We start from the raw sequence: 57,671 nt of genomic DNA, 5'->3' as shown, positions 1-57,671 counted from the left end.
ATATTACTGGTAAACCGGAATATGCGATAGATGGTTCTGCTTTGGGGGCTCTACAGGCGGATCAGATTAAACTTGTGGCAACAGAACAAGGAGTTGGGGTTCGCATGCGCCATGATATGGCAGCGAATGCGGGGCAGTTGCATCTTTCTGCTGACGGAAAAATCTCGTTGAAGAATGTTTTTGGTCATGGGGGTGTTGTTCTTCAATCAAAAAGCGATACCCTTCATGCAGAGAACATTACATCCAAAAAGCATATTGCGATTGCAGCAAAAAAAGGTGTCATGTTAGAAACGGTTGGCGCGGAAGGTCATTTGAGCGTAGATGCCCAGGATGGGCTTTTATCAATTGCCGGAAAAGCTACCTCGGGGGGCAATTTGGAGCTTTCTTCGCACCATGCTCTTCAAGTTTCAGGGCTAGGCGCAGGCGCTGATGTAACACTTGAAACAGATGGAGCGCTTAATATTGGTGGCACTGTTTTAGCTGGGGGCAATCTCAGGGCGCATGCCGGTGGTGATATACAAGCCCATTTTTTAGCTGGTGGGGTTGATATGGCAGCCACGCAAGCAGCTGGCAGCCTTGTTCTTGGCACAAAAGGGGATGTTGATCTCCAGAGCAGTCAAGGTGCGATTTTTGCTGAAAGTATTTATGGGGCAGGAGATATCACCCTGGTTTCTCATAATGGGCTCTCTGTTTCCCAAACAATTCTGTCGCATCACAATGTTGCCATTCATGTTGACCCCCATGCCGGCATTCATTTTGGGCAAGTTTTAGCCTATGGCAGAGCAGACATTCATGGTGGGGCGGTTGATTTTTCTTCTTTGATGACGGGTGATGATGCCGTTTTAAAGGTGGGAAGTCTTGATGCAGGCACACTGATGACAGGTTTAGATTTTGTTCACTCTCAGGTGAGCCCTTCAAACCCTACAGGTGCTCTTGTTTTTCATGATAAAGGTTCCCTTTTTGCTACAGCGCAAGAGGGTATAAAGGTTGGGCATATTATCAGTGGTGGCAATATTGAACTTTTTGCTGGCAACGACATTTATTATGATCAGGTCATTGGCTATGGCAGTGCAACCCTGACCTCGGTATCAGGAGGGATCAGCGTTGAGAATGTGCTGTCTGCTACGGGGGATGTGAGATTGACAGCAAACACACTGGATTTGAGCAATGATCGTTCTCATATTTACACGCCGCAAACGCTATATTTAACTGCGGATCATATTTATGTCTCGGGCAGCACGCTGATTTATGGTGGTTTAGATTTTCAAAGCACCAATGTTCTTGATATTCACCATGCACGGCTACAAGCCATTACCGATGAAGGAGGGACTGGAGATATTCTTTTTGTTGCTCCAGGCGTTATGGTGGATCAGTTCACATCGGTTTTAGCAGCACGAGATTTTATCATCAAAACCGGGGAGCTTGAAAATAGCGGTCAATTGGCAGCGGGTCATGATTTAGCTTTTAGCGTGACGGGCGATGTGACCAACAGCAAAACGGGTTTAATTTATGTAAAGGGCAATGGTGCTTTACAAGTTGATGGGGCTTTGCTCAATGATTTTGGCGCTATTATGGCAGAAGGCAATTTATTTTTCACCAATGCAGCTGGTACTGGAAAAAGCCTTTCGCTTGTGAATAAAGCGGGCGTTATTCAAGCAGGTGGAAACTTAAATATCCAAACCAACAGTCTCAAAAACGAAGCCGATAGCATGCCTGTCATCACGGAAAAAACGGAAGAAGTCGCCATAGCATTCGAAAAACCAAAGGGTTTTAATTTGCTCAATGAACAGAATTTATATCACGATATGAAGAGAGAGCGTTGGGGAAAGGGGTATGTTACGTATATATTAATAGGTGGAGAGGATTATATGCATACTCAAGGAGGGTATCTTAAGGAAGAATTTGTATTTGATAAAAAGCTTTGGGCTAACAAAGAGGGAACCTATGGCACGGCAACTTTGCAAGGTGGAACAGTCTATAAGGCATTCACTTGGAAATATGATAAAAGAAAAGGAGATATAGAACGCTATCAATGGAATAATCAGTCATACATGACAGAGAAGACTGTCACGCAGAGTTTTTCGCATAAACCGGCTGCTCAGGGGATGATACAATCTAGTGGCAATCTCATCATTAATGCCGATACCATTGACAACCACTATAGCATTATACAAGCAGGAGGAAATGCCGATATCCACGCCAATGTGCTCACCAATTTGGGGCCAACGGTTTATAAAAACACTTATATGGGTTGTAATGCTAATACGGATGCTTATTGTTATGGTTATAAAGCTGATGGAAGCCGCGATGTTTCCTTAGATATAGCTAATGGCACTTATCGCCAGACCGGTTCAGAAGCTCTTGATGCAGTTCCTGGTCTTGTCCAAGCGGGTGGCACTTTAAATCTGGTGGTTGATCAACTCAACAACAAGGCAGGGGAAGGTTCTATTACAGGGGATGCGCATTTTAAAGCACAAGCAGTTGAAGGCAATCCGCTGGAGTCCTTAAGCGGTTTAACCGGGGCTGGTGCTTTGTTTACACCAAAAGTGGATATCAATGGTGCAGGAGAACTTTCTGAGGGTCTCCCTTTGCCAAAGCCTCAATCGGGTGGGGTTGGTGGCACGCTGCCCAACCAGAATTTTATTTATGAAACGCGGGCAGAATTCCTTGATGTTGGCAAGTTTTATGGCTCAGCCTATTATTTGAACAGAATTGGCTACAAGCCTGACAGAGAGATTTTTTTCTTAGGCGATGCCTATTTTGAAAAGGAATTGATTGAAAAACAAATGCGTGATCTGGTCGGTCAAGGTTTGGGCAAAGGTTCCTTTATTCCAGGAAGTGATGCCATTGAACAAGTCAAAACCTTGCTGGATGTCGGGGCAGAATATGCAAAAGCCCACAATTTGATTTTTGGAGAGCCTTTGAGTGAAGAACAATTGGCGTCCCTAGAAGCTCCAATGGTGATTTATGTGCGCCAAAGTGTAAGGGGCATGGATGTTTATGCTCCGGTGCTTTACATCCCCGAAAAAGACAGAGCCTCCTTTGTTTCTGCTGGGGCTTTGATCATGGGCGATGATGTCAATATCACCAGCCAGAATACCAGCAATTCCACGATAACCAATTCAGGGCGTATTGCGGCAAACCACCAATTGCATGTGCATGGCGGGGATATCTTAAGTCAAGGAGGGCATTTTGCGGCGGGTGGTGATGCTGTTATCCTTGCGGAGAAGAATATTCGTTTGGATGCAGGGCGCACAACGGTTGACGGCGTGGAGACAGTATTAAACACCGAGGCGCTTTCTGCTGGTGGCAATGCGAGCGTGATTGCCAAGCAAGATATCACCGCCTCAGGGGTGGGGATCACCACCGGAGGTGATCTTGCCATGGCTACAGAACAAGGCAACTTGACGATCGGTTCAGCAGAAACCCATTACCATGATGAACAGGGTGATGCCACCATGCATCATAAATCGGAAGTCAGTTCTGGGGGTTCAACAGTCTTTTCATCAGGAAAAAATCTCAATATTTTAGGCTCAGATGTTCAAGCAACGGATAAACTTCTCTTGCAAGCTGAGAGGAATATTTCGATTGATGCCACACGCAACAGTATGGACAATCAGAATGGGAGTGAAACCTCCCATGTTGCCTTGCACAATGGCTCTCATCTAAGTTCTGGAAAGAATATGGATATCATATCGGGGCACGATATCCATGTCTCTGCTTCCGATATAGATGCCAAGGGCAAGGTGGGGCTGAAAGCCAGTAACGATATTTTAATCAACAATGCAGAAGATAGCTTAAATTATGAGATGTCTGATCACAAAGAGGATGGAATATTTAGTGAGAGAGTCCATAATAATGTTGAGGCTACCCAAGTCGTGAGCTCAAGTATAACAGGCGGTGAAGGGATAGCCTTTGAATCTGGCAACGATACAAAAATCATTGGGTCGATGCTTCTTGCTGGAAAAAAAGAGGAAACACCAGATCAAGCAAAAGCGGATATTTCTATTCATTCTGGTGGGAATATTCTTATAAAAGGCGCTCAAGAACACTACGACCAGCAATACCAATCGTCTTCAAGTAGCTTTTTGCATGAGGAATCGTCCGATAGTTCTCAATCGCATACCACAACGGTCTCCTCTATCCTTGGGGCGACGGGCAACATCGTGTTAGACGCACAAGGAGAAGCCAAGATTTCTGCTTCTCATCTGCTTTCCGGTCAAAATATCAATGTGAGTGGAGAAAGTGTGACGATTGATGGTATGACAGATCACCATAGCAGCTACTCAGAAGAACATGCATCTGGTTTGGGCGCGGGTTCAGGCAAGGACTTTTTATCGATATATGGGAGTGAGACAAAGACAGAAAATGAAGAAAGTTTTGAACATCAAGGCTCTTCTCTCAATGCGAATGGCACTATCAACATCACTGCTAAGAAAAAAGATGTGACAATTGTTGGCTCTGATCTTGCAGGTGAGAATATTAACCTTTCGGCAGCTCGTGATGTCAATGTGCTTGTGGGTCATAATAGCCATAAGTCAAATTCTGAAGAAAAGCGTTCAGGTTTTGGCATTCAGTTTGGAAAGAGCAGCAGTAGTGTTTCTTTGGGTGTTGGGGTTGCAAGCGTCAAAGATACGGGCGATCAATGGGAAACCACTTCCGCACAATCACACATCATGGCACGCCGAGATGTGCAGATTACTGCTGACAATGATGTAAATATGCAAGCAGCTATTGTTTCGGCAAATCGTGATGTGAACATTGATGCCGGTAATAATATCACGCTTTCGGAAAGCCAAGATATCTCTAAGACACAAAAAAAACATGAAAATTTCTTTGCTGGTGTTACAGGTTCTGTCAATGTTGGCATTCTTAGTACCATACAAGATATAAAGGATGCAGGAAAACATTTTGGTCATGGGGATACAAAACACAAAATCGGCAATGGCATCATTCTTGGTCTAAAAGGCAAAGATCTCTATAACAAAGGCAAAGATCTCTATAATGGGATAAAGAGCGGATCAACAAAAGATTCCCTTCTCAAGATGGTGGATATTTCTACCAGTGTTACCGTAGGCTTTAAGACTGAAAAGGAAGAGAAGTCTTCTCAGACATCTACTGCTGTAACCAATAGCATAGAAGCTGGGCGTTCTGTCAATATGAAAGCCCACAAAGGCAGCATCCATGGTGTTGGAGCTGATATTATCGCTGGCACCAATCCTGTTTATGCAAATGATCCGCAGAGCGGGAATATCAACTTGGAAGCAGGACAGCATATTACCTTTGAAAGTGCGCAAAACAAGAAAAGCACACAAAACCATAACCAAAGCGCTTCAATGAATATTGGAGCCAGTTATGGTACTGGTGGCGCAGGGGTAACAGGCAGTGCTGCTTTTAGTCAAGGGGAAGGTTCCAGTGAACAGGTTCAACAAAAGAACAGCCATATTGTTGGCACAGGTACTGTTCATACCACGAGTGGGGCAAACACCACATTGGCAGGCGCCGTGGTTTCTGGAGAGCGTGTAAAAATGGAAGTAGGAGGTGATTTTACCGTTGTCAGCCGCAGTGATACGGGACAAAGTTCCAGCAAAAAAAACTCTGTTTCTGTCGGGGTTAAAGGCAATGGAAAGCCTGATGGTGCATCAATAAACGTCTCTTTCCAAAATGATCAATCCTCCAGCGATTATCACAGTGTTGTGGAACAATCAGGCATTAAAGCCCGTGATGACGGCTTTGAGATCACCGTTAAAGATAAAACAACGCTGACTGGAGGTATTATTGAAAGCACAGCCTTGGCAGAAAAAAACAGCCTGACCACAGGAAGCATCAGCACCAGTGATATTACCAACAGTGCGAGTGCCAAAGCCAGCAGTGATGGGATTAGCATTGCAGCGGGTGGTGCAATGGGCGAATACGACATCGCTAAAAACATTGCCAAAAATGTTTTAGATCATGCAGAACAACAGGATTCAAGGGAAGGATATACCAAATCCGCTATCAGCAATGGCACTATCGTCATTACTGATGAAGCAGGGCAGAAGGCATTAACAGGGCAAGGCGTTGATCAAACCATAGCTTCCCTTAACCGTAATACCGCTGAAGCTCATAAGGGTGTATCACAAATAGATGTCACTAAGCTGGAACAAACAGCTGGTGAAGACCGTAAAATGGCAACAGAATTGCTGGAAGAAGGATTTAAATACAGTGATAAAGCCTATAAAAAATATAGTGAAGAAGCCTCTAAAAAGCGCAATGATGTAGCCCCTAAAAAGCGCAATGCTGAAGCCTCTAAAAAGCGTAATGCTGAAGCCCCTAAAAAGCGCAATGATGTAGCCCCTAAAAAGCGCAATGCTGAAGCCCCTAAAAAGCGCAATGATGTAGCCCCTAAAAAGCGTAATGCTGAAGCTCCTAAAAAGCACAATGATGTAGCCCCTAAAAAGCGTAATGCTGAAGCCTCTAAAAAGCGCATGATGGAGTAGAAGGGGAAACCAAATCTGCTATCAACGATGGGACTATCATCCTTACTGATACAACTGGACAGAGGGCGATGGGGCAAGATGCTGGACAAATCATTGGCTCTCTCAACCGCAACACCGCAGCAGCCCACCAAGCTGTAGGACAGCTAGATGTCGCACCGCTTGAGGGAGCAGTGCATAATCGCGTAGATATGATCAATGATTTATCGGATGAAGGAATTAATATCTTTGAACAGGGCTTTGTAAACATGTTTATCAAAGAGCATTATCTGGCTACCGTGGATCACGATGAAAATGGCAATGTGATCTATGCAAAAGATGAAAATGGGAAATATATAAAAGACAGCCACGGAAATCGACAGCCACAATATCATTATTTAACGCCTGAAGAACAACAGAATTTACAAAAAGGTTCTGATGGCAAGGTTCATGTTTTTCTCAATGGTATTTTTACAACACCAGATGACGCAGCCCATAATGCGGTTCAGTTGGCTGATAACAAGAATGATCCACACTATTTTCTGATGTTCCCTCATAGCGATTCGTTCTTGGTAGATTTGTTCATTGCAGGGTATCAGTATGCTCTAGAAGGTAAGTTGGGTATTTTGACCAATTCGACGAAGAAGTACCAGAATCTGTTGTATAGCCTTGGCAATATATAGGATTGCATACTGATGCGCATAGCCGCGGCAGTATGACAGCGGGCAATGGATCGCATGATTTAGAAAAGCATGGTGTTCATGGTATAGCAAAGAAAACAACGATTAATTTCTTTGGACCAGCTTATAATACTCAAAACATGGCAGATACGTTATATATCTTAAGTGATGGAAAGCAGGATTACGTAAACTTGGAAAATCATAAAAATGACTTTTTTGGTACAAAGATTGGCAAAAATCCTTACACTTTTGAGCAAATACCTCCTGGAAGTGGTCCTTGGAAAGAAGCATGGCAAATATTTAAGGGCTACCCCAGTGTCCATGCTTGTTATGGACATCCAAGTGATGCTTGTACAAAGTTCTATGGATTACCTAATCGTACGCCAATTTATTCAAAATATTCAGGGAGGAAAAAATGAAGAAAATCTTAAAACTGTTGAGTTGCATGGCTTTGTTAAGTATCGCTGGATGTGACTCAAAGCCTCCTTCAAAATACTTTGTTATATGGCAAAAGCCAGATGCAGATTCTACTGAAGTAGCAAAAGCATTGTTAGAGTGTGGTAAGCCAACTCCTTATAATGCCGATACAGAAAATAGTGGATTAGGTTTCGGTGAATGGGCAATAATTCATACTTGTATGCTTCAATCTGGCTTCCACTATAGAAGTGAAAATGGAAAGTGGTGTGAAAATTGTCAAGATGATAGGATTCCGGTGTATCCTCTTAGTGGTTCTATCACGCCTCAGCGAAGTGTTGAGAGACGCTTAAATAGCCCTTATTGTAAAAAACATTCAGAACAACTTGAATGCTATCCTTAAGTCTTGCTTGTGATGATCAACAATCCGCCATCCTTGCCTTCACTTGGAATGGCGCGATTGTTTCCTCACGCACATTATTTAACGGATGAAGAACAACAGAATTTACAAAAAGGTTCTGATGGCAAGGTTCATTTTTTCCTCAATGGTATTCTTACAACACCCTATGAGGCGGCTGTTTATGCAGAGCAACATGCGGACAATAAAAATGTACCGCTTTATTTTGTTGTGTTCCCAGAAGCCGATTCTGCTATTTCAGAACTTCTGGTCGCGGGTTATCAGAAGTTTATGGAAAATAACTTTTTGGGTTTGACCAATTCAACACAAGAAGCAAAAGATCTAATGTCTCGCTATGGTAACACGGGATTGCATTTTGATGCCCATAGTCGTGGCAGTTTGACAGGCTTTAATATGATGAATTCTTTCAAACAAGAAGGTGTAAATGATGTAGCAGGCAATACAACGATCAGTTTCCATGGACCAGCGGCTAATGTTTTGGCGGCATCCGGTTTGTTAGGTTATGTGAGTGGTGGCAAACAAACCACTATTGGTTTTGATGGGCATAGATTTGACGTTGTAAGCAGATTGATTGGTGGCAATGGCTATGCTTATGAGACAATATCTGCTGGTAGTAACTGGTGGACAGAATGGTGGAGAGTGATCATGAATCCCATAAGCTCCCATACCTGTCTTGGAGATGTGGGTCCAAAATGCCAAAAGTTTTATGGCTCATCTCATCGTGAACAATTTCCTTTAAGTAAATCATGGAGTAAAAAATGAAAAAACCTTTAAAATTATTGAGTACATTAACTCTATTAATCATCACTGGTTGTCAATTTAATAAAACTCCTACCTCCTCTATAGGAGCCTGGGAGAAACCGGGAGCAGATTTTACTGAGGTAGGAAAAGCCTTGTTAGAATGTGGCATGCCAACGCCTTATGATGTCGATCCAGAAAACAGAAAGCAGAGCATTAATGCAAAAGCAACAATTTATGCTTGCATGGTTCAATCAGGTTTCCGTGATAAAGTGGGGGGAGGGACTTGGTGCGAGAATCATAAAGCCGAAAACCTTCCCATTTGTCGTCCAGGCGCTGTCATCCCGAGGCGCAGTGTCAAGAAGCGCTTAAACAGCCCTTTTTGTAAAAAATATAAAAATGCACCTGAATGCAAACCTTAAGTCTTGCTGTTTGTGATGGTCAACAATCCCTCATCCTTGCTTTTGCTTGAAATGACGGGATTGTTTCCTCAATCCATCATCTCAATATTGGTCACCGTTGTTTTAAGCAGCGATGACAGAAAATATCAACAAGCTTCCGAGCTGTTTTATAGTAAATAAATCCATTGAAAGAGGGAAAAAATGAAGAAAATCTTAAAACTATTGAGTTGCATAGCTCTCTTAAATACAGCTGGATGTGTTAACCAACCTCCTCCATCAACTTTAGCATTATGGGAAAAGCCAGGTGTCGATAAAGCGATGATCCAACAATCCTTATCAAAATGTGGCTGGAAACCGGTTTATGCTTCTTCTAGTGATATGAATTCGTATGCGAGTGAATTTGCCTCAGTTTATGAGTGTATGAAAAAAGCAGGTTTCCGGTATAAATTGCAAGATTCAAAAGGGCTCTATTTTGTACAACCTCTGAAAAGTGACTCGTTTTTAGCTAATTTGGTGCTAGCTGGATATCAGCAATTGATGGACAATGACACCTTTGGTGTGACCAACAAAACGAAACAGGAACGCGCTTTACTAACGCATTTTGAGGATGAAAGAAAACGTCAGCAAAAGCAAAAAGCTTTACAAAAGCGATCACCAAAGCGTCCTCCCCATCGTTAAAAGGTCGTTGGATAAAATCACGAATGAAGTAGGGGATCAAAGCCGTCTCCTTCTTTATTCAAGCGGGTGGCACTTTAAATAAGGCAGCATTCATGGTGTTGGAGCCGATATTATCGCTGGTACCAATCCTGTTTATGCAAATGGTGAGCAGAGCGGGAATATCACCTTGGGAGCAGGTAAAGATATCATTTTTGAAAGTGTACAAAACCAGCTCGTGGGTGTTGCTACAGCCCTTGGCTCTTAAGACGATTCATAAGAATCATTTTTACTCCTTTCTTCTATAGTTTTTACCCACACATCAGCCCCGCTTATGATGTGCAAGCAAGTGATTTTGATTGATTCAAGAAAAACATTTGAATGCACACTTACCAGAAGAGGAGCATTTAAAAGCAAGTGGTGATCTTGAACAAAAAACAGATTATATCAAGTCACTTGATAACTTTGTTCAGACAGGAGCAAATCCAAGTAGCTTATGGGAGCGTTTTAGAAAATCAGAATTTTCCGAGCATTTAATGGATTTTTTTGCAGGGCTTGCGTTAGGAAAGACACCACAAGAAAGTTTTTCAAATGCATCTATCCTTATGCGGCAGGGCAACAAGGAACGCGCACAATATAAACAAACTTTGCAATTTTTACGCTCTAAAGGGTATAGCGATGAAGATGCGCAAGCACTCACGCAATATCCAGATCTTGCCATGAAAATCATAGGCAACACGTTAAGCCCTCAAGAAGGCTATAGAACACTACTTAAAAGGCTTAATCGGGGGATTATGAATCTGTACCAACCGAATTGCAGAAATGGACCAAAGCGGGAGGCAAACGTTTACAAGGTCTTGTACACCGGCGTGTAGCAGAGGCAGGACTATGGGCGAAAGGGGCTTATGTTTCTTCCAATTATCAAACAGTAGAAACGCAAGCACCAACGGGGGTTTTCAAAGCAGAAGCATTGGCACCGATTATTGGTTCTTTCTCAGGTCTTGGTGGATTTTTAGTGGGCAATGGACCCATTCAATGGGCTTTAGCCGCCATTATGGTTTTAGCCGCATGTACTGGTATTTTCTTTGTTGCTAAACGCTTTCAGGAGCACCGCCTATGATCTTATGGATGAAAAGAAACTTGATGGTAACAGGTGCGGCTTTAGCCGCTTTTTTTATTGCCTTAGCAAGAGCTTTTACTCTTGGGAAAAAAGCAGAGCAACAAAAGCAAACAGAAAAAGCTTTAAAAGCAGCCACAACACGGCTGGAGGTGGAAAGTGAAGTTAATCAAAAAAGTGATGCTGATGTGCATGCTGCTCTCTCTGACTGGTTGCACGACAAATAAATATGCTTCTTCTTGTGTTGGTTGGTTACCTATTTATTTAAGCCGGCAAGATCTGAACGCCATCAGTTCCAATTTAGCAAGAGAGATCTTAAAGCACAATAATCTAGGTGAATGCTTGTGTGGGTGGAAACATGGCTAGAAAAAAAACACAAGACGATATAGAGCTTACAGAATCAGAAAAAGAAATGATCATCACCTATCAAAGCGTGAAAATGATATCTCGCTTGATGAAGTGGATAGCATTTTTTCTTTTTTTGCTTATTCTTGATTTTGCACGCCTCATGGATGCGATAGACAACATCTTCGCTCATTTGAAGCAGTGGTTCTCAAAGAATTAGAAAAACTGTCATACAAGCAAAAACTTCGAAAAATTCTTTTTACTATGAATTGGAGATCCAATCATAAGCGTAGTTCAGAATGCAAACCAAGTCGTAAGAGCTCTAGTGTTTTGGTATTCGACTTTCGATAGATCACAACTAAATCTGGTTTGATATGACAATCACGACAATTGCGCCATTGACCTGTTAGCGCATGATCTCTCCAATGCGCTTTTAGCGGTTCATTCTCCGCTAACGCTTTGACCACAAGCAGCAAATCCTTCTCTAGTGTATTAGCATACCTACCTTTGCTTTCACGTTTAAGGTCAGACCGGAATGAACGCGTATAGACAATATAGCAAGCTTAGGTTTTCTTTTCAGATTTACGCATTTCGGTTCTATCTTCCCGTATCATGGTCCTTAAGCTGTCTAATGATGTATGTTCGACGCATCCCATTTCGGCATCCTCGATAGCTCGTAATGTTTCCGGATTTGGTTGAAAGATCCAAGCGGTAATGTTCGATCTCTAGCAATGCGGGTCATAAACATGCGTACTGCATCCGATACAGTTAAACCCGTAGACTTAATAACTGCACTTGCAATTTCTTGAACTTGATCAGGTATGCGGGCTTGAATTTTTCCCATTTCTAAATCCCCTATTCAATTGTAGTACAATGTACTGCACGTTAAGTCTATGTCAAGAGTTTCAACAATAGCTTTTCACAAGAGAACTTAGCAAAATTCAAAAAATTATTAGAGAAAGTTAGAAGAATAAGATATGTTTTGTAGAAGAATATTGGAAAATCCTATTCCCTAACCTTTATTTATGAACCCCATACTTAAAAAAACATATAAATCAATGTGATATATGAATAAAAAAGAGCATAATATCACTAAAAGAGTGTTATAGAAATGATGTGTCATGACGATTCTACCACTCGATAGTGCTTCGATAAGAGAGGCAATAGCGCTTCTTGAACAAGGGAAGTTAGTAGCGTTACCAACGGAAACTGTTTATGGATTAGCGGGCGATGCAACCAATGGGAGGGCAATTTCTTCTATTTACTCTACGAAGGGTCGTCCACAAATTAATCCTCTTATTGCGCATGTTAGCGGCATCGAAATGGCGGAACGTTATGTTAAAATTGACTTTCTTTCACGCCAATTAATAGAGGAATTTTGGCCAGGGCCTTTGACATTGGTTTTGCCTTTAAAGGAACAGCATAATATCCATCCTTTAACAACCTCTGGTTTGAATACCTTGGCCGTTCGTTTTCCAGACAGTCGTTTTGCGGAAGTGGTACAACATTTTGGCCGTCCACTTGCTGCTCCTAGTGCGAATCAATCGGGGCGTCTTAGCCCTACTTCAGCTGAGGCTGTTTTTGCATCTTTGGGGGAATCTGTTCCTTTGATATTGGACGGAGGACCTGCTAAAATAGGGCTGGAATCAACGATTATTAAAATTTGTGGTGAAAATATTTATCTTTTGCGTCCAGGGGGGCTTGCGGCTGATGAAATTGAAGAGGTTGTGGGGAAGCCTTTAAAACGGATAGATCAAAGGGCGGCGATTGAAGCTCCTGGGATGTTAAAGTCGCATTATGCTCCCAATGCTACGGTTCGTTTGAATGTAGAAAAGGTGGAAAATGGTGAAGCGCTTTTAGCATTTGGTTCAAAGCGTGTTATGGGGGCTGAAAATGCCGTTTCTATTTTAAACCTTAGCGAAGATGGAAAGTTGGAAGAGGCAGCCTCTCATTTATTTCAATATATGAAGGAATTAGATTCATTTAAAGTGAGATGTATCGCAGTAGAACCTATTCCATCATACGGATTAGGAGAGGCTATCAATGATCGTCTTATACGGGCTGCAGCTCCAAAGGAGAAATGAACATGGAGCAGGAATTAATTGAAGGGTTTAGGGAAATTGTTGGTGCTAAGCATGCTATAACGGATCAAGCTTTGATTGCACCGTATTTGCTTGAAGAGCGTGGGCTTTTTCATGGAAAAACACCTTTACTTTTACGTCCATCTTCTTGCGCAGAGGTCTCATCGATTATGCAGTTAGCGAGCAAAACGCGCACACCGATTGTGCCACAGGGTGGAAATACAGGGCTTGTGGGGGGACAACAACCAGATGAAGGAGGAGGGAGCGTTCTTTTATCCATGGAGCGATTAAATAAGATTAGAGCTATAAATCTTGAGGGAAATTTTGTTGTTGTAGAGGCTGGTGTTATTTTACAGGATTTACAGAAAAAAGTGGATGAATCAGGTCGTTTTTTCCCTCTTTCTTTGGCATCTGAAGGTTCTTGCCAAGTAGGAGGCAATCTTTCGTCGAATGCTGGAGGGACAGCTGTTTTAGCTTATGGCAATATGCGTGATCTTTGTCTTGGTTTAGAAGTTGTTTTACCGGATGGGCGTATTTTAGATGATTTGCGTTTTGTTAAAAAAGACAATAGCGGTTACGATTTAAAAGATCTTTTTATTGGTGCAGAAGGCACATTGGGAGTTATAACTGCAGCCGTTTTGAAGATGTTTCCAAAAATAAAAGGAAAAGCTGTTGCTTTGGTGGGATTATATAGTCCGGCGAAGGCTTTAGAGTTTTTATCTCTGGCTCAAGAATATGGAGGAGGGATGTTGACAGGTTTTGAGCTCATGGGAAATCTCAGTTTGCAAATGGCTTTAGATTATAAGATGTGTGAGAAGCCTCCTCTTCAGCGGAAACATGAATGGTATGTATTAATGAACATTTCATCGTTGCAAGGCAATGATGAGGCGTTATCGGTATTGAGTACTATTTTAGAAGAAGCTTTAAAGAATGCGGTGATAGAAGATGCAGTTGTTGCGCAATCTTTAAAACAGCAAGATTTTTTTTGGCAATTACGAGAAAGTATATCATCAGCACAAAAGTTAGCAGGAGGGTCCATTAAGCATGATATTGCAATCCCACTTGCTTCCATTCCTGATTTTATTGCTGAGGCAGCGCTTATTGTTGAAGATATTGCTCCAGGAGCAAGGGTGATTTGTTTTGGACACATGGGCGATGGAAATTTACATTATAATATTACACAACCTGTAGGAGCTGATACGACAGTGTTTTTGCAGTTATGGTCAACAATGAATCATCGCATTCATAGTTTAGTGGTGGACTATAGAGGTGCATTTTCTGCTGAGCATGGAATTGGTCAGCTTAAGCGCGAAGAACTTCGTTCTTTTAAATCGCCTGTCGCATTGGATATTATGCAAGGGATTAAAAAAACACTCGATCCTTTAGGGATAATGAATCCTGGAAAAGTATTATAATTCAAGAATGGTGATCATGCATTTTTGTTTAGATTTTAATAACCAAAAAAGAAACCAGTTGTTTTTTATTCAAACTTTTAATAATCCAATGAGAAAAAGCTGCTAAAGGGTGTATGTTATTTAAGATAAATTGGGATAATGTATATGGCTAATCAATGCTTTAATCAGGCAAAAGCGGTGCTTGAATTTCGGTTAGATCCGTGCCATTTGCCACAAACGACGACATATTTTTCATCCAAAACGGGTAATCAGGTTATTTGTTCGTTAAATGAGCGTGGTGTTTCTTTTAAAACGGATATGCCTTCAAGCTTATCGCATTTAATACCCCCTTATCATTTTCAAGGAATTGCAGCACGTACCGTAAAAACGCGTTCAGGAGAAAGAGCTGTTGCATTAGAATTACTTCATGCCGATGAGGAAGCTTGTATACCGCTTTTGGTTTCCAGAGATTTGAATAATGTTCTTCTGGATTGGCGGTTATGGGCGGATACTTATGGCCTTCCCATGCTTATGATCAATGAAGATAATCGCATTCTGGTTGTAAAAGATCGTTCTGATTTACATCGATTTTTTGGTACAACAGCACATTCTAAACAAAAGCATTTTTTACTTCGTTATAGCAATCCGTTAGGCTTGCGTTTGGTGATTGCGAATCGAATTGCACTCCAGTAAATTAACATGCATTCATTTTTGTACGACCGTCAGCATTTATCTTGTTGTGCTGTAAAACATCGTTGTTTGGGGAGGTAACATAAGGCATGTAAACTTCACACATGAAGTGTTTTTAGAAGATATGGCGAATATTCTAAGTTTGCTTGTAGGTCTTTGTGTAAGTGCAGCATATGAGTGGGAAGCAAGAGGAACCCGCTTAATGAGAATTCAGACCTTTACAGACGGGATTTGGTGTGACTTTTGGTTCTTGAAAACAAAGAGAAAGTCAATGATTGTAAATGAGAGTTTTTTGACACCATACATTGGCAGCAGGAATCGATGATGTAGAACGCTTTTTTCAGAGAGGTAAAAACGGTTTTCATAACAATAGAAACTGTTTTTTTGCGGTATAATTTTGGGTTTTTGCCACATTATTAAAAACACCAGAAGATTACTGGGAGTGTTTTTGAATTTTTTTTATAAATCATTTCTCCATGTTGAATGAAAGCTTTGAATATTGCAGAATATTCTTATTTCATCTCTCTTTTATAATCAAAATCATTTAGATAGAAAGGGTTATCGTAATATTGAGAATTGGAAAATACAATGATGGTATAGGTTTTTATTTTTATTCCAGAAAGCTGGCAGAATGGATTTATACTATTTGCAGGTAGTGTCGTAAAATGGGAATGATAAGCATGAGAGATATTGTTTAAGAATTTGTATGTGAATAACATAACTATCTTTTTTTGGCATTTTATTTTTCGTAAAAGCGGAGTTTCACTAAAAACGCGATAAATAAAAGAAATGATAGTATATACGTTTTTCCTCAGGATTTTATAAGAAAGAAAGTGTTTATAAAAATGATGAGAAAATGCGTTTAAAGTAAAGACAACAGTAAAATGATTATTTTATATTACATCTTCAGATTCAGAAAATTTTCCTATTTTATCATGAGTAGATATCCTATTTACAATATTTGATTGTTCAAAGGAAAGCACACTTATTTTTTCAAAATTATGGTCAACGTAAAACAGTGAGAAAATTTGTGTGTCATGCTCTTATATAAGATAAGAAAATCGTAAAAAAAGAATATTCAAAGGATTTAATTTTCTCGCGCAACGGCTCTCCATCCGATATCTCGACGAACAAAACCTTCTGGCCAATCAATAAAATCAACAGCTTCATAAGCACGTTTTTGTGCATGCGTAATCGTTTTTCCTGTTGCAGTTATATTGAGTACACGTCCACCATTTGCAATGAGTTCTCCATCACGCAACACTGTACCAGCTTGAAAAACTTTCACATCGGGAAGAGTGTTTACTTGATCAACGTTACGGATAACAGTACCTTTTTGGGGAGAGTCTGGATAACCATTAGCAGCCATAACAACGGTGAGAGCTGTTTTTTCAGACCACCGAAGAGGCTTATTTTCGAGTTTTCCTTGAGCTGCAGCAAGAAAAATTGGCAAAATATCATCTTTGAGGCGCATCATTAAAACTTGACATTCAGGATCACCGAATCGTACGTTAAATTCAATTAATTCGGGTCCTTTTTGCGTTATCATTAATCCGACGAAGAGAATACCTTTAAAGGGGGCGCCCATTTCTTTCATGCTTATTAAAGCTGGTTCAACAATTTCTTTGAGAGTACGATTCACTATTTCTTGGGTCATGATGGGCGCTGGTGAATAAGCACCCATACCACCGGTGTTTGCTCCAGTATCCCCATCACCTACACGTTTATGATCTTGAGCAGATCCAAAAGGAAGAGCAAGTTTACCATCACAAAGGCAGAAGAAGCTTGCTTCTTCACCTTCAAGAAAAGATTCTACAACAATTTTGTTTCCTGCATCTCCAAATGTACTTTTGAAGCAGGCATCAACTGCGTTAAACGCTTCTTCCATAGTTGTTGCAACCACGACACCTTTGCCAGCTGCTAAGCCATCAGCTTTAATAACAATGGGAACACCTTGTTGCTGAATGTAAGCTTTAGCTTTAGAGGCATCATTAAAGCATTGGTAACTTCCTGTAGGAATGTTATTCTTCCGACATAAATCTTTTGTAAAGGCTTTTGAACCTTCTAGTTGAGCAGCTTTTTGAGTAGGACCAAATACACATATGTTAGCGCTATTAAGAGAGTCTGTTATACCCGCCACCAAGGGTGCTTCTGGTCCTACAATTACAAGATCAATAGAATGTGCTTTACAAAAATCAATAACAAGGGGATGGTCATCAATGTTCAAATTAATATTTTCACCAAATTCTGTTGTTGCAGGATTTCCAGGAGCACAATATAACTTTGTTAGCAGTGGTGATGCTGCTATTTTCCATGCTAAAGCATGTTCTCGTCCACCTGAGCCAATAAGAAGAATATTCATTGCTTGCTCCTCTCATAAAAGATAATTAATCTCATCCCCTTCTCATAAGAATGAAATGTCTCTATCGCAAGACCAAAGGTAAATCATTTGATGAAAAAAAATAAAAATATCGCGCATGTTCAGTCCTATGATAGCCAAGGACGGGTTATGGATGCATCTTCCAAACAATGGGTCTACAGCTTCCTTCCCCGTTCTTTATGGTTTTATGCGCAATTGGCGCGTTGGGATCGGCCTATCGGTTGGCAATTGTTGATGTGGCCTTGTTTTTGGTCAACAACAATGGCTTTTTTCTCTTATAACATGCATTACGATACTCTTTTATCAATGTTTCTTCATTGGGTTTGGTATCTTTTTCTTTTTTTTCTGGGGTCTATTGCTATGCGAGGGGCAGGATGTACTTGGAATGATCTTATTGACCATAAAATTGATGCTCAGGTAGAAAGGACACGTTCTCGCCCATTGCCGACAGGTCATGTGAGTCGGTTGCAAGCAAGAGTTTTTATACTTGTGCAATGTTTAGTTGGTTTAGTTGTTTTATCACAATTTAATAGGTTTAGTTTTTTTCTAGGTATTTCGTCATTGATAGCTGTTGCATTTTATCCTTTTATGAAACGCGTAACATATTGGCCGCAGTTTTTTTTAGGCGTTGCATTTAATTGGGGGGCATTAATGGGGTGGGCTGTTATCTTTGGAAGTTTAAGCTGGGCACCAATCTTGCTTTATGTGGGATCAATTTTGTGGACCATAGGATACGACACAATCTACGCACATCAAGATAAAGAAGATGACATTACTGTTGGTGTCCGTTCTACGGCTCTTCTTTTTGGTAAAGCAACCAAGCGTGCTTTAGTATTTTTGTATGGTGGTTTTGTGATGTTCGTTAGTCTAGCATTTTATTTAGCTGGAGTTCCTGTTCTTAGTTTTTTGGGGATTTTTGTGGCAAGCATCCATATGTTTATTCAAATTAAAGTCATTGATATAGATGATAGTTCACAATGCCTTAGGCTTTTCAAATCTAATTCGCTTATTGGTTTTGTGATTTTTGCTGGTTTAGTATGTGGGGGTATATGGATGATATTTTATCCTGCGGTCTAAAAATAAGTTAGCTAAAATCATAGTTTCTACTGAATACAGTATGTTTTTTTTAATAAGCTTGTTGCTAATCTACTTTTAAGCAATACAGTAGAAAATATCACCAATTAACCTTTACAGTGAAAATAAAATTCTTCTATTTAAATAAAATAAATCATCTTCTTTTAGAATTTTTCGAATAAAAAATATTTGTTTAATTGTTGCGAAGAAAAAATCTTCATAACGATGAAGTTTGAAGGATTAGGGATAAAGTTTTTGTCTTTTCCAATCGCTGTGTTCAACACAATCCCGTGTAAAAAGCAGACGATCATGTAAACGAAATGGGCGATCGCACCAGAACTCTATAGAAAGGGGTTTAACACGAAACCCAGACCAATAAGGTGGTCGTGGAATATTGCCTAGAGCATAACGCGCAGTATATTGAGCAATTGCTTTTTCGAGCACAAAACGATTGTCTAAAGGTTGAGATTGTTTAGAGGCCCATGCACCAATTCGACTACCACGTGGTCGCGATTGGAAATAGGCATCGGCTTCCTGTTGACTTACTTTTTCAACGATTCCTCTAATTCTGACTTGACGACGGAGTGATTTCCAATGAAAACCTAAGGATGCTTTCATTGATTTTAAAATTTCTTGTCCTTTACAGCTTTCATAATTGGTATAGAAGACGAATCCTTGGGGACTGTAGTCTTTGAGGAGAACCATACGAACATTAGGGAGTCCTGTTTCGTCAACTGTTGCTAATGCCATAGCATTCGGATCATTTATTTCACTTATCGTTGCCTCTTCAAGCCACTTTGCGAAAAGTTCAAAAGGTTTTTGCATTTTCATAAAATGATCATCTGTTGGTATTTTTGTGCTCATAGTTTCTCCAAATATCAGTGAGCATGGGTGAGGCATTTTCTCATTTACTTTATCATCAAGACGTTACAGTACTATTTTTTCTTATTTTCAAAAAGCCAATGCTATCGTGTATTTCTATGGTAGTATAATTATTTTTACTTTAGCATAGACTACAAGGAGCTATATTAAATAAATGTCTCATTTTATCTGGTATTTTAGTTTATTGATAGACATATAAAGAGAAAAGAAGAAATTATTCTTTAGAATAGACTGATGAAGCTATAAGGGATATTGAACAACGTATCAGTTGATATTTTGAAAACGAAGAAATTGAAAAGAGGGCAATATGCGTGATCCCTACACGATTCTGGGTGTGGCACGTACCGCAAAATCGCAAGAGATTAAATCGGCATTTAGAAGATTAGCGAAGAAATATCATCCAGACCATAATAAAGATGATACAAAGGCTAAAGAGAAATTTGCTGAAATTAATCAAGCCTATGAAATTATAGGTGATAAAGATAAAAAGGCACAATTTGACCGCGGTGAAATTGATATGGAAGGAAAACCGCTTTATCAAGCCTATGGTGCTGGTGAAAATTTTAGCAATAAACAAAATCCCTTTTCAGGAAGAGCAAAGGGATTTGATTTTTCCTCTTCAGGTGGTGCAAGTTTTGATGCGAGTGATATTTTTCGGGATCTGTTTGGAGGAGGTGGTAGCTTTTCGAATTCCACACACTATAACCGTCCCCAACAAGGAGCACATGTTCGTGCTAATCTTGCCATAACATTAGAGCAGATGGTTGGCGCAGAAAAGGTGGAAGCTGTTTTTCCAAATGGAAAAAAGTTAAAAATTAAACTGCCAGATTATATTGAAGACGGACAGACTATTCGTTTAAAAGGTCAGGGAGAAGAGGTACCTCACGGGCAAGCAGGAGATGCGTTAATAACCATTCAGATTCAAAAACATCCTCGTTTTCGGGTTGAAGGAAGAGCACTCCATCTTGATTTACCAGTTTCTCTTAAACATGCTGTTTTGGGAGCAAAAGAAGAAGTTGAGACGTTGGAGGGGCGTGTGGTTTTAACGATTCCTGCGTGGTCAAGTTCTGATCGCGTTTTACGGTTGAAAGGGAAAGGGCTTCGTTTAAAAAATGGTACAAGAGATGATCTTTATGTGCATGTTCGCATTATGTTGCCGGGAGATGAAAATACCGCCGCACTAGAACAGTTTTTGCAAATGCAACAAGATTAATTTTAAAAATTTTATATATAAAAGCGTAGTTTTTGTTTGATTTTAAACCAATTGCTTGAAGAAAAAGTTGACCTGTGTCATAGGCAGGTGAATAATACTAATTTTAAGTAACAATGGGGCAGTGCTGATGGCTAAGGGTAATGGTTTATTGTACGGTAAGCGTGGTTTAATTTTGGGGTTGGCCAATAATCGCTCCATCGCTTGGGGAATCGCTAAAGCGGCAAGTAGCGCAGGGGCAGAGCTTGCTTTTACCTATCAGGGTGAAGCAATGAAAAAGCGTGTCGAGCCTTTGGCTGAAGAATTAAAGGGATTTGTTTGTGGACATTGTGATGTTTCTGACAGTGTCTCTATTGATACGGTCTTTAGAGAAATAGAGAAGAAATGGGGAAAACTTGATTTTTTAGTTCATGCTATTGGTTTTTCTGATAAAGATGAATTAAGTGGTCGTTATATTGATATCAGCGAATCAAATTTTATGATGACCATGAATATTTCCGTTTATTCCCTAACAGCTCTAACGAAGCGTGCAGAAAAATTGATGCCAGATGGTGGTTCAATCTTGACACTAACCTATTATGGTGCAGAAAAGGTTGTTCCCAATTATAATGTAATGGGGGTTGCCAAAGCCGCTCTTGAAGCGAGCGTGAAATATTTAGCGGTAGATTTAGGTCCCCAAAATATTCGTGTTAATGCTATATCTGCTGGACCAATTAAAACGTTAGCGGCTTCTGGTATTGGTGATTTTCGTTATATTTTAAAATGGAATGAATATAATGCTCCATTACGTCGTACGGTAACAATTGAAGAGGTTGGTGATTCTGCGCTTTATTTTCTTTCAGATTTGTCTCGTTCTGTTACCGGTGAAGTCCATCATGTTGATTCGGGTTATAATATCATAGGTATGAAAGCAGTTGATGCACCAGACATTTCTGTCGTTAAAGAATAAAGTTTGGTTTATAAGATTTTATTAGACAGCAGTAATTTGACCAAATTTAAGGTGTCCAAGAGTATTTGGGAGAAAAGAGCTGTTTTGTGTATAGCACACAACATACGTTATCGTTGTATATATTTGACAGAGAAATGGATCTTTTTTCATGTCGCATAATACATTTGGTCATTTGTTTCGTGTAACAACATGGGGTGAAAGTCATGGTGCTGCTCTTGGTTGTGTCATTGATGGTTGTCCACCTGGAATTATTTTTACTCTTGCAGAAGTTCAAGCTTATCTTGATAAACGCAAGCCAGGACAATCAAAATACACAACGCAGCGCCGAGAACCAGATGAAGTAGAGGTCCTTTCAGGAGTTGTTGTTCAAGACGATGGAACGACATTGGTGACAACAGGTACACCAATTTCTCTGTTGATTCGAAACACAGATCAACGCTCTCAAGATTATGGAGCAATTGCTCATCAGTATCGTCCAGGACATGCGGATTATACTTATGATATTAAATATGGCATTCGTGATTTTCGAGGCGGGGGACGTGCTTCGGCACGGGAGACGGCAGCACGTGTTGCAGCAGGTGCATTTGCTCGTAAAATCGTTCCTGGTTTGATTGTACGAGGAGCAGTGATAGCAATTGGTCCTCATAATATTAATCGTGATCGTTGGGATTGGTCAGAGGTCGATAATAATCCTTTTTTTACAGCTGATGCAGAGATGGTTCAAATTTTTAGTGACTATATCAGTAAACTCCGTAAAGAGGGGACATCTGTTGGTGCGGTTGTTGAGATCGTTGCAGAAAATGTTCCGGCAGGTTTAGGAGCCCCTATTTACGCAAAGCTTGATCAAGATATTGCCTCGTTACTTATGTCGATTAATGCGGTAAAAGGTGTGGAAATTGGTGATGGTTTTGCGGCAGCCCGCTTGAGGGGAGAAGAAAATGCGGATGAAATGCGAATGGGAAATGATGGAAAACCGCTTTTTTTATCAAATCATGCGGGAGGTATTTTAGGGGGAATATCGAGTGGACAGCCAATTGTTGCGCGTTTTGCTGTAAAGCCTACTTCATCAATTTTAACACCTCGTCGTTCCATTGATGTTGATGGTCATGATATAGACGTTATAACAAAGGGACGTCATGATCCATGTGTTGGGATTCGTGCCGTTCCTGTTGGTGAAGCGATGGTTGCTTGTGCTATTGCTGACCATTATCTAAGACATCGCGGTCAAGTTGGGTGATTGAAAAGGTGAACAATGGCGTATGATGAAAAAAAAATTGTTTCTGCACTTAAAGCTTTTGAACGCGGTGAAATTGTTGTGGTGACAGATGATGATGACCGTGAAAATGAGGGTGATTTAACTGTTGCTGCAGCGCATTGTACAGAAGAAAAGATGGCGTTTATTCTTCGTCACACAACAGGTATTGTGTGCACACCTATGCCAAAAAAAGAAGCAAAACGGTTTAATCTTTCTCCTATGGTACCAGATAATAACTCTGTACATGGGACGCAATTTACGGTTACTGTTGATTTTAAACACGGCATAACAACAGGGATCTCAGCACATGACCGTACATTAGCTGTACGTAATCTTGCGAATTCAAATGCAAGTGCGGATGATTTTGTTCGTCCAGGGCATGTTTTTCCTTTAATTGCGCATGAAGGGGGAGTGCTCATGCGTTCAGGTCACACGGAGGCCGCTGTTGATTTATGTAAATTAGCTAATTTGCCGCTGGTTGGTGTTATCGGTGAGTTAGTTAATGATGATGGAAGCGTTAAACATGGCGATCAGATTATGAAATTTGCGCAAGAACATCGGTTGCATATTATAACGGTTGCAGATTTAATTGCTTACCGCCAACGTAAGGAAATATTGATCAAGCATGTTGGAGAAATGCCTATTGAAACATTCGTAGGTCCCGCTATTGTTCAAAGTTATCAACTCCCTTGGGAAGTCGTTCAGCATATTGCAATTGTTTTTGGTGATGTCCGTGAGGGTGAGAATATTCCTGTGCATTTACATCATGAAAACATTATAAGTGACGTTTTTTGTCAAACTTCAGATATTATGGTGATGATGCGGCGTATGATGGAAAAAGAAAAACGTGGCGTATTTATTTATTTGCGTGAAGGATCTGTTATACAATCAACTGTTGGTATTCAAAACATGACAAGAAACAGTTCAGAAAACCATGTGCAGGCGATTGCACGCGAAGAAGAATGGCGCAAAATTGGTTTAGGATCACAAATTTTAAAATATTTAGGAATAGGCTCTGTTATTGTTTATGCTGCTAAAGAGCATCATTATGTAGGTTTGGAAGGTTTTGGAGTTCGTATATCCAGAACAGATATTTTTTGAGGTTCATATGAAAAAAGAGATACAAGAGGGGGATATTACGACCTTAAGCTTTGAGCAAGCGCTTAAGCAACTTGAAGTTATTGTCGAAAATTTGGAACGTGGCGATGTGCCTTTGGAACAATCCATTGATATTTATGAACGCGGTGAAGCGCTTAAAAAGCATTGTGAAAAACTCTTAAGAGTTGCTGAAGCTAAAGTTGAAAAAATCCAGCTTTCAGAAGAAGGTTTTCCAGAAGGAGTGGAACCACTTGATGCTAAATAATTTAAATCTTTTTGGATATTTATTGTGGGACTTAAGAGAAGCAATAACCTTAGTTTATAAACAGAAAGTTTTATTGATTTCTTTTTTATAAAATAAGTTAAAAATGAGGAAATTATAGCTCATCTCAAATAGAAAAGAGCATTTTCAGTAAAAAAGATGCAAAACTGTAAATAAAAGAGTAGAGAAGATATATTTTTATCATTGTGTTTTCTTGAGTTAAGATAATAGGAAGGATTTTTTTTGTCTCAGGTCTTAACACCATTGCTTGACCGTGTTTGTTTTCCGCAAGATTTGCGGGCATTACCTGAGTCTGATTTGGTACAGTTGGCTGATGAGTTGCGGACCGCAACAATTGATGCGGTTTCTGTAACAGGTGGTCATCTTGGGGCGGGACTTGGTGTTGTTGAGCTCACTGTTGCATTACATTATATTTTTAATACACCAGAGGATAGGATTATTTGGGATGTTGGTCATCAAACCTATCCACACAAGATTTTAACGGGGCGTAGAGAAAAAATTCGCACATTACGTCAGGAGGGCGGATTATCTGGTTTTACAAAACGTTCAGAAAGTGTGTATGATCCATTTGGAGCGGGGCATTCGTCTACTTCTATTTCAGCGGGGCTTGGTATGGCAGTGGCAAGTGCTTTGAAAGTAGAGACAAGACGCAATATCATAACTGTCATTGGTGATGGTGCAATGTCTGCGGGCATGGCTTATGAAGCCATGAACAACGCTGGTGCTTTGAATGCACGCTTGATTGTTGTTCTTAATGATAACGATATGTCTATAGCACCACCTACAGGTGCTATGAGTGCACATCTTGCACGATTAGTGTCTCGTCCTTCTTATCGTCATTTGCGTGAACGCGTAAAGATGTTGAGCGAAAAATTGCCAAAGTTTTTTTTGGATAAAGCTCGTCGTTCAGAGGAATTTGCGCGTGGCCTTTTGGTTGGGGGAACTTTATTTGATGAGCTTGGCTTTTATTATGTTGGACCCATAGATGGGCACAATTTGGGGCATTTATTGCCTGTTTTTAAAAATGTTCGTGAATATCCTAATGGTCCTGTTTTGGTGCATGTTGTAACCCATAAGGGAAAGGGATATCCACCTGCAGAGGCCTCGTCTGATAAATATCATGGTGTTAATCGTTTTGATGTCACGACAGGAAAACAGGTAAAAGCATCAAGTAATATTCTACCCTATACCAAGGTATTTTCTAAAGCTTTAATAGAAGAAGCTCGCCATGATGATAAGATTGTTGGCATAACAGCAGCGATGCCAACAGGGACAGGCCTTGATTCTTTTGCGAAAAAATTTCCTGAAAAAATGTTTGATGTTGGTATCGCTGAGCAACATGCCGTAACTTTTGCGGCAGGACTTGCTTGTGAAGGGTATAAGCCTTTTGTTGCAATTTATTCTACTTTTTTACAGCGTGCTTATGATCAAATTATTCATGATGTATCAATTCAAAAATTACCGGTACGTTTTGCTATTGACCGAGCAGGTTTTGTGGGGGCAGATGGTGCAACACATGCTGGAAGTTTTGATATTGTTTTTTTGGCCACTCTTCCTGAGTTTGTTGTTATGGCACCTTCTGATGAGCTTGAACTGATGCATATGGTGCGTACAGCTGCAGCTTATGATCAGGGACCAATTTCTTTTCGTTATCCGCGTGGTGAGGGGATTGGTATAGATTTACCGCAACGTGGTGAGTTATTAGAAATTGGAAAAGGGCGCGTTCTGCGTGAAGGAAATAGAATCGCTTTGGTTTGTTTTGGAACGCGGATGTCAGAAGTGTTGCAAGCTGCTGATGCGTTGGAGGCTGAAGAATTGTCTACAACGGTTGCAGATGCACGGTTTGCAAAACCTTTAGATAAAGATTTGATGCGTCGTTTGGCACGTGAGCATGAGGTATTGGTGACAATTGAAGAAGGGGCAATCGGTGGATTTGGAGCGCACATATTACAATTTTTAGCGCAAGAAGGGCTCTTAGAGCATGGTTTGAAAGTTCGTACACTAAAATTTCCTGATGAATATTTGAATCATGGTTCACCAGAAAAAGTTCTTTCACGTGTCGGACTTGACGCTATGGGTATTTTAAACACGGTTTTTGCTGTTTTGGGACGCGAGATTCGAACAGGATAGAAAATTCGAGTATGAGATGGCTTCCAGAAAAAGACTCGATATTTTTTTAGTTGAAAAAAACTTTTTTACGACACGTTCACGCGCACGTGATGCAATTATGCGCCAAACTGTTAAAGTTAACGGAGAAATCGTTTTTAAAGCTGGGCAAATCGTTTTTGATGATGCAGAGATTACCGTTTGTGATCCAGCGCAGAATTATGTTTCTCGGGCAGCGTTAAAATTGATTGCTGCACTTGATGCATTTCCAATTGTAACGGACAAAGTGACAGCCATTGATGTTGGTGCATCAACAGGTGGTTTTACGCAAGTTCTCTTAGAGCGTGGAGCAGATCATGTCATTGCCGTTGATGTTGGGCATCATCAATTTGATAAACGTTTATTGGGCAACAGTGCTATAACGTTATTAGAAGGCTTGAATGTCAGAGATTTTAAACAGGAACATTTAGGTGGGCGAGAAATTGATCTTATCGTTTCAGATGTTAGCTTTATTTCGCTCAAACTTGCGTTGCCTCCCGTGTTGTCTTTAGCCAAGAAGGGTGCCCAAGCTGTTTTACTGGTAAAGCCTCAGTTTGAGGTTGGTCGTAAACACTTTAGTAAGGGAGGAATATTAAGTCCATCAAGTGCTAAAGAAACTGCTGAGGCGCTTTTTGTTTGGTTAAATACACAAACAGGGTGGAGTGCAAAAGGTTTAATTTCTTCCCCTATTACAGGTGGTGATGGCAACGTGGAATATTTACTATTCGGAGAAAAACAAGAGTGAATGACAATGTCATAATCGATCATATCGGAGCAAATGGTTATGGTATTGCTAAGACGTCTCACGGCTTCGTTTCTGTTCCTTTTACTTTACCAGGAGAGTGTGCTGAAATTACTGTTCATGGAAAATATGCAACATATATAACATTAAAAGAAAAATCATCAGAACGCATTGATACTCTTTGTCAGCATTTTGGAGAATGTGGAGGGTGTACTCTTCAGCATTGGCATATGGATGCTTATCGCGTATGGAAACAACAATTGGTTGTTGAGGCGCTTAAAAAGTATGGACTTAATAATGTTGTTGCGCCTTTAATAGAATGTAAACCTTATAGCCGACGGCGGATTACTCTAACAGCATCCATGACCCCACAGGGGCAAAAAGTTGGTTTTAACCGTTATCTCTCTCATGAGATTGTAGCTCTTGAGGAATGCCCAGTAAGCCGTCCAGAGCTTATTTCTCAGTTGCATAATATCAGAGAGCTCTGTGCTTTTCTAAAGAGCTCTGCCAAACGGTTTCATGTTACGATAACATGTGTTGAAAATGGTTTAGATGTTGCTTTAAGCGGTTGCATTATACACCATGAATCACTTCGTCAGAGAATGATCAGTGCTGCTCTTTCATATGGGATTATACGTTTATCTGTTGACGGTGAAGTTTTGGTTGAACGAGAAAAACCAGAGATTTACTTTGGAGATGTCCGTGTTGAATTTCCTTCTGGTGGTTTTCTGCAAGCAACTTGTGAAGCTGAAAATATAATGGGCAATATTATTTTGACTCATTTAAAAAAAGCAAAGAATGCTGTTGATTTGTTTTCAGGGGTAGGAACATTTACCTTGCGTATGGCAAAAAAGATGAATGTTCATGCAGTAGAAAATAATGAAGATGCATTAAGAAATCTAAATACAGCAGCACGTTTTGCGACTGGTTTAAAAACGGTCACTTGTGAAAAACGTGATCTTTTCCGACATCCCCTTTCTGTAAAGGAACTTGAATGTTTTGAGAGTGTTGTTTTTGATCCTCCCCGTGCTGGTGCAGAGCAACAAGTACGTGAATTAGCGAAGACAACAGTATCACGTGTTGTGGCAATTTCTTGTAATCCTACTACATTTGCTCGTGATTTATCTCTTCTTGTTGCAGGGGGGTATACAGTAGAAAAAATCATACCGATTGATCAATTTTTATGGTCACCACATGTCGAAGTTGTTGCTGTTTTGAGCAAAAAGAAAAAAAAGAAAGGTTGGAAACTTTAGCCTGAAAGTTTTTTAATACTATGAAGATTTTTTAAAAGTTGACCTGTGTATTATTATAAAATTTCTCCAAAATTTATCTATAATAATAACCTTTTTCTCGTTGAGCTAAGAGCACTGAATGTAGAAAGTGCTTTTTTCTTTTAAGCTTTTTTATTATGAAATATAAAAGACAAGTTACCCCACACAAAAAAACCACACAAAAGACTAATATCTTACGAAAAAGATGTGTCTGAATAAGCCTGTGCCGTCGTTATATTTGCCATCCCCTAATGTTTCTTAAAACTCTTGGTACTTGAGACGGCCCATAAGAGGAATCTTTAGTCTTTTCTTGTACAGTTTTTATCCATATAACTCTCCCCGCCTGTAACGTATAAACGAATGATTTTGATTGATCCAACAGACACAGATTTAAAATGAGAGAATCTTGCGGTATTCAAGGTTCTAATACAATATGAATAACGCTAGATTATCTTTATAAATCAATTCATTGTAATCTCCCCCTCACAAAATGGTCATAATAGACGAGAAGGAGGCAATACTGGGAAGGAATGAGCAAGCTTATTCCTCTATAAGCGCAGTTCCACCGATTGTCATATTATTGATTCGAAGATGAGGTTGACCAACACCAACAGGGACATTTTGCCCTGCTTTTCCGCACATACCAATACCATTATCTAGTTTACTATCATTACCAATCATTGTGATACGTTTCATAGCATCCGGTCCATTTCCAATAAGAGTTGCACCTTTGATTGGTGCACAAATTTTGCCATTTTCTACTCGGTATGCTTCAGTACATTCAAAGACGAATTTTCCGGAAGTAATATCAACTTGTCCTCCACCAAATGAAACAGCATAGATACCACTTTTAAGTGAAGAAAGGATTTCTTCAGGTGTTTTATCTCCTCCTAGCATGATTGTATTGGTCATTCGTGGCATTGGTGCATAAGCATAAGATTCACGCCGTCCATTTCCAGTTGATTTACCTCCCATAAGCCGTGCATTAAGTCTGTCTTGCATAAAACCAACGAGTTTTCCATCTTCAATGAGAACGTTATATCCTGAAGGGGTCCCCTCATCATCGACAGTGAGAGAGCCACGGCATTGTGGAATTGTTCCATCATCAACAACTGTAACACCTTTTGCTGCAACTTGTTGTCCTAAAAGTCCAGCAAAAGCCGATGTTTTTTTACGGTTAAAGTCACCTTCTAAACCATGACCTACGGCTTCATGGAGCATAACACCAGGCCATCCGTTAGCTAAGACAACATCAAAAGATCCAGCAGGTGCTGCTTCTGCTTCTAAATTTGTTAAAGCCATACGTAAGGCTTCATCCGCGGCTTTTTTCCAATTGTCTTCATGAATAAATTGGTTAAATGCTTGTCTCCCTCCACATCCATAAAAACCATTTTCACGACGATTGCCTTCAGCTGCGACCACAGATATAGAAAGTCGCACAAGGGGACGAATATCACGAACCAAATAACCATCTGCACGTAAAATTTCAACATGTTGTAGCGAGCCGGAAAGAGAAACAGTCACCTGATGCAATTTATCATTTTTAGCACGTAAATAGGCATCAATTTTTTGCAAAAGAGCACTTTTTTCTTCAAATGATGGAGCATCAAGGGGATTATGCGGTTGATAAAGCCTTTTGTTTGTTTGTTGAGGTGCTATGCTATAAGTCCCTGCATGATTATTATAGGTAACAGCTTTAGCAGCTTCACTGGCACGTTTGAGTGCAGCAGCTGATAACTCACTAGAGTGAGCATATCCAGTAGCCTCTCCAGCAACAACGCGTAGTCCAAATCCCATATCTTGATGAAATGAGCCGTTTTTAAGCTGTCCATTATCAAATAAAAGAGCTTCGCTTTCTGTGTACTCAAGGTAAAGCTCACCATCATCAGCATGATGAAGTGTTTCCTGTATAAGTGATTGCACTTTAGAGGAAGCAATATCAAAATGATCAATCAGCGATTTCATAAGAATTATCCTATTTTTATGGGGGCTCAGAAGATTTTTATCAATCTAATTTTAAGAATCTTTCAAAATATACGATGAGATTTTGATTGTTTAAAATGTATTGATTTCATTCATGTCGGTAAGGTTGCATAGGCGTCGCCAAGACCATGAAGGTCAACAAAACCTCCAATCCCTTGTTCCGGAGTTGTAAAGATAAAATAGGTTGCCATTTTTCCTTTTAAAAAGAGCTGCAATATGTCTTCTTTAAGAAAGGCTTCAGCAACACAATTATCACCAAGACAACGACGATATTCCATTCTGCCCATATTTTTATCGTCAATTTTAATTCCAACGCCAGGACGTAATTCAACGCGAATCGGAACAAAAACACGCATCAAAGCACCTTGCTTTTGAGGAAGTTTATAAAATGTAACGCGCAAGGTAATATCTTGACGCCCTTGTGTGTGAACGTTTTGTACAACTTCACACTGTATGTTAGGTGTACCTGGTGGTAGAGAACACACTTTTGTCCATGCACCATAGGTTTGCGGAGCAGGGACATCTTGTGCATAGGGTGTTTGTGCAAATGCATGACTGATAAAACTACTATAAAGCGTGTAAAGAACAGCACCAATAAAAAAAGTTTTTTTGAGTAATTTATAAAGTATCACAGAAAATCCTATCCGACTCAACACCCACAACCATGCATAGATTTACATAAAAAAATGAATTCCCCATAAAAAACCATAACACAAAATCAGTATTTACCCAAATATATTAATTCATATGATATATTTTTATGATACATTTGTAATGTGGAGAGAACGTTGATTGAAAAAATGTATTTTTATTGCCAATATTTCCATTTACTTTTAGGGGATACGTGCGAAAGAGATATTTCATATTTTCTCAAAAATACGATTGGTCTTAATGGGTCATTTCCATACGCTAGATAATATTTGTCAGATAATATTGGATTTGTGAATGACAGAAATGGAAAAGGGCTTTGAGTGGAATGTCAGTTTCAGAAGAGTTATCGGTTGTGAATGGTAAATCAACGCCACCAAAATCCGGTATTGGTGATTACATCACATTATTAAAGCCACGTGTTATGTCTCTTGTGGTCTTTACGGCTCTGGTTGGTTTGCTTGTATCGCCTGTTCCTATCAATCCGTGGTATGGTTTTTTAGCAATTTTATGTATTGCTGCTGGTGGCGGTGGTGCGGGAGCACTGAACATGTGGTATGATGCTGACATTGATGCTGTGATGGAACGGACTAAAAAGCGTCCTATTCCCATGGGTAAAATCAGCTCCCAAAAGGCATTTATTTTTGGCATGGTTCTTTCTATGCTCTCGGTATTGGTTATGGGGAGCTTCATTAATTGGTTTGCGGCATTTTTTCTTGCGTTTACGATTTTCTTTTATGTCGTTATCTATACAATTTGGTTAAAGCGTATCACACCACAAAATATTGTTATTGGTGGTGCTTCTGGGGCTTTTCCACCAATGATTGGATGGGCCGTGACAACAGGGACAGTGAGTATTGATAGCTTTTTATTATTTTTAATCATTTTTATGTGGACCCCCCCTCACTTTTGGGCTCTTTCTTTATTTTCATCTCTTGATTATGAGGCTGCAGGTATCCCTATGATGCCTAATGTACGAGGTGAACATTCAACAAAAAAACAGATTTTATTTTATACTGTTTTGATGGCATTGTGTGCTGCTGCTCCTTGCTTTACTGGTCTTGGCGGAATTTTTTATGGTATTTTTTCAACAATTTTAAGCATTATCTTTATTTATTTTGCCTATCGTTTATGGAAAGCTGATACACATAATGAAACTATTTTGATGGCCAAAAAAACGTTTTTCTTTTCGTTACTTTATTTGGCAGCTATCTTTGGAATTCTTTTGATTGAATCTCTTGTTTGGTATTTTATCGCTCTTTAGTTGCGTAAAATGAAAGAGCAAATTTTAAAAGAGCTTTTCTTCAAGAAAATGCTGTAAGAAAACACGATAGAGTGTGTTCTTATGCAAAAGATGATATTGCACGTTTTTTTACATTGCTTATTCATGTATAATAATAGGTTGTTTGAATATATAGCTAAAACTATAGAGATTAAGGATGATTTATGTCTGGACTTCCCCCTTTAACGATACGTCTTTGTGGTCCACGTGGATTTTGTGCAGGGGTTGATCGTGCTATCCAGATTGTTCTGCTTGCATTAAAAAAATATGGTGTTCCAGTATATGTTCGTCATGAAATTGTACACAACCGCTACGTAGTTGAGGGATTACAGCAACGGGGTGCTGTTTTTGTCGAAGAACTTAATGAGATTCCAGAAGAACATCGCAATCAACCAGTTGTTTTTTCTGCTCATGGTGTACCAAAATCTGTTTCAGAAGAAGCACGATACTATAATTTGTTTTATCTCGACGCAACATGTCCGTTGGTCTCGAAAGTTCATAAACAAGCGATACGACATCAACGTCATGGTCGTCATGTTATATTGATTGGTCATGCTGGTCATCCTGAGGTGATAGGGACAATGGGACAGCTTGAAGAAGGGGTTGTGACGCTTATTGAAACGATAGAAGATGCTTTGCATTATCAACCCAATGATCCAGATAAATTAGGATTTGTTACACAAACAACGCTTTCTGTTGAAGATACTGCAGGAATTATCGATATATTACAACAACGTTTTCCTACATTAGCAGCACCAGCGGCTGAATCAATTTGCTATGCTACAACGAATCGACAAGATGCGGTTAAAGCAGCGGCAAAGGGGAGTGATTTGTTTTTGATTGTTGGAGCACCAAACTCTTCTAATTCACGACGTTTAGTAGAGGTTGCCGAAAAGTCTGGTGCGCGGCAAGCTATTTTAGTTCAGCGCGCTGATGAAATTAATTTTGAAAACCTAAAATCTCTTTCTATAGTCAGTCTTTCAGCAGGGGCTTCGGCTCCTGAAATTATTATTGATGAAATTATTTCAGCATTTCGTGAGCGTTATGATGTCACAATAGAATTAGCTGAAACAGTGGTAGAAACGGAAAAATTTTTAGTGAGTCGCGAATTACGCGACGTCATTTTAACGTCTCAAGATATGGCTTTCGTTAATGGTCAAGCAAATAATGCAAAAAATGAAAATCAGAATACAGACATGTCTACAACGAAAGCAGAATAATGGCCGTTTATACAGATATTCACCCAAATGATTTAAAAGTGTTTTTAACACGTTATGCAATAGGATCACTTTTGTCTTATCAAGGTATAGAAGAGGGGATTGAAAATTCTAATTTTATGTTAGAGACAACACAAGGGCGATTTATTTTAACACTTTATGAAAAGCGTATTTCAAAAGATGATTTACCTTTTTTTTGTCGCTTGATGCAGCATTTAGGACAGCGTGGAATTCCTTGTCCTCAACCTGTTATTCAAAATGATGGAATGATGATCTGTGAACTAGCAGGACGTCCTGCTGCTATTATTACTTTTCTGGAAGGAGAGTGGATCCGCCAGCCCAATATAGATCATTGTGGCGAAGTGGGGACGGGGTTAGCACAATTACATTTAGCAGGACAGGATTTTACACTCAGTCGTAAAAATACTCTTTCTGTTATGGATTGGAAGGTATTGTGGCAACGTTGTCAAACCAAAGAAGATGCATTGTTAAAAGAATTTGGACAAAAAATTGAGTTGGAATTGGCTTTTTTACAGGAAAATTGGCCATGTAATTTACCAATAGGCATTATTCATGCAGATTTATTTAATGATAACGTTTTTTTTGTGAATCATCGTCTTTCTGGGATGATAGATTTCTATTTTGCTTGTAATGACTTTTTTGCTTATGATTTAGCGATCTGTTTAAATGCTTGGTGCTTTGAGCCTGATCATTCCTATAATCTTACCAAAGCACGTAAGTTATTGGAAAATTATCAAAAAATAAGACCATTGATCCCTTTAGAATTGGACAAGATGGTCTTATTAGCTCGTGGTGCATCTCTACGTTTCTTACTCACACGTCTATATGATTGGTTTAATACACCGCCTAATAGCTTTGTTATTAAGAAAGATCCATGGGAGTATTGGCACAAGCTTTGTTTTTTCAGTAATGTAAATTCGCTAAGTGAATTAGGTTTTTAAATTTTATGGCAACTCAACAAAAAGTCGTTGAAATTTATACAGATGGTGCTTGCTCAGGGAATCCTGGAGTTGGAGGATGGGGAGCAATTTTACGCTGGAATGGTCATGAACGGGAGCTTTATGGCGGTAAGATCCATACGACAAACAATCAAATGGAACTCATGGCGGCAATTTGTGCATTAAAGGCGCTTAAAGAGCCCTGTTTGGTCGATCTTTATACAGACTCAGTTTATGTACGTAACGGTATATCTAAGTGGATTGAAGATTGGAAAAAGAATAATTGGCGCACTGCATCAAAAAATCCTGTTAAAAATATGGAGCTATGGCAAGCTCTTGAGGATGCTAGTTCTTGTCATACAGTTAGATGGCACTGGGTAAAAGGGCATGCGGGACATCCAGAAAATGAACGCGCAGATGCCCTTGCTCGCAAAGCAATTACTCAATATCGTGAAAATGGACGTTTTCCAGCATAATTGCTTTTTGAGAGCTTTTTCTTTTATCACGGAGACGCAAGAGGGGTTGGCTGCGTATGGAATATGAATGTTCCACTTAAGGCGTGATCTTTAAAAGCAACTGTATAAAAAATTTTTTGGTTTATTTCTTCTGGTGTGAAATAGAGTGGAGCACTGAAGAGTGTATATTCTGCGTTATCACTGACTTTTCTTGCTGCTCCAATTTGCATTTCTCCTCCATCTAAAAAGAGAGAGGAAGGAGTGGTTTTGTTGTTATTTTGTATTTTTATAAGAAGGGTACTATTATTTTTTTCAGCACTTATTTTTAGTGCATTCTGCGTCATGCGGGGCAAAGAATTTTGCGCCTTTTTTAAGAAGGAAGCAGGAAGCTGTTTATTTTTAAGAGCAGATGGCGAAAAATCAAAGTTAACAGTAAATGGAAGACAGATTTTGTGACATAATCCAAGAGTGAAAGCACCACTTAAATTTTTGCTTGAACCAGAAAGATTGAAGGGCAATATTACTTTATCTTTATAACCTAATGACCAATCATTTTCTGTTTCAAAAAGCTGTGGAGTAGGATAAAAGATTTCATAAGAAATCTGTTGGTTGAAATTAAAAAATGGTGCCATGCCAGAATTACCTGGATTACGCCAGTAAGTTTTCCATCCTGGTTTAAGCTCAATTTCAATAATGCCTTCTCTTATTCCAGAAAGAGAAGGTTCAGTGATCGCTAATCGGATACGACCACCATCTGATTCATACCAAGATGTTGCGAAAAGCTGGAGTTTTTGTTCTGTTTGAGCATTTACAGGAATGTTAAGTAATTCTAAAACTATGAATGTTAAGCTTAAAGTAACTAAAAGCTTTTTATAAAAGAAAGTTGCGATATTTTGTAAATTTGTAAATATATAACTTTTTTTCATTGGAGTTTTATTTTCCTAGTGTGCTAAATGAACAAATTTTTATCATGTCAATTATGGAGAATAACAGATTAATGAAGCGGTGTAATGGCTTTTTAGGTGGACAATTACTCATAGCAATGCCTGGGATGAATGACAAACGCTTTATTCGTTCTGTTATTTATATTTGTGCGCATTCTGATGCCGGTGCGATGGGCATCATTCTCAATCAATTGCATCACATTGATTTTCCAGAGCTTTTGCTTCACTTAGGAATCATAGACAGTGGCCAAAAAAAAAGTCTTTCTGAACCAATAAAACAGTTTCCAGTTCGCTATGGTGGTCCTGTTGATCCTTCGCGTGGTTTTGTCCTTCATTCAGATGATTATGCTTGTGAAGAAACTGTTTTTATTGCGGATAAGATCTGTTTTACTGCGACAATTGATATATTAAAAGCGATCAGTTGCGAACAAGGTCCGCAACATGCACTGGTCGCATTAGGCTATGCTGGATGGAAAGCGGGGCAACTTGAGGCAGAAATTTCTACAAATGGTTGGCTAATCAGTTCTACATCACCTAGTTTTCTTTTTGAAAGCGATTTAAGCTGCAAGTATGATAAAAGTTTAACACGCATGGGTATCGATCCAACTTATCTTGCTTCTGAAATGGGACACGCGTAGAGTTTTTTCTAAGCTTTTTAACTTTACACGTTATTTTATCCCTTATGTTTTTATTTTATAAGGGAAATGGCTCTGAACGAGCGTAATTAATTCTTCTATGGCAATCGGTTTCGTCACAAGTGTACTTTGAACATATTTACAGCCTTCTTGACGGAGGAAGATTGCTTCTTTTTCATTTTCAACACCTTCTGCGATAATTTGCAAATTAAGATCTGTTGCCATATTAATGATAGACTTTAGAACAATTTTCTTCTTAAGAGAGTCGATTGAGATAAGTGAACGATCAAGTTTAACCATATCAAATGGATAACGTACGAGATAGGTCAGAGACGAATAACCTGTTCCAAAATTATCGAGTGCGAGATTCATTCCAAGTGTTTTAATTTGTTCAAGAAAGTGCGCTGATTGTTCAGGATTATTTCTTAAGACAAATTCAGATATTTCAATCATCAGACGCCCTTTGTGGAGCGGATGGCGAAGCAAAGCGGCACGCAATTGACTGATAAAACGAGGATGAATCATTTCTGCGCTTGGTAAATTAATTGAAATAAAGAAAGATTGTTGGGAAAACTTTTCTTGTACATTTATAAGATCAATAATGGCATTATCGATGATAAATTGTGACAAATCCATAACAATTTGTTCATTTTCTACGATTTTTATGAAATCAGAGACATTTAAATTTCCATAAGTGGGATGATGCCATTCTACAATTGTTTCAAAACCAATAATATGTCCGTCTGATAAATTAAGAATAGGATGGTAGAGGATTTTCATCTCATTACGTTTTATGGCATAATGGACATCTTTCTCCAGAGTATTATGTTCGAGACCCAAAGTGCGAAAATTAGGACGAAAAGGTTCAATATGGTTCCCACCCATTTGTTTTGCGCGAATCATCGCTAACTCACTATCATTAAAAATATCTTTAGCCGTCGACCGGCTTTCACTCCATGTAACCAATCCGATAGAGGTTGAAAGGATTATTTTATTTTCTGAAAGTGAAATAGGTGCTGAAATTGTTTTGTGCAAATGATCTGCAAATGCTGCAATTTTTTGTGGTTCGGTTTCACTGAGTAAAATAATTGCAAAGCGGTCTGCTGAAAGACGCGATAAGGTGTCTTGAAAGTTAATGAGACGATTTAAACGACGTGCGATTATAAGCAGTACAGTATCCCCAACTGCTATGCCTAATTTGCGATTAATTTGGCGAAAATTGTCAAAATCAATCATAAAGACAGTTGGTCTAATTTTGATATTTGCTTTCGCTAAAGAGGTATAATTTTGTAGTCTATCAAAGAAAATTTGTTGGTTAGGAAGTCCAGTTAAGCTGTCGTGGATTGCATCATGCAATAAGCGTTCTTCGGATTTTTTATGGTTAGTAATATTGACAATGGTTCCAATGACACGTGTGATTTTTCCATCTTTTTGCATAGCCGGACGTGCACGAAGAGAAAACCAATGATAATAACCACCACCGGAAGAAAGCCGAAAAATTTGATCAATGCGCCCTTTTTTATTTTTAAGAATGATATCCAATACGGCTTGAAAGCGTTCACGATCATCATGGTGCAAGGCTGAAATCCAGTTGCGCATAGGTCCATTGAGGTTATGAATTTCAGTACCAAAAAGGGTTGCCATGTTTGGATGTACAACAATACGATCACGCTCAATATTCCAATCCCAAATAATATTTCCAGCTCCCTTTGCTGCGAGTACTTGTTGTTCAAGGTCGGAAAATATTCCTTCATGGAAAGCGTCATTAGAAAAAGTTTGTTGCAGGACAGTAAAGCTTATGAGAAGAACAATGAGCACTAATCCTCCCGCTAATGCTGGCTGGATAATATCATTGTTTAAATGTCCAGCTATGCAGGCATAGGCTCCAACACACCAAAAGCTAATGAGCAACCATGTTGGAATAAGCATAATGGCGCGGTCATAGCTTCTGATTGAGAAATAGATGATTAATATTATACCAAGCACAGCGGTAAGGCCAAAAGACAAACGCGCAATTCCAGCTGCTCTGATGGGATCATAAATAGCAAAGGCTCCTAGACTGCAAAACGCAATGGTCCAAGCGATAGCACCGTAACTAAAATGATAATGCCAGCGGTTAAGGCTGAGATAGGTAAAAAGAAAAATGAAGAGTGTAGCAGTAAGTGCTACTTCTGTACCAGCACGCCAGATTGGTTGGGTTGTGAGTGTAACTGCAAAGAATTTATTTAAAAAGTTGAAGTCAATACCAATATAAAAAAGCACTGCCCAAGCAACTGCCGCTGTTGCAGGAAACAGCCCTGTTCCACGGACGACGAAGAGAACAGCTAACAAAAGCGCTAAGAGACCTGATATCCCAAGAAGAATACCATGATAAAGCGTATAAGAATTAATTGCATCTTTATAAGCTTCAGGTTGCCATAAATAGATTTGCGGTAGATTTGCAGAGTTAAGTTCGGCCACAAATGTAATAACAGCACCAGGGTTAAGGGTAATACGAAAGATATCAGAGTTTGCACTAAGTTGACGATCGAGGGAAAAACCTTCGCTTGGCGTTATGGATTGAATCCTTGATGATCCAAGGTCTGGCCAAAAAAATCCAGAACGTGCCATGCGGTAATGGGGGGCAACGATGAGACGATCAACTTGTTCATCTGTTGGATTTGCAAGAGAAAAAACTGCCCAATTTCCGGAAAATTTTTCATTTTTTGCCTGCACTTCAATACGCCATACAATACCATCTGGTCCTGGTGCTGTACTTGTTTGAAAAATAGAGTTGTTTGTATGGTGAATTTCAATTGCTTTTGAGAGATCAAGAGCAGCATCTTGAGAAGAAATTTTAACTGGTTCAATTGCTTGTGCTGATGTAAGATGGACAAAAGAACTAACGACTACAATGAAAATGATGTCAATTATTTTACGCAAACTCTTCACAATGTCCCACTCTCAATATTTTAGGATGTTTAATTTTCATTTCGACTTTTGAGAAAAAACGTCCACCTTTTATAATTTATTTACATAATAAATTGTTATCACTTTTTCTTAAGTTATGTGATTTTATATACAAATAGACCACACACCCATTTGCTTCAATGGAACCTGAAGCGAATGAAGTTTTATATTTTAAAAGGGCAAAGTTAAACCATGAATTTCCAGATTTCACGGATATACCTTCACTTATTAGAATCTTTATCACATGAAGTATGAATTGGGTAGTTTTGTACGCCTATTTGCCCAATATTTCCAAAACTTATTTAATGAGGAGAGCTTTTGTGGTAAATTTTATGATAAAATATGTGATGTTATTGTGATGCTGCTTTGAAAAGAAGTTTTTACTTTAGCTTGTATGAAAGAGTTGACGTTAAATCATCAAAATTTATGAGGGGTCCTACAGGTCCGACAGCAGTTAGTGTTGGAGTGGAGTTTGTAAAAAGACGATGTGCTAAATCAGTTAATCTTTTAGGAGTGATGAGATTGAGGCGTTCAATTGTTTCCGATATTGGAATTGGTCGACCATAAAGGAGTATTTGGCGAGCAATGAGATGTGCTTGACTAGAGGGATTTTCCTGTGACATTGTCAGATTTGCACGATATTGCGTTTGTGCTCGTTGCAGTTCGTTGGCGTGAATATTTTTGCTGACCTTGGAAAGTTCATCAAGAATCACAGGAATAAGTTCTTTGAGCCCTTCTTGTCCGGTAGCTGCGTGAACACCAAAAAGCCCAGTATCTGAAAATCCCCAATGAAAAGCATAAATAGAATAGCATAATCCACGTTTCTCTCTTACCTCTTGAAAAAGACGTGAAGACATACCACCACCAAGAATGATAGAAAGAATTTGGGCTGCATAAAAATCACGCGCGTGATAAGCACGTCCTTCAAACCCTAGAACAACTTGTGTATCCATTAAATCGCGATATTCACGAAAGTCGCCACCGACATAATTTGCAAGATTAGTAAGAGGTGCGGTTGAATGGGAGCGAAAAGTACCAAGACGACTTTCAACTTCTCGCAAGAAACTTTCGTGCTTTACAGCTCCTGCAGCAACGACAATCATACGATCTGCACTATATTGTTTATTGATGAAATCATGGAGATCAGTAGATGTAAATGATTGAATAGTTTTAGCTGTTCCTAAAATAGAGCGTCCAAGGGATTGATGACGAAAGGCTGTTTCTGTAAAGTGATCAAAAACAATGTCATCAGGAGTGTCATGGGCAGCACCAATTTCCTGAAAGATTACTTGTTTTTCTCGTTCTAGTTCATCGTCGTCAAATTTTGAATGCATTAAAATATCGGCTAAAATATCTATAGCAAGTGGGATATCGCTTTTAAGAACACGTGCAAAGTAAGCTGTTGTTTCAATACTGGTTGTAGCATTGATTTCACCGCCAACATCTTCAATATCGGTTGCAATTTGAAAAGCAGTACGGTTTTCGGTTCCTTTAAAAGCCATATGCTCAAGAAGATGAGCAATACCATGCTGTGTGGAGGTTTCATTGCGTGAGCCCACTTTAACCCATATTCCGAGGGCAACACTATCAATTTGTTGCATTGTATGTGTGGCGATAGTCAAACCATTACTAAGGCGACATATATCTACATCCATGTATTTACAACTCCATTAAATAAGCTAAATACCTCATTGTAAGGGTATCAGAATATTCTTGATTTAAATTAATGCAGCTAACTTTAATAAGATGCACGCGATTTTAAAGAAATATAATCTTTTACTATTTTTTCATCATTAGCAAGATTTATAAAATGTTCTTCGTGTTTCATTACATCATTGAGATGAGATGGCCATGGAGCATGAAGGCCACAAGCGCTTTTAATAGTATCAGGAAATTTAGCTGGATGAGCCGTGGCAAGAACGATCATTGGAATATGCGATTTTTTGTTTTCACGCGCTACTTGAAGAGCGACCGCTGTATGTGGATCAACAAGATAGCCACTTTCCTTATAGACACTATCAATTGTTTGAGCTGTTGCAGCCATGTTGCTTTTTCCAGCGGAAAATAGGGAACGAATATTTTTGAGTTGCTTTTCATCAAGAGTAAAGAGACCCGTTTTTTTCAAGTTTTCCATTGCATTGCGAATCCACATTGGATCACGATTGCCACTTTCAAAGAGCAAACGTTCAAAATTAGAAGAGACCTGAATATCCATAGAAGGTGATGTTGTATGGACTATTGGTTGTGTTTTGTAAGTACCACTGGTCAATGTACGTACAAGGATGTCGTTATCATTCGTTGCGATGACCAGTTGAGCAATGGGTAATCCCATACGGGCTGCGACATAACCTGCAAAAATATCACCAAAATTTCCAGTAGGAACAGTAAATGAAACAGCTCTATCAGGTGCTCCTAAAGAAAGTGCAGATGAAAAATAGTAAACAATTTGCGCCATGATACGCGCCCAATTTATAGAATTAACACCTGAAAGTGCTCTTTTTTTACGAAAATTGTGGTCATTAAACATTGCTTTGACAAGAGCTTGGCAATCATCAAAATTTCCTTCAATGGCAATGGCATGAACATTGGAACAATGATTGGTTGTCATTTGCCGTTGTTGAACAGGCGATACACGTCCTTTAGGAAATAAAATAAAAATATCTGAGTGTTCTTTTCCAGCAAAAGCCTGTATTGCAGCTCCTCCTGTATCACCTGATGTTGCAGCAATAATCGTTGCACATCTATTTTTTTCAGTCAAAACATAATCCATCAGTCGAGAAAGAAACTGCATTGCTACATCTTTAAAAGCTAAAGTAGGACCATGAAAGAGTTCAAGGATAAATTCATCTGCTCCAGTTTGTCGTAACGGACAGATTGCTGGATGGTGAAAGGTTGCATAAGATTCAGCGATCATATTTTCAAAAGCTGTATATTCGATTTCGTTATTCACAAAGGGCCACAGAATAGTTTTAGCAATTGTTGTATAGGACTGACCACGAAGTGCTCGTAACGCATCAAATGATAGCTGAGGAAATTTATCTGGCAAATAAAGTCCCCCATCACTTGCCAACCCTGTCATGATTGTTTCCGTAAAGCTTAAAGCAGGAGCTTCACCTCTCGTGCTGATATATTCCATAAGTCTTATCCTTTTTTTATTTCTGGCAAATTGATGAAGTTATTTATTTCACGTTTTTCATAATATTTAAATTATTAAATGGATAGAGCTTCTTTTCTTCTTTTTAATTCAATAATGAAAGGAAATAGCCTTAAGCATTTTTATTTTTGAGATATAAACGCCAAATGTTCACAGAAAATCTGTTACAGTCAAAATTTTTTTCTCTATTATTCATTCACTTAAATTTTACAACGTATCTTCACTTGTACACCTTCTTAAATAATAAAATTAAATAGATAGAATGGTATTTATTGAAGAACTTTTGTATAAAACTCAATCATTCATAGTTATTTTATGCTCTTAATACTTTGTAACAATTAAATCTGCTAAACTGAATGTTAAAATGATACATCTCAGAACTCACATTGGAAGATTTATAAGGTAATTTTATGGCACTTCGTGCGCAAATCTATACTTTGAATAATCTTTTTTAGCTTAATTTATCACTTTGTATAATAATAGATATTATATTTGTGCTATACAGTATGGTAACCTAAAGTTTATCCATAGAAAACATACAACAGCCTGCTAAATGATGGGAAGCAGGCTGTAAAGTATTTTCATTTTAAATAGAAAAAAATAACTAAGTATCTTTGAATTATTTGCCTTTAATTTTTCCTATTGCCCATCCGATTATCCCGCTAAATATGGCCATAACAGATCCAGTCAAGAATCCAAAACCCAAAGCTCCTACTGTAGAAAAAACTCCTAGCGTAATTGGTTCAAACACTTTCTCAAATTTTCCTTCAAAGGCAGATTCACTTTTTGCTTTATGAGTGAAACTTGGGACATAAAGAGCAGCTATATCGATAGCTTTTTTCTTTCCTTGTTCTATTAAAGAGACAGTTTCCCATTGAGTATCATTTTTCAAATGATTGGCATGAACATTTATAACTTGTGAAAGCAGAAAAGCAACTGCTATAAAAATATTTAATACGTAAGTTTTCAATACTTTAATCATAGTTTACCACCAATACTTTTATTTTAATCTGAATTGAATAGATGCATCGGCAGAATTAGTGCACATTGAGAGAAACAGAAGCATTTAAAGCTTTTTTCACTCTTAGTGTGATAATTCATTAGTTTTTGTCATCAACAATGGATAAACACGGAATATGTTCATAGTTTATATTTCATATGAGAAGGTCTTATTCTGATGAAATTTCAATTTTAACGAGATTTAAAATACAATATTATTTTACTTATTATCCATCCTAAAAACATGCCTATCGTACTTGATGCATATCCAAGTGCCATCCCCATACCAAAAGCCCCGAGTGTAAGAGGTTCAACAACCTTTTCAAATTTTCCTTCAATAGTAGCTTCATTACCCACTCCACGATTTAGACTAGGTCTATAGAGAGAAACGGTATGGACTGCATCCTTTCTTTTCTGTTCTATTGCAGAAACAAAAATATTCTCACGATGAGTACTATTTTGTAAAGAGTTTGCATGCACATTTACAACCTGAGAAAGAGAAAAGGCAGACATAATGAAAATACTTAATATATGATTTTTAAATAATTTAATCATAATTTACCTCAAAGATTTATACTATTCAATATATATAAGTAAATTTATACTTAATTTATACTTTGGATATTTGGATGTAATCTACAACAATTATATTTTGTAGCATAATGAGCTTCATTATGTAATTATTTACAATGAATTATAGCCACATAATAAAGCTATTATTATAGAGTTCTAGACGAGGTTGAATTATTTGAACATCAATACTATGTCCTTTATCCAACTTATTATCGATCCTATAAAGCTCATTACATGTCCAGTAAACAATAGCCCCATTCCTATAGTCATAGGCTCAACGACCTTTTCAAATTTTCCTTCACCTATTGTTCCATGTTCTGTTTGATAATTTACAGACGGAGCATAGAAAGCAGTCGTAGAAACTACATCGGATTTCGCATATTTTACTTGTTCCATTGGGAAAACAGAAAGTTCCTCTTTTGGAGTATCGTTTTTCAAATAGTTTGCATTAACATTTACAGTTTGTGAAATAAAAAAAGTGCTCGCTATAAAAATGCTTAAAATATAATTTTTAAATATTTTTACCATAACTTTACCTCAAATATTTTTAAGTTATATATGTAAGAAATATACATAATGTTTATGTATCTCACACTATACACAAGTAATATAGTTCAATATGTATTTTTAGTCAATAATAAAAATACATATAAAAATATAACTATAATTTTTATAAACGTTATTGTAAAAAAGTAACAGTAATAATTACAAATTATATTTTTTAAAAACTTTATACAATATTTTATTATGTGTTATATATAAAATAACATATGGTTGTCGTATAATTTTTATAAATGATATTAATATATTTTTTTAAATACATTTATAGATAATAAAATTGATCAAAATTTTTACATATTAAATATATAAAAATTTATTTATTATTGATAGTATAATAGAAAACATGAAAATTATGATGTGGTTATAAAAATATTATTAACAATTAAAATATGAATGGACACGATAAAATTTTATTATTTATAGTATTTATTATAGATAGTCATTATTATAGAATTTGTGTTCTATATATATTATTCAATGGTTATTTAATTGCATCGTTATAGCAGAATAATACTGCTTAATTTACTATTAAATATATACATTTATCTTATAGATAATAATATGTTATAGATACTAAAAAATGTACAATTTTCTCATAGTGTAAAGTAGAGCTCGAATTGGATAGAGATAAATGATATTATCTTTTTATCGCCAATGTGAACAGCATATTACTATGATGCAAGGCAGTGTATAGAAGAATATAATTTAGACATATTTATGAGTGCCGAAAGATCAGCATTAGATAATATTTTCAACACTTTCTTCTTTCCAAACTGAAAAGCCGCTTTTATTTTTAGAAAGTGGATTACTTTTGAAAAGATCTGATTTCATTGCTTATTTAAAAAGGCTATTAAGTGCTTTCGGAAAATTTTAAGCAACTATTGGTATCGCTGTCGCTTGTTTAACATGATTATATGTTTCATATTTATGTGCTTTTTTAAAGAAACCGTTCTCAAGGTACTCAAGCCTATTTTGCAATGATAGATATGATGATAAAGCCCCCATAATATAAAATTCTTAGGGCATCAGAATTTTTGACGTTTATAAAGAAGAAAGATGGCATTGCCATACACTTTTCTCGCTCCTAATGTTGCTACAATTTTTGCCTTTTGAGATGATTCATTAAAAGGCATTTTTATTTCTTTATTTATTTAATTCAGCATATCTAGGTTTGAAATGAGAGAATCTTACAATATTCGGTTTTTTTGCTTAATTTGAATCATGATAAATTATGATTATAAATCAATATATTGTCTGTAAATTACTTGGTATGAAATATTTTTTATAAAATGCACATCTTCATAAGAGTGTATTCTTTTTGTTTTTTGTAATCTTAGGGAGGTTGTACCAATTGATGCTGTTAAAATACTATTTAAGCAGCAAAGTAAATAAGCCTTCAACAAGTTTATGAGATTTGGATTGAGTAAATATAAGCCTTTGTAAATCAACAAGGACGCATTTGTCATTTTCAATAAAGTCTTGTGTTCCATAGATTCCGCGAATTTTAATATTTTTTCCATGATCAATAGGCACATCCCTTACAATTTTACCATAGTATGTGATTTTTTTGATCAGATGAAAGAGGCTAGCAATTCTCACATCTTATCGAGCAAGGCATCGTAATATTCCTTTTTTGACAAATATAATAATTTATCAGGATGAGCTGCTGAGGTTGGGAGTGGGATATCGGAGTTGAGATAGATAAGCAGGGTTTAATTTTCATGAGTTGGCACCCCTGTTTTTGGCTTTTTTTTAAGTACGTGCAATGGTTAACAGACTTATGATTTCAATGAGGTGCTATATTTTTCCTTCACATTGAGATGCAATTCACCCGTGTCGTGAATTACGCATTTATTGAAGTTATTATAAAAGGAGCAGCGAGAAGAGCAGGACATTTGAATAAAAATGCTTCTTACAAGAGTTTACAAATTGATATATTCAAGAGATTTTTTATAATAGATCTCGCCATACTGCCATTGCTTCTAAGACTTCTCCTAAATGAGCATGTTTTGCAATAACTGTTTCTGCACCAGCTTCTGCAAGTGCATTAGAGTGGCCAAGATAGCTATGTGATCCTCCCGTAAAGCCGATGACACGCATGCCTGCTGCTATGGCTGCGTGTACACCATGAAGTGAATCTTCTATAACGATAGTGTTTTGGGGCTCTGCCTGTAATTGTTGTGCGGCAAAAAGGAAAACATCAGGGGCCGGTTTCGTTCTTTTTGTTCCAACTTCAGGTGCTGAAAATATTTTACCTTCAAAAAGGTCATAGAGATCAACCGTGATGAGCATCTCTTTTATATCTACGCTTTTTGCATTAGAGCAGATACAGTAGGGATAGCGTGTTTGGATAATTTCTACAGCTTCTCTTACATCATCAATAGCCCGTAATTTAGTTTTTATTTGTGTACGAAAAATATTAGTCATTTGATCTATGAGATGAGCAGAAATAGGTTTTTCTGTTTCCTGTTCAACGTGTTTAAGAATATCGCGAAAGATAAGCCCTGCAAAACGCTCACTCAATTCTTCGGGTGATATTTCATATCCTGTTTGTTTGAGCAATTGAGATCCAATTTTTGCTGCAAGATATTCAGAGTCGACGAGAACTCCGTCACAATCAAAAATAATAAGATCTATCTGAGGCATAAGATATTCCTTTACATGTTACGAGATGGACAACTTTCATGAAAACGATATTGAGAAGATCTTATTTCATAAAAATACGCTTTGAAAATGATTCTTAATTCTTTTACGAAATAAAAGATATGGGAACAGTACATTGAAAAAAAGAAAATTAAGGTTTCATTCATATGAAAGTTTTTTTTTACTAAAAAAACAAAAACAATCATCAATTTTGTAGAACTTTAACGATACGTTTACGCTATTTTGTAAATATAGATTGGTAATGCGGGCCTATAAACTATTTTGGTTGATTATAGGGCAAATTCAGTTAATTTTGTTGGGTTTTTCATGACAGTTATTCAGCTTCAAAAAGATTTCCTTCGTACTCCCTCACAAATGCCATGGCGCAATAAAATTTTTAAAGGAGATTGTGTTTCCGTTTTAGAAAAACTTCCAAAACATTCTGTTGATATGATTTTTGCGGATCCACCCTATAATTTGCAATTGGATGGAGCTTTATACCGTCCAGATCATTCGCTTGTTGATGCGGTTGATGATGCATGGGATCAGTTTGAGAGTTTTGCTGCTTATGATGCTTTTACTCGTGCATGGTTGCTTGCTTGTCGTCGTGTATTAAAACCCAACGGAACACTTTGGGTTATCGGATCTTACCATAATATTTTTCGGGTTGGGACGGCATTACAAGATTTAGGTTTTTGGATGCTTAATGATATTATTTGGCGCAAGAATAATCCGATGCCTAATTTTCGAGGGCGCCGTTTTCAAAATGCTCATGAGACGCTTATTTGGGCCGTGCGAGATCAAAAAGATAAAAAGTACACATTTAATTATGATGCCTTAAAAGCGGCAAATGAAGATCTACAAATGCGTTCAGATTGGCTTTTCCCTCTCTGCACTGGAGCTGAACGTTTAAAGGATGATTCGGGGCGTAAATTACATCCAACACAAAAACCGCAAGCGTTATTAGCGCGTATTATTATGGCTTCTAGTAAACCTGGTGATGTTATTCTCGATCCGTTTTTTGGTTCGGGAACAACAGGTGCTGTTGCCAAGCTTTTAGGGCGTGATTTTGTTGGGATTGAACGCGAGCAAGATTACATCGATGCAGCATGTGAGAGAATTGCGGCGGTTCAACCTTTAGCGCAACCAGAATTAGCGATTTTGGATAGAAAAAAAGCAGAACCGCGCGTAGCATTCAACAGTTTGCTTGAAGCAGGTTTACTCTATCCTGGAGAAGTTCTGTATGATCGTAAGAAGCAAGTATCTGCTATTGTAAGAGCTGATGGTACGATTATGCATGGTGGTGAAGCGGGCTCAATTCACGCAATGGGAAGAAAGGCTCAAGATTCGCAGAGTTGTAATGGTTGGACCTTTTGGTATTATGAGGAAAATGGACGGTTGAAGTCCATAGATCATTTAAGAATGATCATACGTTCACAAATGTTAAAAACGGGTGTTTTATGAACTAAGCTGATCGCTTCATTCTATTGACCACCAATATACCTGATCTTGATTGAGATGGACGTGAGGGTGTTTTAGCCTTTCTTAGATGTTTTTTATTGACACACTAAATCTCGCTTGTAAGCGACAAGCGAGTATTTTATGCTTCTTTTAGAAGAAATTAAAATGAGAAATTTTCACTCTATGTTCTCATTTTAGTTCCAAAACAGTAAAATTTCAATATAAGCTTATAAAAATGAAATATCAGAATTAAAAGGTTCATTCAGAAGTTCAAAATTAAGTGCTTTTTTGAATACGTACATCTGTAAAGTGCATATAATATATTGATTATAAAGATAATTTAGCGCAACTCATATCGAATTGCCCTCGGAATATCGTCAAGTTTTCTTATTTCAAATTTGTTCCATATTGAATCGATGAAAATTACTTTCTTGCATGTCATAAACGGGGTTGGCGTGTGAATAAAAATTGTTAACGAAAGAACTAAAAGTACCTCTTATAATCCGTTTCACGTACCAAGGGATGTTGAGGGGGCTGGTAAATATAACGATGGTGCTAACTTGCTCCGTCATAAGCGAAAAAAGGATAGATCCTGAAATTTAAATCTAAAGCTTCTAAGCGTTTCTATCGCTCCTTAATTTTTGTCTGTAGAAAAAATTGGTTATTTCATTTTTTTAAATTTTTCTTTTACAGATTAATAAATGATCGCTAGAGATACAAAAGTCTCCATTAGAAAACATTTTTATGAATAGGGAAGGTTATTTAAATCTAAAAGAATTGGGAAGTGCTACGGAAATGGCTTTTTTCATAACAGTAGGTAATGCTTCTTCGGCAAGATGTTGAATGTTACACCACCAACCATTTTCACAATTCATTTCATGAACATCTTCGGTATAGTAAACATCAAGTTTTAGAGAAAAGTGAGTAAAAACATGCGTAATTTGTCCTTTGAATTGCCAATTGGCAGTAAAGGGTGCGTTTTGTAGCCCATTTTCGTTGTTTATGCCAATATTGTTAGGAATTTGGGTCATTCCACCAAGGAGCTTTTGCGTCTGTCGTTTTTCCAAATAAATTTGTCTCTTTTTATTAAGGACCACAAAAGCAATACCTGTTTTTGAAGGGCGTTCTTTTTTAGGGGCTTTAACTGGAAAAGACTCCGGTTGTTGCATCTTTTTTGCTTTGCATAAACATTGAAGAGGGCAGGTATAACAAGATGGTTTGCGTGGAGTACAAATTGTTGCTCCCAAATCCATCATTGCTTGAGCAAAGTCACCAGGACGATTTAAAGCAGTAATTTTTTGTGTTTTTTCTTTAATTTCAACTTTTGCTTTTTGCAATATTGAAGTGATAGCAAAAAGTCGCGCTACCACACGTTCGACATTACCATCAACCACTGCTACAGGGTGGTTAAAAGCAATCGCAGCAATGGCTGCGGCAGTATAATCTCCAATACCGGCTAGAGTTCGCAATTCTTTTACAGATTGTGGAAATTGTCCCGCGTAGTTTTCAACAAGCTGTCGCGCACATTTTTTAAGATTACGTGCGCGTGAATAATAACCAAGTCCAGCCCATGCTTTCATGATATCATCTTGGGAGGCTTTTGCTAAAGAGGAAAGATCAGGCCATAGTTTTAGAAACTTTTTAAAATAAGGCTTAACTGTTTCAACGGTTGTTTGTTGAAGCATGATTTCAGAAAGCCAAACTTGATAAGGATCAGGACGGATACCTTGTTTTTGCTTTTCGGGGGTAATCCGCCATGGAAGATGTCTGTGATTTTGATCGTACCAAGCAAGGAGGTGCGAAGAAATTTCATACATGATTGCTTTCAAGCATAGGGAGATATAAAATGCAAAAGAAAAAATTATTTATTTTGTAATTCATGTTTTTTGCTCTTTTATTGTCAAGGCTCTGGTGAGAAAAGGCTTTTTATTTTGTTGATATTTCATAAATTGAGGAGGCAACAATTTTTAGATGAAACAAATGATTTTAATTTAGTAAGCGCTTGAACAATGATCTAAAAATGAGAAAACAACTTAAAAAACGTATCTTTTATTCTCTTTCTGAGGCGGTATACAAAATACTTGATCCAGTTTTACGCAAACGGACAGGGCTTAATGTAGCGCTTATAGAACATTGGCCACAGATTGCGGGCTATGATATCAGTGAACATACAATGCCGCTTAAAATTATTTGGAAACGTCGTGCAGATCAAGATGAAGTTTTTCAGCCAGCAACACTTGTTGTCGCATGTGAAGGATTTGCTGCGTTAAAATTGATGCATGAAACAGAGGAATTACTTCATAGAATTAACGGATTTTTTGGCTACATTGCTATTGATCGCATCAAGATTGAGCAAAGGAGTATGTCGGTTTTTATGAATCACTTGCCTCTAAAACCGCCTTTGAGTGAACAAGACAAAAAATACGTGGAAAAAATGCTTGAAGGAATTGAAGATAAAAGTTTGCACCAAGCACTTTATCAACTTGGCTGTTGCATTTTTTTGGAAAAAAATAATAAATAGAAAGATATTTTATATATTTTTCTTTAATATATGAGAAAGCATAGGATTCCTATTCGTTAATAACAACAGAAAAGTATTATTTATGGTAAAATATCGTTCTTTTTTATCTTTCGGGATAATTTTTCTCTTCATAACGATTGTACAAAACAGTGTAACAGTTGCTTTAGCGCGTGATCCCAAATCAGTGGCGACTGTTGATATGGCAGAGCTTCTCCAATCGGGTAAAGTAAAGGATCGCTTTGAGGGAGAGGCGGATGCACCAGTCGTCATTGTTGAGTATGCTTCGTTGACATGTACCCATTGTGCGCATTTTTATAATGATATACTTCCCCAAATTCGTAAAAAATATATCAAAACAGGAAAAGTAAAACTTATTTTCCGAGAATATGCTTTTGATCCTCGGGCAACAGCAGGTTTTATGTTGGCACGGTGTGCACCGGAAGATCGCTATTTTCCTTTGATAGAAGTTTTATTTCAAAAACAAAATGAATGGGCTTTCGGAAAAAATGCTCTAACACCATTGAAGAAAATTGGCTTAATGGCTGGTTTTACAGATGAAAGTTTTACTGCGTGTTTGAAAAATCAGTCCATTTTAGATGAAGTAAATGCATCTTTTGAACGCGGTAAAGAGCTTGGTGTCACAGCAACACCTACTTTCTTTATTAATGGTAGTAAATATGAAGGTGCCATGAAAGTAGAAGAATTTTTTTCGGTGATTGATAGTTTTCTAAAAAACTGAATCTTAATCTTCCAGAAGATGGATAGTGATACTTTTGGTCATTATCTCTTTTGGAAGGATTAATATTATGCATTTATGAAGCGATATCGTTGAGCCAATTTTGAATCAAATCATTGCTTTTAAGTGAGCCTGGGTTGAATGATGTTTTGAAGCTGATATGGGAGGATTTGTACAGTGAAAAAATGGGTTTATAGTTTTGGAGATGGAAAGGCAGAAGGAAGTGCAAGTGAGCGTAACCTTCTCGGAGGTAAAGGGGCTAATTTGGCAGAAATGAGTAATCTTGGTTTGCCCGTACCACCCGGATTTACGCTGACAACAGAAGTTTGTAATTTTTATTATGCCCATGACAAATCATATCCAGAAGAGCTACAGGAATCTGTTAAGCAAGCACTAAGATACGTTGCTGAACAAACAGGACGTGAATTTGGGAATGAACAAAGACCACTTTTGCTGTCTGTTCGTTCAGGGGCTAGGGCTTCTATGCCAGGGATGATGGATACAGTGCTGAACCTTGGCATGAATGATAAAACTGTAAAAGCAATTGCTTTACAAGCCAATAATGAACGTTTTGCTTATGATAGTTATCGGCGTTTTATCCAAATGTATTCTAACGTTGTTTTGGGGCTAGACCATTCGTATTTTGAAGAGATTCTTGATGAAGTAAAAGCATGCAATGGTTACACTATTGATACAGAAATGACAGCAGATGATTGGAAGAATGTTATTATTTCTTATAAAGCCTATGTTGAAGAAAAATTAGGAACCCCTTTTCCACAAGATCCTGAACAACAGTTATGGGGGGCAATTGGAGCCGTTTTTTCAAGTTGGATGACAGCACGTGCAGTTACTTATCGCCGTTTACATAGCATTCCTGAAAGTTGGGGAACGGCAGTTAATGTGCAAGCTATGGTTTTTGGTAACATGGGAGAAGATTCGGCAACAGGTGTTGCTTTTACACGCAATCCATCGACAGGGAAAAAAGAACTTTATGGTGAATTTTTAGTTAATGCGCAAGGGGAAGATGTTGTGGCGGGCATTCGAACGCCTCAAAATATTACAGAAAGTGCGCGTATTGTTGCTGGTTCAAATAGACCGTCGTTAGAAAAAATTATGCCTGAGGCTTTTTTGAAATTATGTCAGATTGCGCAGAAGCTTGAGCAGCATTATCGGGATATGCAAGATCTCGAATTTACCATTGAAAAAGGTAAATTATGGATGCTTCAGACTCGTTCAGGAAAACGCACGGCTCGTGCGGCTCTCAAGACGGCAATTGAAATGGTTGAGGAGGGGTTAATAAACCGTGAAGAGGCTGTGATGCGTATTGATGCAAAGTCGCTGGACCAACTTTTGCATCCAACACTTGATCCTAAAGCAGAACGTTTTGTTATAGGACGTGGTTTACCTGCTTCTCCTGGAGCCGCAACTGGTGAAATTGTTTTTACTTCAGAAGAGGCAGAAACTGTGTCGGCGGAAGGTCGCAAAGTTATTTTGGTCCGGGTAGAAACAAGTCCAGAAGATATTCATGGTATGCATGCTGCAGAAGGAATTTTAACAACGCGTGGCGGTATGACAAGTCACGCTGCTGTTGTTGCGCGGGGGATGGGAAAACCATGTATTTCTGGTGCTGGCAGTGTGCGGATTGATTATAACACAAATACATTGTTTGCCTCAGGAGAAAGCCTAAAAAAAGGTGATGTTATCACAATTGATGGTGGAAGTGGAGAAATTTTCAAAGGGAAAGTTGCAATGTTGCAGCCTCAGCTTTGCGGAGACTTTGCAAAATTAATGGAATGGGCTGATGGGATGCGACGTATAAGAGTTCGCGCTAATGCTGATACACCATCTGATGCCCGTATGGGGCGCTCTTTTGGGGCTGAAGGTATAGGTCTTTGCCGTACGGAGCATATGTTTTTTTCTGATGAACGTATCGTTGCCATGCGTGAAATGATTTTAAGTCATGATGAAAGTGGTCGTCGTAAAGCACTAGATAAGCTTTTGCCAATGCAGCGTTCAGATTTTAGTGAATTATTTGAAATTATGTGTGGTTTACCTGTTACTATCCGCTTGCTAGATCCACCATTACATGAATTTTTGCCTAAAACGAAAGCAGAAATTCTTGATGTTGCAACAGCTATGGGTGTTTCTGCTGAAGTGCTTGCTGAACGCACTCAGCAGTTGCACGAATTTAATCCTATGCTTGGATTACGAGGATGCCGTTTAGCTATTACTTATCCTGAAATTGCAGAAATGCAAGCGCGGGCGATTTTTGAAGCAGCAGCAGAAGCTGCCCAAAAATCTGGATCTCCTGTTATGCTTGAAATTATGGTGCCACTGGTTGCGCTTAAATCTGAACTCGATTTTGTGAAAGCGCGTATTGATCAGGTTGCTGAGGAAGTGATGAAAGAAAAGGGAAGCACTATTCAATATATGGTTGGGACGATGATTGAACTTCCAAGAGCGGCGCTTCGAGCAGATGAAATTGCTGAAACTGCTGAATTTTTTTCATTTGGAACAAACGATTTGACACAAACTACTTTTGGGATTTCCCGTGATGATGCAGCTCCTTTTTTGGCAACCTATTTTCAAAAAGGTCTTTTAGAGCAAGATCCTTTTGTGTCTATTGACCGTGATGGAGTAGGGGAACTTATTACCATTGCTGCACAGCGTGGACGCTCAAAGCGTGCAAAAATAAAATTGGGAATTTGCGGTGAACATGGAGGCGATCCTGCCTCTATTGCTTTATGCGAAGAAAATAACCTAGATTATGTTTCGTGTTCTCCTTTTCGAGTGCCAATTGCTCGTTTAGCAGCAGCTCAGGCCGCAATAGCAAAAAGGATGTAATGGGTTAATATTTTTTGTTGTATCGTTATTTTACTGAAATAAATTTTTATATATTCTTTTATTTTCTTTAATAAAGGGAATAAAAATGCTTCTAAAATGCACGATAAGTTGTGTTACGCGAGAAAGTGTTTTTTTAGAGGTTTATGAGAGAAAATATAAAGCACAGGATAGACAAAGATGTATTATTAATGCACTTTTTATTGGCGAACCTCTTGATAGAGAGAAACGTGTTATTGTGCAGTCAATTTACGCGTTTGCTTTTTTATAGGGGAATGAGCTCCTCACGCAAAATAGAATGCTCCAAACAAATGCATTTTTTTTGCGCATCATGCTGTTTGAGATAGACATTTCTCAATGGATGCCCCATTTTACATTGATATTCGTGGAATGGGGATTATGTAAAACTCCCCGTAAGTTTATAAAAATCTTCCCAAAATTTATAAACTCCATTATGCACTCCCATCTTTACATTTATAAAGGAATATCAAAGTTACACAATCTATTGATTTATAAAGATAATTTTTTATTTCTCATATTGAATGAAAGCTGTAAATATCATAAGATCTTCTTATTTCGACTTCTTTTATAATGAATCAATCAAAACCATGTTTTTTGTATGTTACAGGCGGGATGAGCGTCTGTAGATAAAAAAATAAAGCAAGGATATGCCTCTTATGAAACGTCTCAAGTGTCAAGAGCTGTCACAAATTGAAGGTAGGTACAGTGTGTAATGGTGCCGGCTTGCTTCTTGACAAAAAGCGTAAAGATGATGCGCGGCGCGTGCAGTGGGACTACTATTATTATTCATGGGCGTTGTTGCGAAGTGGTTTTAGGTGCTTTAGAGATGTTTTTTAAGAAAGCCCGTGAATGGCAATCCAAGTATATTCCGTTTGGGACATTTTGTTTTAGGTGAGGGGGAGTGAGACCAAAAAGACATGTGATAAAGTAAGAGCATGAGGCAATAGGTAATTTCCGTTATTTTAAAGATATTGCTTTAGATGTCTTTGAAAGGCGTAAAGCTGAATTAAAAGGAAATGACAAAGATGAAAACTGGTTTTTACCTTAACTTTTCATATTTTTCCCAAATTAGGCTGTTTTCCTGTTTTAAGAGATTATACAAACAGAGATGCGTAATATTCTTGCCTCCATTTGGCATATAAAAGCTATAACAGCTGAGAGAAGTACTAAACTGTCTTAACATTTTTTTCAAACATACTGCTGCGGTAAGTTTGGATGTTGATTTATAGGCAATACTAAACGCACACGCTCTCTTAAGAAGACAATGTCATAAAACACATAACTTTCCAGCAATAGATTAGAGAGAAGTGCCGGTTTTTTATCAGACACTTTGCAAAACAACAACCATAACACAATTAGCTTTACGTCTATTTATCCTTACAGGTGTTTGCACAAATTCTTTGCATCATATTTATAAAGATCAAATTGACGATAATATATGGACAATTCGTGGTTCGATAATATGAAAGGTTTACATGATACTACAAAAATTTCGTGTCCTTTTATCATCAGAGGCAATAAAAATGCTAGAACAAGCGCGTTTGCTATTTTGCAATATTCTTTTTTCTGCAATCGGTTGTGGTTTTTTTGAAGCAAATTATACGGCTCAATATGTAATGTGTAAGAAAACCATTCTGATTGATTGAAAATAAGAGGGCTTGAGATGAAGGAATGTTTGAGGGGAGCATTAAACAAACGAAAGATGAATTATCATTATAAATTAAGAGATTATTATGATTAGCTTCAATTTAATAAACCAATTTCACGCATTTTCATTAAAATTGTGTGATTAATTTTACCTGTTACAGGAAGATCAAATATTTTTTGAAACTGTTTTAAGGCTTCTATCGTCTTTTGATCTTCTATTCCTGTGACAATAACCTCCTCATTCCCAAAAATATGTAAAGCTTTTTGCACTTGTATAATATCTTCAACAGAAGGCTCTAAAATAGCTTCTTTTAAGTGTGCCATATTTTTTGTATTGTTTGTTTCTATTTCGCTTTGCTTAATTAATATCGCGATTTCATCTGCTGCGGGATTAGATAGAACATTCTTTTGCATTCTCTGAGCAGTTTGCTGTTTCCATAAAGTGATGGCTCGGCGTGTTTTAGGTCCTTCCAGTCCATCTAATGGTCCATCATAAAGTCCTAATTTTGCTAGTTCTTTTTGCTTTTCCAGCATGCTTGCTGATTGAGAGGGTAAAGGTGAATTTGTGTGCTTATGGCTTTGAGAATGTACAGAAGTTACACGGGAGAGTTCTTGTGATTTTTCTTCTTTTTCCGATAAAGTAGAGCTCTTACCTATACTTTGAACAGAGGAAAATTTCATTTGAGTTAAAATATTTTGATGCGTTGTCATTTGCGAAAATAAAGCATTAAATGAAATAAATAAAAAACTAATGCTAAAAAGAAAA

Annotated in this window: 46 protein-coding genes and 2 pseudogenes (2 of these 48 only partly in view); 32 read left to right on the top strand and 16 right to left on the bottom strand. The window is 38.1% G+C overall.

Annotated elements, in window-relative coordinates; genetic code table 11:
• From ACFIMI_RS02370 to ACFIMI_RS02325, 10 genes and pseudogenes are all read left to right on the top strand, one after another.
• Nucleotides 1–6,479 carry the 3' portion of a hemagglutinin repeat-containing protein gene (locus tag ACFIMI_RS02370; protein WP_375692207.1) on the top strand. The gene continues 766 nt to the left of window position 1, outside the view, so the window shows 6,479 of its 7,245 coding nt (coding positions 767–7,245); the start codon falls outside the window, past its left edge; it ends in the stop codon at nucleotides 6,477–6,479.
• A gap of 68 nt (nucleotides 6,480–6,547) precedes the next feature.
• Nucleotides 6,548–7,138, top strand: a complete 591-nt coding sequence (locus tag ACFIMI_RS02365) for a hypothetical protein (RefSeq protein ID WP_375613041.1) — start codon at nucleotides 6,548–6,550, stop codon at nucleotides 7,136–7,138.
• 2 nt (nucleotides 7,139–7,140) lie between these two features.
• Nucleotides 7,141–7,554 (top strand): hypothetical protein, encoded by a 414-nt coding sequence (locus ACFIMI_RS02360; protein ID WP_375692206.1) that lies wholly within the window; start codon nucleotides 7,141–7,143, stop codon nucleotides 7,552–7,554.
• A complete protein-coding gene (locus tag ACFIMI_RS02355) occupies nucleotides 7,551–7,952 on the top strand; it encodes a hypothetical protein (protein ID WP_375689253.1) in 402 nt (133 codons plus the stop codon). The genes ACFIMI_RS02360 and ACFIMI_RS02355 overlap by 4 nt, the downstream gene beginning before the upstream one ends.
• A gap of 12 nt (nucleotides 7,953–7,964) precedes the next feature.
• The gene (locus ACFIMI_RS02350; protein ID WP_375613052.1) at nucleotides 7,965–8,729 is read left to right on the top strand and encodes a filamentous hemagglutinin; all 765 of its coding nucleotides are present in this window, start codon (nucleotides 7,965–7,967) and stop codon (nucleotides 8,727–8,729) included.
• Nucleotides 8,726–9,127 carry a hypothetical protein gene (locus ACFIMI_RS02345; RefSeq protein ID WP_375613038.1) on the top strand — a complete coding sequence of 134 codons (402 nt, stop codon included), beginning with the start codon at nucleotides 8,726–8,728 and terminating at the stop codon, nucleotides 9,125–9,127. The genes ACFIMI_RS02350 and ACFIMI_RS02345 overlap by 4 nt, the downstream gene beginning before the upstream one ends.
• A 180-nt stretch (nucleotides 9,128–9,307) precedes the next feature.
• Nucleotides 9,308–9,784, top strand: a complete 477-nt coding sequence (locus ACFIMI_RS02340; protein ID WP_375613037.1) for a hypothetical protein — start codon at nucleotides 9,308–9,310, stop codon at nucleotides 9,782–9,784.
• Nucleotides 9,785–10,524: 740 nt separating this feature from the next.
• A pseudogene (locus ACFIMI_RS02335) lies at nucleotides 10,525–10,880 on the top strand (glycoside hydrolase family protein); the annotation flags it as partial.
• The gene (locus tag ACFIMI_RS02330) at nucleotides 10,877–11,104 is read left to right on the top strand and encodes a hypothetical protein (RefSeq protein ID WP_375613036.1); all 228 of its coding nucleotides are present in this window, start codon (nucleotides 10,877–10,879) and stop codon (nucleotides 11,102–11,104) included. The pseudogene ACFIMI_RS02335 and the gene ACFIMI_RS02330, both read left to right, overlap by 4 nt.
• Before the next feature lie 131 nt (nucleotides 11,105–11,235).
• Nucleotides 11,236–11,442 (top strand): hypothetical protein, encoded by a 207-nt coding sequence (locus tag ACFIMI_RS02325; protein WP_375613035.1) that lies wholly within the window; start codon nucleotides 11,236–11,238, stop codon nucleotides 11,440–11,442.
• Nucleotides 11,443–11,503: 61 nt separating this feature from the next.
• Here ACFIMI_RS02325 and ACFIMI_RS02320 read toward each other — a convergent pair whose 3' ends face one another.
• Together ACFIMI_RS02320 and ACFIMI_RS02315 are read right to left on the bottom strand one after the other, a co-directional pair.
• Nucleotides 11,504–11,776, bottom strand: coding sequence for a type II toxin-antitoxin system YafQ family toxin (locus ACFIMI_RS02320; protein WP_375613051.1), 273 nt, complete (start codon nucleotides 11,774–11,776; stop codon nucleotides 11,504–11,506).
• Between the two features lie 9 nt (nucleotides 11,777–11,785).
• Nucleotides 11,786–12,066: pseudogene (locus tag ACFIMI_RS02315) on the bottom strand (type II toxin-antitoxin system RelB/DinJ family antitoxin).
• A gap of 277 nt (nucleotides 12,067–12,343) precedes the next feature.
• Here ACFIMI_RS02315 and ACFIMI_RS02310 point away from each other — a divergent pair.
• The 3 genes from ACFIMI_RS02310 (at nucleotide 12,344) to ACFIMI_RS02300 (ending at nucleotide 15,390) form a co-directional block, all read left to right on the top strand.
• The gene (locus tag ACFIMI_RS02310) at nucleotides 12,344–13,306 is read left to right on the top strand and encodes an L-threonylcarbamoyladenylate synthase (RefSeq protein WP_375613034.1); all 963 of its coding nucleotides are present in this window, start codon (nucleotides 12,344–12,346) and stop codon (nucleotides 13,304–13,306) included.
• A gap of 2 nt (nucleotides 13,307–13,308) precedes the next feature.
• Nucleotides 13,309–14,718 carry an FAD-binding oxidoreductase gene (locus ACFIMI_RS02305; protein ID WP_375629535.1) on the top strand — a complete coding sequence of 470 codons (1,410 nt, stop codon included), beginning with the start codon at nucleotides 13,309–13,311 and terminating at the stop codon, nucleotides 14,716–14,718.
• Between the two features lie 144 nt (nucleotides 14,719–14,862).
• Entirely contained in the window at nucleotides 14,863–15,390 is a 528-nt protein-coding gene (locus ACFIMI_RS02300) for a DUF6101 family protein (RefSeq protein ID WP_375628324.1), read from the top strand.
• A 1,084-nt stretch (nucleotides 15,391–16,474) separates the two neighbouring features.
• Here ACFIMI_RS02300 and purD read toward each other — a convergent pair.
• Nucleotides 16,475–17,749, bottom strand: coding sequence for a phosphoribosylamine--glycine ligase (gene purD, locus ACFIMI_RS02295; protein ID WP_375611117.1), 1,275 nt, complete (start codon nucleotides 17,747–17,749; stop codon nucleotides 16,475–16,477).
• Between the two features lie 90 nt (nucleotides 17,750–17,839).
• Here purD and ubiA point away from each other — a divergent pair, with 90 nt between their 5' ends.
• Complete coding sequence (gene ubiA / locus ACFIMI_RS02290; protein WP_375692205.1) at nucleotides 17,840–18,844, top strand: 4-hydroxybenzoate octaprenyltransferase; 1,005 nt, start codon at nucleotides 17,840–17,842, stop codon at nucleotides 18,842–18,844.
• A 237-nt stretch (nucleotides 18,845–19,081) separates the two neighbouring features.
• Here ubiA and pdxH read toward each other — a convergent pair whose 3' ends face one another.
• Nucleotides 19,082–19,705 (bottom strand): pyridoxamine 5'-phosphate oxidase, encoded by a 624-nt coding sequence (gene pdxH / locus ACFIMI_RS02285; protein ID WP_375611119.1) that lies wholly within the window; start codon nucleotides 19,703–19,705, stop codon nucleotides 19,082–19,084.
• 325 nt (nucleotides 19,706–20,030) lie between these two features.
• Here pdxH and ACFIMI_RS02280 point away from each other — a divergent pair, with 325 nt between their 5' ends.
• The 8 genes from ACFIMI_RS02280 (at nucleotide 20,031) to ACFIMI_RS02245 (ending at nucleotide 28,658) form a co-directional block, all read left to right on the top strand.
• On the top strand, nucleotides 20,031–20,936 hold the full coding sequence (locus ACFIMI_RS02280) for a DnaJ C-terminal domain-containing protein (RefSeq protein WP_375611120.1): 906 nt from the start codon (nucleotides 20,031–20,033) through the stop codon (nucleotides 20,934–20,936).
• Nucleotides 20,937–21,063: 127 nt separating this feature from the next.
• Nucleotides 21,064–21,882 carry an enoyl-ACP reductase FabI gene (gene fabI / locus ACFIMI_RS02275; RefSeq protein WP_273787904.1) on the top strand — a complete coding sequence of 273 codons (819 nt, stop codon included), beginning with the start codon at nucleotides 21,064–21,066 and terminating at the stop codon, nucleotides 21,880–21,882.
• A 148-nt stretch (nucleotides 21,883–22,030) separates the two neighbouring features.
• Nucleotides 22,031–23,119 carry a chorismate synthase gene (gene aroC / locus ACFIMI_RS02270; RefSeq protein WP_375613029.1) on the top strand — a complete coding sequence of 363 codons (1,089 nt, stop codon included), beginning with the start codon at nucleotides 22,031–22,033 and terminating at the stop codon, nucleotides 23,117–23,119.
• 15 nt (nucleotides 23,120–23,134) lie between these two features.
• Complete coding sequence (gene ribB / locus ACFIMI_RS02265; protein ID WP_375692204.1) at nucleotides 23,135–24,238, top strand: 3,4-dihydroxy-2-butanone-4-phosphate synthase; 1,104 nt, start codon at nucleotides 23,135–23,137, stop codon at nucleotides 24,236–24,238.
• Between the two features lie 7 nt (nucleotides 24,239–24,245).
• On the top strand, nucleotides 24,246–24,500 hold the full coding sequence (locus ACFIMI_RS02260) for an exodeoxyribonuclease VII small subunit (protein WP_375611123.1): 255 nt from the start codon (nucleotides 24,246–24,248) through the stop codon (nucleotides 24,498–24,500).
• A gap of 240 nt (nucleotides 24,501–24,740) precedes the next feature.
• Complete coding sequence (gene dxs / locus ACFIMI_RS02255; RefSeq protein WP_375675020.1) at nucleotides 24,741–26,648, top strand: 1-deoxy-D-xylulose-5-phosphate synthase; 1,908 nt, start codon at nucleotides 24,741–24,743, stop codon at nucleotides 26,646–26,648.
• 16 nt (nucleotides 26,649–26,664) lie between these two features.
• A complete protein-coding gene (locus tag ACFIMI_RS02250; protein ID WP_375613026.1) occupies nucleotides 26,665–27,408 on the top strand; it encodes a TlyA family RNA methyltransferase in 744 nt (247 codons plus the stop codon).
• A complete protein-coding gene (locus ACFIMI_RS02245) occupies nucleotides 27,405–28,658 on the top strand; it encodes a class I SAM-dependent RNA methyltransferase (RefSeq protein ID WP_375638051.1) in 1,254 nt (417 codons plus the stop codon). The genes ACFIMI_RS02250 and ACFIMI_RS02245 overlap by 4 nt, the downstream gene beginning before the upstream one ends.
• Nucleotides 28,659–29,216: 558 nt before the next feature.
• Here the strand turns inward: ACFIMI_RS02245 and tldD are convergent.
• Both tldD and ACFIMI_RS02235 read right to left on the bottom strand, forming a co-directional pair.
• A complete protein-coding gene (gene tldD, locus ACFIMI_RS02240) occupies nucleotides 29,217–30,641 on the bottom strand; it encodes a metalloprotease TldD (RefSeq protein WP_375611127.1) in 1,425 nt (474 codons plus the stop codon).
• A 110-nt stretch (nucleotides 30,642–30,751) separates the two neighbouring features.
• Nucleotides 30,752–31,291, bottom strand: a complete 540-nt coding sequence (locus ACFIMI_RS02235) for an invasion associated locus B family protein (protein ID WP_375628307.1) — start codon at nucleotides 31,289–31,291, stop codon at nucleotides 30,752–30,754.
• Between the two features lie 344 nt (nucleotides 31,292–31,635).
• Between ACFIMI_RS02235 and cyoE the strand changes: the two genes are divergently transcribed.
• The 4 genes from cyoE (at nucleotide 31,636) to rnhA (ending at nucleotide 35,241) form a co-directional block, all read left to right on the top strand.
• Nucleotides 31,636–32,571: a heme o synthase gene (cyoE, locus tag ACFIMI_RS02230; protein WP_375613023.1), complete on the top strand. Its 936-nt coding sequence runs from the start codon at nucleotides 31,636–31,638 to the stop codon at nucleotides 32,569–32,571.
• Nucleotides 32,572–32,753: 182 nt separating this feature from the next.
• On the top strand, nucleotides 32,754–33,809 hold the full coding sequence (gene ispH, locus ACFIMI_RS02225; protein ID WP_375611130.1) for a 4-hydroxy-3-methylbut-2-enyl diphosphate reductase: 1,056 nt from the start codon (nucleotides 32,754–32,756) through the stop codon (nucleotides 33,807–33,809).
• On the top strand, nucleotides 33,809–34,768 hold the full coding sequence (locus ACFIMI_RS02220; protein ID WP_375613022.1) for a homoserine kinase: 960 nt from the start codon (nucleotides 33,809–33,811) through the stop codon (nucleotides 34,766–34,768). Before ispH ends, ACFIMI_RS02220 begins: the two co-directional genes overlap by 1 nt.
• A gap of 5 nt (nucleotides 34,769–34,773) precedes the next feature.
• On the top strand, nucleotides 34,774–35,241 hold the full coding sequence (rnhA, locus tag ACFIMI_RS02215; RefSeq protein ID WP_375613021.1) for a ribonuclease HI: 468 nt from the start codon (nucleotides 34,774–34,776) through the stop codon (nucleotides 35,239–35,241).
• A 26-nt stretch (nucleotides 35,242–35,267) separates the two neighbouring features.
• Here the strand turns inward: rnhA and ACFIMI_RS02210 are convergent, their stop codons facing one another.
• Nucleotides 35,268–36,146, bottom strand: coding sequence for a protein-disulfide reductase DsbD domain-containing protein (locus ACFIMI_RS02210; protein WP_375628302.1), 879 nt, complete (start codon nucleotides 36,144–36,146; stop codon nucleotides 35,268–35,270).
• A 71-nt stretch (nucleotides 36,147–36,217) separates the two neighbouring features.
• Here ACFIMI_RS02210 and ACFIMI_RS02205 point away from each other — a divergent pair, with 71 nt between their 5' ends.
• On the top strand, nucleotides 36,218–36,802 hold the full coding sequence (locus ACFIMI_RS02205; RefSeq protein WP_375613019.1) for a YqgE/AlgH family protein: 585 nt from the start codon (nucleotides 36,218–36,220) through the stop codon (nucleotides 36,800–36,802).
• A 42-nt stretch (nucleotides 36,803–36,844) separates the two neighbouring features.
• Here ACFIMI_RS02205 and ACFIMI_RS02200 read toward each other — a convergent pair whose 3' ends face one another.
• From ACFIMI_RS02200 to ACFIMI_RS02170, 7 genes are all read right to left on the bottom strand, one after another.
• On the bottom strand, nucleotides 36,845–39,730 hold the full coding sequence (locus tag ACFIMI_RS02200; RefSeq protein ID WP_375638053.1) for an EAL domain-containing protein: 2,886 nt from the start codon (nucleotides 39,728–39,730) through the stop codon (nucleotides 36,845–36,847).
• Between the two features lie 398 nt (nucleotides 39,731–40,128).
• On the bottom strand, nucleotides 40,129–41,403 hold the full coding sequence (locus ACFIMI_RS02195; protein ID WP_375611135.1) for a M16 family metallopeptidase: 1,275 nt from the start codon (nucleotides 41,401–41,403) through the stop codon (nucleotides 40,129–40,131).
• Nucleotides 41,404–41,486: 83 nt separating this feature from the next.
• The gene (thrC, locus tag ACFIMI_RS02190; protein WP_375613018.1) at nucleotides 41,487–42,884 is read right to left on the bottom strand and encodes a threonine synthase; all 1,398 of its coding nucleotides are present in this window, start codon (nucleotides 42,882–42,884) and stop codon (nucleotides 41,487–41,489) included.
• Between the two features lie 637 nt (nucleotides 42,885–43,521).
• Nucleotides 43,522–43,884: a hypothetical protein gene (locus tag ACFIMI_RS02185; protein WP_375613017.1), complete on the bottom strand. Its 363-nt coding sequence runs from the start codon at nucleotides 43,882–43,884 to the stop codon at nucleotides 43,522–43,524.
• 209 nt (nucleotides 43,885–44,093) lie between these two features.
• Nucleotides 44,094–44,456 carry a hypothetical protein gene (locus tag ACFIMI_RS02180; protein ID WP_375613016.1) on the bottom strand — a complete coding sequence of 121 codons (363 nt, stop codon included), beginning with the start codon at nucleotides 44,454–44,456 and terminating at the stop codon, nucleotides 44,094–44,096.
• A 189-nt stretch (nucleotides 44,457–44,645) separates the two neighbouring features.
• Nucleotides 44,646–45,002: a hypothetical protein gene (locus ACFIMI_RS02175; protein WP_375613015.1), complete on the bottom strand. Its 357-nt coding sequence runs from the start codon at nucleotides 45,000–45,002 to the stop codon at nucleotides 44,646–44,648.
• A gap of 1,983 nt (nucleotides 45,003–46,985) precedes the next feature.
• Nucleotides 46,986–47,681: an HAD family hydrolase gene (locus ACFIMI_RS02170; RefSeq protein WP_375613014.1), complete on the bottom strand. Its 696-nt coding sequence runs from the start codon at nucleotides 47,679–47,681 to the stop codon at nucleotides 46,986–46,988.
• A gap of 372 nt (nucleotides 47,682–48,053) precedes the next feature.
• Here ACFIMI_RS02170 and ACFIMI_RS02165 point away from each other — a divergent pair, with 372 nt between their 5' ends.
• Nucleotides 48,054–49,142, top strand: a complete 1,089-nt coding sequence (locus tag ACFIMI_RS02165; protein WP_375613050.1) for a site-specific DNA-methyltransferase — start codon at nucleotides 48,054–48,056, stop codon at nucleotides 49,140–49,142.
• A gap of 755 nt (nucleotides 49,143–49,897) precedes the next feature.
• Here the strand turns inward: ACFIMI_RS02165 and mutY are convergent.
• On the bottom strand, nucleotides 49,898–50,956 hold the full coding sequence (mutY, locus tag ACFIMI_RS02160; protein WP_375613013.1) for an A/G-specific adenine glycosylase: 1,059 nt from the start codon (nucleotides 50,954–50,956) through the stop codon (nucleotides 49,898–49,900).
• Between the two features lie 203 nt (nucleotides 50,957–51,159).
• Here mutY and ACFIMI_RS02155 point away from each other — a divergent pair, with 203 nt between their 5' ends.
• From ACFIMI_RS02155 to ACFIMI_RS02140, 4 genes are all read left to right on the top strand, one after another.
• On the top strand, nucleotides 51,160–51,660 hold the full coding sequence (locus tag ACFIMI_RS02155) for a DUF721 domain-containing protein (RefSeq protein ID WP_375611142.1): 501 nt from the start codon (nucleotides 51,160–51,162) through the stop codon (nucleotides 51,658–51,660).
• An 82-nt stretch (nucleotides 51,661–51,742) separates the two neighbouring features.
• Nucleotides 51,743–52,399 (top strand): DsbA family protein, encoded by a 657-nt coding sequence (locus ACFIMI_RS02150; RefSeq protein WP_375611143.1) that lies wholly within the window; start codon nucleotides 51,743–51,745, stop codon nucleotides 52,397–52,399.
• Between the two features lie 174 nt (nucleotides 52,400–52,573).
• Nucleotides 52,574–55,240: a pyruvate, phosphate dikinase gene (gene ppdK, locus ACFIMI_RS02145; protein ID WP_375613012.1), complete on the top strand. Its 2,667-nt coding sequence runs from the start codon at nucleotides 52,574–52,576 to the stop codon at nucleotides 55,238–55,240.
• A gap of 1,493 nt (nucleotides 55,241–56,733) precedes the next feature.
• Nucleotides 56,734–56,904, top strand: coding sequence for a hypothetical protein (locus ACFIMI_RS02140; RefSeq protein WP_375640278.1), 171 nt, complete (start codon nucleotides 56,734–56,736; stop codon nucleotides 56,902–56,904).
• A gap of 97 nt (nucleotides 56,905–57,001) precedes the next feature.
• Here ACFIMI_RS02140 and ACFIMI_RS02135 read toward each other — a convergent pair whose 3' ends face one another.
• Nucleotides 57,002–57,671, bottom strand: partial view of a peptidoglycan-binding domain-containing protein gene (locus ACFIMI_RS02135; protein WP_375692203.1) — the 3' portion only. The gene runs 164 nt beyond the window's last position; the window shows 670 of its 834 coding nt (coding positions 165–834); its start codon lies beyond the right edge, outside the window — the gene reads right to left on this strand; it ends in the stop codon at nucleotides 57,002–57,004.

This window comes from Bartonella sp. AP4SXKL, assembly GCF_042195845.1.
In the GTDB taxonomy this organism is placed as follows: Bacteria; Pseudomonadota; Alphaproteobacteria; order Rhizobiales; family Rhizobiaceae; genus Bartonella.
This window is presented reverse-complemented; position numbering and strand designations above follow the sequence as displayed.

Bases quoted from the DNA above. Each gene is read 5' to 3' on its own strand.
- ACFIMI_RS02210 (WP_375628302.1), bottom strand. From the start codon at position 36,146: ATGAAAAAAAGTTATATATTTACAAATTTACAAAATATCGCAACTTTC.
- ubiA (WP_375692205.1), top strand. From the start codon at position 17,840: ATGAAAAAAAATAAAAATATCGCGCATGTTCAGTCCTATGATAGCCAA.
- mutY (WP_375613013.1), bottom strand. From the start codon at position 50,956: ATGTATGAAATTTCTTCGCACCTCCTTGCTTGGTACGATCAAAATCAC.
- ACFIMI_RS02345 (WP_375613038.1), top strand. From the start codon at position 8,726: ATGAAAAAACCTTTAAAATTATTGAGTACATTAACTCTATTAATCATC.
- rnhA (WP_375613021.1), top strand. From the start codon at position 34,774: ATGGCAACTCAACAAAAAGTCGTTGAAATTTATACAGATGGTGCTTGC.
- ACFIMI_RS02260 (WP_375611123.1), top strand. From the start codon at position 24,246: ATGAAAAAAGAGATACAAGAGGGGGATATTACGACCTTAAGCTTTGAG.
- ACFIMI_RS02195 (WP_375611135.1), bottom strand. From the start codon at position 41,403: ATGGATGTAGATATATGTCGCCTTAGTAATGGTTTGACTATCGCCACA.
- ACFIMI_RS02310 (WP_375613034.1), top strand. From the start codon at position 12,344: ATGACGATTCTACCACTCGATAGTGCTTCGATAAGAGAGGCAATAGCG.
- ACFIMI_RS02280 (WP_375611120.1), top strand. From the start codon at position 20,031: ATGCGTGATCCCTACACGATTCTGGGTGTGGCACGTACCGCAAAATCG.
- ispH (WP_375611130.1), top strand. From the start codon at position 32,754: ATGTCTGGACTTCCCCCTTTAACGATACGTCTTTGTGGTCCACGTGGA.
- ACFIMI_RS02355 (WP_375689253.1), top strand. From the start codon at position 7,551: ATGAAGAAAATCTTAAAACTGTTGAGTTGCATGGCTTTGTTAAGTATC.
- ACFIMI_RS02170 (WP_375613014.1), bottom strand. From the start codon at position 47,681: ATGCCTCAGATAGATCTTATTATTTTTGATTGTGACGGAGTTCTCGTC.
- ACFIMI_RS02330 (WP_375613036.1), top strand. From the start codon at position 10,877: ATGATCTTATGGATGAAAAGAAACTTGATGGTAACAGGTGCGGCTTTA.
- cyoE (WP_375613023.1), top strand. From the start codon at position 31,636: ATGTCAGTTTCAGAAGAGTTATCGGTTGTGAATGGTAAATCAACGCCA.
- ACFIMI_RS02155 (WP_375611142.1), top strand. From the start codon at position 51,160: ATGAGAAAACAACTTAAAAAACGTATCTTTTATTCTCTTTCTGAGGCG.
- ACFIMI_RS02220 (WP_375613022.1), top strand. From the start codon at position 33,809: ATGGCCGTTTATACAGATATTCACCCAAATGATTTAAAAGTGTTTTTA.
- ACFIMI_RS02150 (WP_375611143.1), top strand. From the start codon at position 51,743: ATGGTAAAATATCGTTCTTTTTTATCTTTCGGGATAATTTTTCTCTTC.
- ACFIMI_RS02340 (WP_375613037.1), top strand. From the start codon at position 9,308: ATGAAGAAAATCTTAAAACTATTGAGTTGCATAGCTCTCTTAAATACA.
- purD (WP_375611117.1), bottom strand. From the start codon at position 17,749: ATGAATATTCTTCTTATTGGCTCAGGTGGACGAGAACATGCTTTAGCA.
- ACFIMI_RS02140 (WP_375640278.1), top strand. From the start codon at position 56,734: ATGATACTACAAAAATTTCGTGTCCTTTTATCATCAGAGGCAATAAAA.
- ACFIMI_RS02205 (WP_375613019.1), top strand. From the start codon at position 36,218: ATGAAGCGGTGTAATGGCTTTTTAGGTGGACAATTACTCATAGCAATG.
- ACFIMI_RS02165 (WP_375613050.1), top strand. From the start codon at position 48,054: ATGCCATGGCGCAATAAAATTTTTAAAGGAGATTGTGTTTCCGTTTTA.
- aroC (WP_375613029.1), top strand. From the start codon at position 22,031: ATGTCGCATAATACATTTGGTCATTTGTTTCGTGTAACAACATGGGGT.
- ACFIMI_RS02365 (WP_375613041.1), top strand. From the start codon at position 6,548: ATGGGGCAAGATGCTGGACAAATCATTGGCTCTCTCAACCGCAACACC.
- ACFIMI_RS02175 (WP_375613015.1), bottom strand. From the start codon at position 45,002: ATGGTAAAAATATTTAAAAATTATATTTTAAGCATTTTTATAGCGAGC.
- ACFIMI_RS02180 (WP_375613016.1), bottom strand. From the start codon at position 44,456: ATGATTAAATTATTTAAAAATCATATATTAAGTATTTTCATTATGTCT.
- thrC (WP_375613018.1), bottom strand. From the start codon at position 42,884: ATGGAATATATCAGCACGAGAGGTGAAGCTCCTGCTTTAAGCTTTACG.
- ACFIMI_RS02325 (WP_375613035.1), top strand. From the start codon at position 11,236: ATGGCTAGAAAAAAAACACAAGACGATATAGAGCTTACAGAATCAGAA.
- fabI (WP_273787904.1), top strand. From the start codon at position 21,064: ATGGCTAAGGGTAATGGTTTATTGTACGGTAAGCGTGGTTTAATTTTG.
- ACFIMI_RS02305 (WP_375629535.1), top strand. From the start codon at position 13,309: ATGGAGCAGGAATTAATTGAAGGGTTTAGGGAAATTGTTGGTGCTAAG.
- ACFIMI_RS02300 (WP_375628324.1), top strand. From the start codon at position 14,863: ATGGCTAATCAATGCTTTAATCAGGCAAAAGCGGTGCTTGAATTTCGG.
- ACFIMI_RS02185 (WP_375613017.1), bottom strand. From the start codon at position 43,884: ATGATTAAAGTATTGAAAACTTACGTATTAAATATTTTTATAGCAGTT.
- ACFIMI_RS02250 (WP_375613026.1), top strand. From the start codon at position 26,665: ATGGCTTCCAGAAAAAGACTCGATATTTTTTTAGTTGAAAAAAACTTT.
- pdxH (WP_375611119.1), bottom strand. From the start codon at position 19,705: ATGAGCACAAAAATACCAACAGATGATCATTTTATGAAAATGCAAAAA.
- tldD (WP_375611127.1), bottom strand. From the start codon at position 30,641: ATGAAATCGCTGATTGATCATTTTGATATTGCTTCCTCTAAAGTGCAA.
- ACFIMI_RS02350 (WP_375613052.1), top strand. From the start codon at position 7,965: ATGATCAACAATCCGCCATCCTTGCCTTCACTTGGAATGGCGCGATTG.
- ribB (WP_375692204.1), top strand. From the start codon at position 23,135: ATGGCGTATGATGAAAAAAAAATTGTTTCTGCACTTAAAGCTTTTGAA.